Origin of the sequence: Burkholderia sp. Tr-20355, assembly GCF_017104685.1 — a bacterium.
In the GTDB taxonomy this organism is placed as follows: Bacteria; Pseudomonadota; Gammaproteobacteria; order Burkholderiales; family Burkholderiaceae; genus Burkholderia; species Burkholderia seminalis.
This window is the reverse complement of the sequence record NZ_JAAGPK010000065.1, coordinates 1-43123: the sequence shown is the minus strand read 5'-3', so window position 1 is coordinate 43123 and position 43123 is coordinate 1. Positions and strand designations below refer to the sequence as shown.

43 protein-coding genes and 1 tRNA gene are annotated in these 43123 nt (G+C 66.9%); 29 read left to right on the top strand and 15 right to left on the bottom strand.

All coding sequences use genetic code 11. From position 1 onward, the window contains the following. Together ssb and G3N62_RS18430 are read right to left on the bottom strand one after the other, a co-directional pair. Positions 1-392: single-stranded DNA-binding protein (gene ssb / locus G3N62_RS18435; RefSeq protein WP_206141274.1), on the bottom strand; the 392-nt coding region annotated here is incomplete at its 3' end. A gap of 100 nt (positions 393-492) precedes the next feature. After that, positions 493-1680 (bottom strand): MFS transporter, encoded by a 1188-nt coding sequence (locus G3N62_RS18430; protein WP_034189286.1) that lies wholly within the window; start codon positions 1678-1680, stop codon positions 493-495. 266 nt (positions 1681-1946) lie between these two features. Here G3N62_RS18430 and uvrA point away from each other — a divergent pair, with 266 nt between their 5' ends. Both uvrA and G3N62_RS18420 read left to right on the top strand, forming a co-directional pair. Continuing rightward, a complete protein-coding gene (gene uvrA, locus G3N62_RS18425; RefSeq protein ID WP_034189285.1) occupies positions 1947-4832 on the top strand; it encodes an excinuclease ABC subunit UvrA in 2886 nt (961 codons plus the stop codon). Between the two features lie 246 nt (positions 4833-5078). Then, a complete protein-coding gene (locus G3N62_RS18420) occupies positions 5079-6164 on the top strand; it encodes a hypothetical protein (protein WP_185733088.1) in 1086 nt (361 codons plus the stop codon). 89 nt (positions 6165-6253) lie between these two features. On the opposite strand, the gene purU is transcribed toward G3N62_RS18420, so the two are convergent. From purU to G3N62_RS18395, 5 genes are all read right to left on the bottom strand, one after another. After that, a complete protein-coding gene (gene purU, locus G3N62_RS18415; RefSeq protein WP_034189283.1) occupies positions 6254-7138 on the bottom strand; it encodes a formyltetrahydrofolate deformylase in 885 nt (294 codons plus the stop codon). 74 nt (positions 7139-7212) lie between these two features. Beyond that, positions 7213-8079: an NUDIX hydrolase family protein gene (locus G3N62_RS18410; RefSeq protein WP_034189282.1), complete on the bottom strand. Its 867-nt coding sequence runs from the start codon at positions 8077-8079 to the stop codon at positions 7213-7215. Positions 8080-8084: 5 nt separating this feature from the next. Then, positions 8085-8699, bottom strand: a complete 615-nt coding sequence (locus tag G3N62_RS18405; protein WP_034189281.1) for a LysE family translocator — start codon at positions 8697-8699, stop codon at positions 8085-8087. 31 nt (positions 8700-8730) lie between these two features. Continuing rightward, positions 8731-9297: an adenine phosphoribosyltransferase gene (locus tag G3N62_RS18400; protein ID WP_034189280.1), complete on the bottom strand. Its 567-nt coding sequence runs from the start codon at positions 9295-9297 to the stop codon at positions 8731-8733. A gap of 77 nt (positions 9298-9374) precedes the next feature. Further along, positions 9375-11381: a monovalent cation:proton antiporter family protein gene (locus tag G3N62_RS18395; RefSeq protein ID WP_034189279.1), complete on the bottom strand. Its 2007-nt coding sequence runs from the start codon at positions 11379-11381 to the stop codon at positions 9375-9377. Positions 11382-11506: 125 nt separating this feature from the next. On the opposite strand from G3N62_RS18395, the gene kdsD reads away from it, so the two are divergent. The 11 genes from kdsD to G3N62_RS18340 all read left to right on the top strand — a co-directional run bounded on the left by kdsD (position 11507) and on the right by G3N62_RS18340 (position 20749). Beyond that, positions 11507-12490, top strand: coding sequence for an arabinose 5-phosphate isomerase KdsD (gene kdsD, locus G3N62_RS18390; protein ID WP_034189278.1), 984 nt, complete (start codon positions 11507-11509; stop codon positions 12488-12490). After that, positions 12490-13026 carry an HAD family hydrolase gene (locus G3N62_RS18385; RefSeq protein WP_034189277.1) on the top strand — a complete coding sequence of 179 codons (537 nt, stop codon included), beginning with the start codon at positions 12490-12492 and terminating at the stop codon, positions 13024-13026. The genes kdsD and G3N62_RS18385 overlap by 1 nt, the downstream gene beginning before the upstream one ends. A 3-nt stretch (positions 13027-13029) precedes the next feature. Continuing rightward, positions 13030-13644, top strand: coding sequence for an LPS export ABC transporter periplasmic protein LptC (gene lptC / locus G3N62_RS18380; RefSeq protein ID WP_034189276.1), 615 nt, complete (start codon positions 13030-13032; stop codon positions 13642-13644). Between the two features lie 20 nt (positions 13645-13664). Continuing rightward, positions 13665-14330: a lipopolysaccharide transport periplasmic protein LptA gene (gene lptA, locus G3N62_RS18375; RefSeq protein ID WP_006483139.1), complete on the top strand. Its 666-nt coding sequence runs from the start codon at positions 13665-13667 to the stop codon at positions 14328-14330. Next, on the top strand, positions 14327-15103 hold the full coding sequence (lptB, locus tag G3N62_RS18370; RefSeq protein ID WP_034189275.1) for an LPS export ABC transporter ATP-binding protein: 777 nt from the start codon (positions 14327-14329) through the stop codon (positions 15101-15103). The genes lptA and lptB overlap by 4 nt, the downstream gene beginning before the upstream one ends. 171 nt (positions 15104-15274) lie before the next feature. Next, positions 15275-16780 carry an RNA polymerase factor sigma-54 gene (locus tag G3N62_RS18365; RefSeq protein WP_034189274.1) on the top strand — a complete coding sequence of 502 codons (1506 nt, stop codon included), beginning with the start codon at positions 15275-15277 and terminating at the stop codon, positions 16778-16780. Positions 16781-16938: 158 nt separating this feature from the next. Beyond that, a complete protein-coding gene (gene raiA, locus G3N62_RS18360) occupies positions 16939-17298 on the top strand; it encodes a ribosome-associated translation inhibitor RaiA (RefSeq protein ID WP_006477786.1) in 360 nt (119 codons plus the stop codon). A gap of 193 nt (positions 17299-17491) precedes the next feature. After that, positions 17492-18004, top strand: coding sequence for a PTS sugar transporter subunit IIA (locus tag G3N62_RS18355; RefSeq protein ID WP_049034209.1), 513 nt, complete (start codon positions 17492-17494; stop codon positions 18002-18004). 129 nt (positions 18005-18133) lie between these two features. Then, positions 18134-19102: an HPr(Ser) kinase/phosphatase gene (hprK, locus tag G3N62_RS18350; protein WP_011353227.1), complete on the top strand. Its 969-nt coding sequence runs from the start codon at positions 18134-18136 to the stop codon at positions 19100-19102. A 75-nt stretch (positions 19103-19177) separates the two neighbouring features. Next, positions 19178-20086, top strand: a complete 909-nt coding sequence (rapZ, locus tag G3N62_RS18345) for an RNase adapter RapZ (RefSeq protein ID WP_034189273.1) — start codon at positions 19178-19180, stop codon at positions 20084-20086. A gap of 27 nt (positions 20087-20113) precedes the next feature. Next, on the top strand, positions 20114-20749 hold the full coding sequence (locus G3N62_RS18340; RefSeq protein ID WP_034189272.1) for an LON peptidase substrate-binding domain-containing protein: 636 nt from the start codon (positions 20114-20116) through the stop codon (positions 20747-20749). A gap of 50 nt (positions 20750-20799) precedes the next feature. Here the strand turns inward: G3N62_RS18340 and mutY are convergent, their stop codons facing one another. Together mutY and mutM are read right to left on the bottom strand one after the other, a co-directional pair. Beyond that, positions 20800-21906, bottom strand: a complete 1107-nt coding sequence (gene mutY, locus G3N62_RS18335) for an A/G-specific adenine glycosylase (protein ID WP_124670203.1) — start codon at positions 21904-21906, stop codon at positions 20800-20802. A 24-nt stretch (positions 21907-21930) separates the two neighbouring features. Further along, positions 21931-22758, bottom strand: a complete 828-nt coding sequence (mutM, locus tag G3N62_RS18330) for a bifunctional DNA-formamidopyrimidine glycosylase/DNA-(apurinic or apyrimidinic site) lyase (protein ID WP_034189270.1) — start codon at positions 22756-22758, stop codon at positions 21931-21933. 86 nt (positions 22759-22844) lie between these two features. On the opposite strand from mutM, the gene G3N62_RS18325 reads away from it, so the two are divergent. The 8 genes from G3N62_RS18325 (at position 22845) to hisC (ending at position 30011) form a co-directional block, all read left to right on the top strand. Then, complete coding sequence (locus tag G3N62_RS18325) at positions 22845-24668, top strand: tetratricopeptide repeat protein (protein ID WP_059558731.1); 1824 nt, start codon at positions 22845-22847, stop codon at positions 24666-24668. Continuing rightward, positions 24668-25291: a lipoprotein insertase outer membrane protein LolB gene (gene lolB / locus G3N62_RS18320; RefSeq protein ID WP_034189268.1), complete on the top strand. Its 624-nt coding sequence runs from the start codon at positions 24668-24670 to the stop codon at positions 25289-25291. The genes G3N62_RS18325 and lolB overlap by 1 nt, the downstream gene beginning before the upstream one ends. Before the next feature lie 25 nt (positions 25292-25316). Continuing rightward, positions 25317-26198: a 4-(cytidine 5'-diphospho)-2-C-methyl-D-erythritol kinase gene (gene ispE / locus G3N62_RS18315; RefSeq protein ID WP_206141273.1), complete on the top strand. Its 882-nt coding sequence runs from the start codon at positions 25317-25319 to the stop codon at positions 26196-26198. A gap of 55 nt (positions 26199-26253) precedes the next feature. Beyond that, positions 26254-26330 (top strand) — tRNA-Gln (locus tag G3N62_RS18310). Between the two features lie 45 nt (positions 26331-26375). Continuing rightward, complete coding sequence (locus G3N62_RS18305; RefSeq protein ID WP_034189266.1) at positions 26376-27338, top strand: ribose-phosphate pyrophosphokinase; 963 nt, start codon at positions 26376-26378, stop codon at positions 27336-27338. Positions 27339-27499: 161 nt separating this feature from the next. After that, positions 27500-28105, top strand: coding sequence for a 50S ribosomal protein L25/general stress protein Ctc (locus G3N62_RS18300; RefSeq protein ID WP_034189265.1), 606 nt, complete (start codon positions 27500-27502; stop codon positions 28103-28105). A gap of 120 nt (positions 28106-28225) precedes the next feature. Further along, on the top strand, positions 28226-28825 hold the full coding sequence (gene pth / locus G3N62_RS18295; RefSeq protein ID WP_034189264.1) for an aminoacyl-tRNA hydrolase: 600 nt from the start codon (positions 28226-28228) through the stop codon (positions 28823-28825). Positions 28826-28943: 118 nt separating this feature from the next. After that, positions 28944-30011: a histidinol-phosphate transaminase gene (gene hisC, locus G3N62_RS18290; RefSeq protein ID WP_034189263.1), complete on the top strand. Its 1068-nt coding sequence runs from the start codon at positions 28944-28946 to the stop codon at positions 30009-30011. A gap of 82 nt (positions 30012-30093) precedes the next feature. On the opposite strand, the gene G3N62_RS18285 is transcribed toward hisC, so the two are convergent. The 3 genes from G3N62_RS18285 to rsmD form a co-directional block, all read right to left on the bottom strand. After that, positions 30094-30360 (bottom strand): YfhL family 4Fe-4S dicluster ferredoxin, encoded by a 267-nt coding sequence (locus G3N62_RS18285; protein ID WP_124670204.1) that lies wholly within the window; start codon positions 30358-30360, stop codon positions 30094-30096. A gap of 59 nt (positions 30361-30419) precedes the next feature. After that, positions 30420-30917 carry a pantetheine-phosphate adenylyltransferase gene (gene coaD, locus G3N62_RS18280; RefSeq protein WP_021163047.1) on the bottom strand — a complete coding sequence of 166 codons (498 nt, stop codon included), beginning with the start codon at positions 30915-30917 and terminating at the stop codon, positions 30420-30422. Positions 30918-31028: 111 nt separating this feature from the next. Beyond that, positions 31029-31643: a 16S rRNA (guanine(966)-N(2))-methyltransferase RsmD gene (gene rsmD / locus G3N62_RS18275; protein WP_049034320.1), complete on the bottom strand. Its 615-nt coding sequence runs from the start codon at positions 31641-31643 to the stop codon at positions 31029-31031. Between the two features lie 217 nt (positions 31644-31860). Here rsmD and ftsY point away from each other — a divergent pair, with 217 nt between their 5' ends. Continuing rightward, positions 31861-33009 carry a signal recognition particle-docking protein FtsY gene (gene ftsY, locus G3N62_RS18270; RefSeq protein WP_124670205.1) on the top strand — a complete coding sequence of 383 codons (1149 nt, stop codon included), beginning with the start codon at positions 31861-31863 and terminating at the stop codon, positions 33007-33009. An 82-nt stretch (positions 33010-33091) separates the two neighbouring features. On the opposite strand, the gene maiA is transcribed toward ftsY, so the two are convergent. Then, positions 33092-33736, bottom strand: coding sequence for a maleylacetoacetate isomerase (gene maiA, locus G3N62_RS18265; protein WP_034189260.1), 645 nt, complete (start codon positions 33734-33736; stop codon positions 33092-33094). 178 nt (positions 33737-33914) lie between these two features. On the opposite strand from maiA, the gene ybiB reads away from it, so the two are divergent. Together ybiB and leuA are read left to right on the top strand one after the other, a co-directional pair. Further along, positions 33915-34889 (top strand): DNA-binding protein YbiB, encoded by a 975-nt coding sequence (gene ybiB / locus G3N62_RS18260; RefSeq protein WP_034189259.1) that lies wholly within the window; start codon positions 33915-33917, stop codon positions 34887-34889. A 379-nt stretch (positions 34890-35268) separates the two neighbouring features. Then, positions 35269-36921, top strand: coding sequence for a 2-isopropylmalate synthase (gene leuA / locus G3N62_RS18255; protein ID WP_124670206.1), 1653 nt, complete (start codon positions 35269-35271; stop codon positions 36919-36921). Positions 36922-37063: 142 nt separating this feature from the next. Here leuA and G3N62_RS18250 read toward each other — a convergent pair whose 3' ends face one another. Beyond that, the gene (locus G3N62_RS18250; RefSeq protein WP_124670207.1) at positions 37064-37447 is read right to left on the bottom strand and encodes a nuclear transport factor 2 family protein; all 384 of its coding nucleotides are present in this window, start codon (positions 37445-37447) and stop codon (positions 37064-37066) included. Between the two features lie 45 nt (positions 37448-37492). Then, a complete protein-coding gene (locus G3N62_RS18245) occupies positions 37493-38062 on the bottom strand; it encodes an acyloxyacyl hydrolase (protein WP_034189257.1) in 570 nt (189 codons plus the stop codon). A gap of 358 nt (positions 38063-38420) precedes the next feature. Here G3N62_RS18245 and rpoH point away from each other — a divergent pair, with 358 nt between their 5' ends. The 5 genes from rpoH to cydX all read left to right on the top strand — a co-directional run bounded on the left by rpoH (position 38421) and on the right by cydX (position 42956). Then, a complete protein-coding gene (rpoH, locus tag G3N62_RS18240) occupies positions 38421-39356 on the top strand; it encodes an RNA polymerase sigma factor RpoH (RefSeq protein WP_034189256.1) in 936 nt (311 codons plus the stop codon). A gap of 404 nt (positions 39357-39760) precedes the next feature. Beyond that, positions 39761-40039 carry a cytochrome oxidase putative small subunit CydP gene (gene cydP / locus G3N62_RS18235; RefSeq protein WP_034189255.1) on the top strand — a complete coding sequence of 93 codons (279 nt, stop codon included), beginning with the start codon at positions 39761-39763 and terminating at the stop codon, positions 40037-40039. After that, positions 40029-41609, top strand: a complete 1581-nt coding sequence (locus tag G3N62_RS18230; protein WP_034189254.1) for a cytochrome ubiquinol oxidase subunit I — start codon at positions 40029-40031, stop codon at positions 41607-41609. The genes cydP and G3N62_RS18230 overlap by 11 nt, the downstream gene beginning before the upstream one ends. A 31-nt stretch (positions 41610-41640) precedes the next feature. Next, positions 41641-42777: a cytochrome d ubiquinol oxidase subunit II gene (gene cydB, locus G3N62_RS18225; RefSeq protein WP_034189253.1), complete on the top strand. Its 1137-nt coding sequence runs from the start codon at positions 41641-41643 to the stop codon at positions 42775-42777. Positions 42778-42833: 56 nt separating this feature from the next. Beyond that, the gene (cydX, locus tag G3N62_RS18220) at positions 42834-42956 is read left to right on the top strand and encodes a cytochrome bd-I oxidase subunit CydX (RefSeq protein WP_059233151.1); all 123 of its coding nucleotides are present in this window, start codon (positions 42834-42836) and stop codon (positions 42954-42956) included. Positions 42957-43123: the final 167 nt, after the last annotated feature.

Below are 43123 nucleotides of genomic sequence, written 5' to 3'. Positions count from 1 at the left end.
CCACCGTAGCCGCCGCCGTAACCGCCTTCGTCACCGCCACCGCCGCCGCCCGAACCGCCGCGGCCGCCGAGCATCTGCATCTGGTCGGCCACGATTTCGGTCGAGTAGCGGTCCTGGCCGTCCTGGCCCTGCCACTTGCGCGTGCGGATGCGGCCTTCGATATAGACCGACGAACCCTTCTTCAGGTATTCGCTCACGATTTCCGCCAGACGGCCGAAGAACGCGACGCGATGCCACTCGGTCATTTCCTTGAAATCGCCGCTCGCCTTGTCCTTGTAACGGTCGGTCGTCGCGAGACGGATGTTCGCAACCGCGTCGCCGCTCGGCAGGTAACGGACTTCAGGATCGGCGCCGAGATTGCCGACGAGGATGACCTTGTTGACGGATGCCATGTGTTTCTCCAGTAAATTCGATGCCGGGCCGCCCGCGCCTGTCGCCGGAACGGCCCGCCGGGCAAGCCGGCACGCGGCCGGTGCCTGCCAGAAATAAGGTTCAGGCCTTGCGCGGCGGCGCTTTCATGCTGGCCGCGATTATAAGCCACGCAGCCACGAGCCCCGAGCACGTATAGAACACCGTGTTCGCGCCGCCGTGCTTCAACAGCCAGCCGCCCACGATGCCGCCGAGCGCGAGCCCGATCGACTGCGTGGTGTTGTAAACACCCGTGGCCGCGCCCTTGCGCGAACCCGGCGCGAGCTTCGACACAAGCGACGGCTGCGACGCTTCCAGGATGTTGAACCCGAGGAAGTAGACGAACAGGATCGCCGCCACAATCAGGATGGTATGCGGCGCGCTGCCCAGCAGCAATTGACCGATCAGGATAGCCAGAATGCCGCCGAGCAGCACCGGCTTCATCTTGCCCCGTTTTTCCGCGACGATGATCGCCGGGACCATCATCACGAACGCGAGCCCCATCACCGGCAGGTAGACCTTCCAGTGCGCGGCGACCGGCAGCCCGCCGTCGACCAGCAGGCGCGGCACGACGAGGAACAGCGCCGTCTGCGTCGCGTGCAGCACCAGCACGCCGAAGTTCAGGCGCAGCAGCTCGACGTTGTGCAGCACCTCGGCGAACGGCGCGGGCACGTGCACGGGTTTCGCGGCGTCGGGCACGATCCACAGCACGACGCCGATCGCGACGATAGACAGCACGCCGACGATCGCGAACAAGCCGCTCATCCCGACCCAGTGGAACACGATCGGCGCGCCGACGATCGCGACCGCGAACGACACGCCGATCGACCCGCCGACCATCGCCATCGCCTTCGTGCGGTTCTGCTCGGAGGTCAGGTCGGCAATGAACGCGAGCACCGCGGACGACACGGCGCCCATCCCCTGGATCACGCGGCCGACGATGATCCACGTGATGTCGTGCGCGAACGCGGCGACGAAGCTGCCGATCGCGAAGATCACGAGGCCCGTGGCGATCACCGGCTTGCGGCCGAACTTGTCGGACGCCCAGCCGTAGAAGATGTAGAACAGCGACTGCGTGACGCCGTAGGCCCCGAGCGCGATACCGACGAGCAGCACGTTGTCGCCGCCCGGGATGGTTTTCGCGTAGACCGAGAACACCGGCATGATCATGAACAGGCCGAGCATGCGCAGCGCGAAGATCGCCGCGAGCGACGTGGTCGCGCGCAGTTCGGGCGCGGTCATGCGGGAAGACGTGGCGGACGGATTGGACATCGGGAATGAATTTCGAATGATCGGGGTGTCCGCCCGGCGGCGGGCGGCGGAAGATCAGGACCGGCGGCCCGGGAGGCCTGGCGGACGACGCGTCGGGGCGCGATGCCGGCAGCCCGCGGGCCGCCCGGAACCGTGCGGCGCGACCGCTTTCCCCGGTGCGGGTGTCGCCTTGCTGCCACCTGCTGTAAAGGCTGGGGGGCCGTAAACGACGGTCTCGAAAAGCCGTTATAGTAGCAGGTTTGGTTCCCTCCATTTTCGCCAGGTTCATGGAACAGATCCGTATCCGTGGGGCACGCACCCACAACCTGAAAAACGTCAATCTCGACCTGCCGCGCCACAAGCTGATCGTGATTACCGGGTTGTCCGGGTCGGGCAAGTCGTCGCTCGCGTTCGACACCCTTTATGCCGAGGGCCAGCGCCGCTACGTCGAAAGCCTGTCCGCGTATGCCCGCCAGTTCCTGCAGTTGATGGAGAAACCCGACGTCGACCTGATCGAGGGCCTGTCGCCCGCGATCTCGATCGAGCAGAAGGCGACGTCCCACAACCCGCGTTCGACCGTCGGCACGGTCACCGAGATCCACGACTACCTGCGACTTTTGTACGCACGTGTCGGCACGCCGTACTGCCCCGACCACGACATCCCGCTCGAGGCGCAGAGCGTGTCGCAGATGGTCGACGCGGCGCTCGCGCTGCCCGAGGAAACCAAGCTGATGATCCTCGCGCCCGTCGTCGCCGACCGCAAGGGCGAGCACGCCGAGCTGTTCGAGGACATGCAGGCGCAGGGCTTCGTGCGCTTTCGCGTGCGCTCGGGCGGCGGCACCGCGAACGAAGGCGTCGCGAAGATCTACGAGGTCGAGTCGCTGCCGAAGCTGAAGAAGAACGACAAGCACACGATCGACGTCGTCGTCGATCGCCTCAAGGTGCGTCCGGACATGAAGCAGCGGCTCGCCGAATCGTTCGAGACGGCGCTGCGCCTCGCCGACGGCCGCGCGATCGCGCTCGAGATGGATACCGACCGCGAGCACCTGTTCAGCTCGAAGTTCGCGTGCCCGATCTGCTCGTACTCGCTGCAGGAGCTCGAGCCGCGCCTGTTCTCGTTCAACAACCCGATGGGCGCGTGCCCGGAATGCGACGGCCTCGGCCAGATCACGTTCTTCGACCCGAAGCGGGTCGTCGCGCACCCGTCGCTGTCGCTCGCCGCCGGCGCCGTGAAGGGCTGGGACCGCCGCAACCAGTTCTACTTCCAGATGCTGCAGAGTCTCGCGGCATTCTACGAATTCGACATCGACGCCGCGTTCGAGGATCTGCCGGAAAAGATCCGGAAGGTGCTGCTGTTCGGCTCGGGCAAGCAGACGATCCCGTTCTCGTACATCAACGAGCGCGGTCGCACGACGATCCGCGAGCACGTGTTCGAGGGGATCATCCCGAATCTCGAGCGCCGCTACCGCGAGACCGATTCGGTCGCGGTGCGCGAAGAGCTGTCGAAGTACCAGAACAACCAGCCGTGCCCGTCGTGCGACGGCACGCGGCTGCGCCGCGAGGCGCGCCACGTGCGGATCGGCACCGGCGACTACGCGCGCGGCATCTATGAAATCAGCGGCTGGCCGCTGCGCGACGCGCTCGGCTATTTCGACGGCCTGACGCTCGAAGGCGCGAAGCGCGAGATCGCCGACAAGGTGATCAAGGAAATCGTCGCGCGCCTGACGTTCCTGAACAACGTCGGCCTCGACTACCTGTCGCTCGAGCGCAGCGCCGAGACCCTGTCGGGCGGCGAGGCGCAGCGCATCCGGCTCGCGTCGCAGATCGGCTCGGGCCTGACGGGCGTGATGTACGTGCTCGACGAGCCGTCGATCGGCCTGCACCAGCGCGACAACGACCGCCTGATCGCGACGCTCAAGCACCTGCGCGATCTCGGCAACTCGGTGATCGTCGTCGAGCACGACGAGGACATGATCCGCACGGCCGACTACGTCGTCGACATGGGCCCCGGCGCGGGCGAGCACGGCGGCGTGATAGTTGCCGAAGGCACGCCGAAGCAGGTGCAGTCGAACCCGCAGTCGCTGACGGGCCAGTACCTGGTCGGCAAGCGCACGATCGAGTACCCGGACGAGCGGCTCGCGCCCGATCCCGAACGGATGCTGCGCATCGTCGACGCGCACGGCAACAACCTGAAGCACGTCGATCTCGACCTGCCGGTCGGCCTGCTGACCTGCATCACCGGCGTGTCGGGCTCCGGCAAGTCGACGCTGATCAACGACACGCTGTATCACGCGGTCGCCCGCCACCTGTACGGCTCGTCGGCCGAGCCGGCGCCGCACGAGGCGATCGAGGGGCTCGAGCACTTCGACAAGGTGATCAACGTCGACCAGTCGCCGATCGGACGCACGCCGCGCTCGAACCCGGCCACGTACACGGGCCTGTTCACGCCGATCCGCGAGCTGTTCTCGGGCGTGCCGACCTCGAAGGAGCGCGGCTACGATCCGGGCCGCTTCTCGTTCAACGTGAAGGGCGGCCGCTGCGAGTCGTGCCAGGGCGACGGCGTGCTGAAGGTCGAGATGCACTTCCTGCCGGACGTCTACGTGCCGTGCGACGTGTGTCACGGCAAGCGCTACAACCGCGAAACGCTCGAAGTGCAGTACAAGGGCAAGAACATCAGCGAAGTGCTCGACATGACGGTCGAGCACGCGTACGAGTTCTTCAGCGCGGTGCCGGTCATCGCGCGCAAGCTGAAGACGCTGCTCGACGTCGGCCTCGGCTACATCCGCCTTGGCCAGTCGGCCACGACGCTGTCGGGCGGCGAGGCGCAGCGCGTGAAGCTGTCGCTCGAGCTGTCGAAGCGCGACACGGGCCGCACGCTGTACATCCTCGACGAGCCGACCACCGGCCTGCACTTCCACGACATCGCGCTGCTGCTGGAAGTGATCCACCGGCTGCGCGACCAGGGCAACACGGTCGTGATCATCGAGCACAACCTCGACGTGATCAAGACGGCCGACTGGGTGATCGACCTCGGCCCCGAAGGCGGTGCCGGCGGCGGCCAGATCATCGCGCAGGGCACGCCCGAGCAGGTCGCGAAAACCAAGGCGAGCTTCACCGGCAAGTACCTCGCGCCGCTGCTCAAGCGCCCGACCCGCAAGGTCGCGGCCGGCTGACGCCGGCCCCCTTCCCGCGCGCGGCCGCCCGGCCGCGCGCGCGTCCCGGCGCCCCGCGCAACCCGCTTCCCCTCGTTTTCCCTTCTGCGTTTACACCACGCGCCAAACCGTCCCGTTGCGGACCATAATGGCAGCTATACTTTACGGTCGTAAGGTTCGCCACCCGCACCAATCCGGTGCAGAACCGGGCGAACACGGCTCTGCCTCGCATTCCGCGGCATGACACACGAACGACAGGAATCCACAATGGAGAAGCAACCCGACTCGTCTCGCGATACGCACAATCGCGAACCGCACCTGCGCAGCGTGCGGCTGACGAGTGACTTCAGCCTGCCGAAGCTGTCGGCACTCGAGATCGGCAGCTATGCGTTCGCGATCCTTTCCATGTGGCTCGTGATCGAGCTCAAGCTGCTCGGCGGGCTGCTGGCCGGCCTGCTCGTCTACCAGCTGATCCACACGATCGCGCCCGCGATCGAACGCCACACCACGAGCATGCGCGCGCGCTGGGTCGCCGTCGTGCTGCTGTCGATCGCGATCGTCGGCGCGTTGACGGGCCTGACGATCGGCATCATCGAACACTTCGAGCGCACGGTGCCGAACCTGCAAAGCCTGCTCGATCAACTGATGCAGATCGTCGAGCAGACCCGCGCGCGCACGCCGGCCTGGATCGCGAACCTGCTGCCCGTCGACGTCGAGCAGATGAAGACCAAGGCCGCCGTGCTGATGCACTCGCACATGGACCAGCTCCAGCAGAGCGGCAAGAGCGTCGCGCGCGGCTTCGGCCACGTGCTGTTCGGGATGATCATCGGCGCGATGATCGCGATCGGCGTCGAGCACGGCAAGGTGCGCCGGCCGCTGTCGACCGCGATCGTCACGCGCGTGTCGCGCTTCGCCGATGCATTCCGCCGGATCGTGTTCGCGCAGATCAAGATCTCGGCGATCAACGCGGCGTTCACGGGCATCTACCTGCTCGTCGCGCTGCCGATCTTCCACCAGCGGCTGCCGTTGTCGAAGACACTCGTGCTCGTCACGTTCATCGTCGGCCTGCTGCCCGTGATCGGCAACCTGATCTCGAACACGCTGATCGTCGCCGTGTCGCTGTCGGTCAGCATGGGCACGGCGATCGCATCGCTCGCGTTCCTGGTGGTCATCCACAAGCTCGAATACTTCCTGAACGCGAAGATCATCGGCGGCCAGATCGAGTCGCGCGCGTGGGAGCTGCTGCTCGCGATGCTGATCATGGAAGCCGCGTTCGGGCTGCCCGGCGTGATCGCCGCGCCGATCTTCTACGCGTATCTGAAGCGCGAGCTGTACCTGCTGCGGCTGATCTGACGCAGCGCTGCCCGCTCGGGCAACAAAAAACGCCGCACCCCGGAAAGGGTGCGGCGTTTTCGTTTCGAGGCCGTCCGGTGCCCGGCCGATCAGCGGAACACGACCGTCTTCGTCCCGTTCAGCACGATCCGGTGCTCGACGTGCCACTTCACCGCACGCGCGAGCGTCACGCACTCGACGTCGCGGCCGATCGCGGTCAGCTGGTCGGGCGTCATGCTGTGGTCGACGCGCTCGACTTCCTGCTCGATGATCGGGCCTTCGTCGAGATCGGTCGTCACGTAGTGCGCGGTCGCGCCGATCAGCTTCACGCCGCGGTCGAACGCCTGGTAGTAAGGCTTCGCGCCCTTGAAGCTCGGCAGGAACGAATGGTGGATGTTGATCGCGCGCCCGGCGAGCTGCTCGCACATGTTCGGCGACAGGATCTGCATGTAGCGCGCGAGCACGACGAGATCGGCCTGGTGCTCGTCGATCACTTCCAGCACGCGCGCTTCCTGCGCGGCCTTCGCGGCATCGGACGAACCGCCGATCAGCGGGAAGTGATGGAACGGGATGTTGTAGCTCGCGGCGAGCTGGTAGAACTCCTTGTGGTTCGACACAATCGCCGGGATCTCGATCGGCAGCTGGCCGGTGCGATAGCGGAACAGCAGGTCGTTCAGGCAATGGCCGATCTTCGACACCATGATCACGACGCGCGGCTTCACGGCCGCGTCGTGCAGCTCCCAGCGCATCGAGAACTGCTCGGCGAGCGGCGCGAATTCCTTGCGCAGCGTGTCGAGCGCCGTCGCGGCATCCGTGCCGTCGCCGTCCTGCTCGAAGTGCACGCGCATGAAGAACTCGCTGGTGCGGCTGTCGCCGAACTGCGCCGAATCGAGGATGTTGTTGCTGCGCTCGAACAGGAAGCCCGAGACCGCGTGGACGATGCCGTGCCGGTCGGGGCACGACAGTTTCAAGATAAAGCTGTGATCGGTCGGCATGACCGCTACTCCCTTTGTTTCCGTATTCGTCAAATTGCCCGTTCGCCCCGCCTGACCGCGCGCCGCGGCGTGCGTCATGCGGCCGGTACGAACAGCGCGTCGATGCCGGCCGCGTCGGCCGCCGGGATCCAGCGGTGGCGCAGCAGCGTGTCGAGCGTCGCGAGGCTCGCATCCATCGTCGCGCGGCCTTCGCGCAGCCAGCCGATCACCTCGGGCACGCCGGCCAGCAGGTGTTCGGCCACTTCGCCGTCCTGGTTGCGCGGCGCGAAGTCGGGCGGCAGCGGCAGGTCGTACACGAAGATCAGTTCGGACTGGGTGCCTTCCGGCAGCGAGTTCAGCACCTGCACCGCGCGGCCCGCGATCGCGCGCGCGGCCAGTTCGGGCGGAATGCCGGCTTCTTCCCAGCACTCCTTCGCGAGCGTCTCGTGAACGCCCAGCCCCCAGCCGATGCCGCCCGCGACGACGTTGTCGAGCATGCCGGGGTCGGTGGCCTTGGTCGCGCTGCGGCGGCCGAGCCACATCTGCGGCACGGCCGCGGCGCGCGGCGCGCCCGGCGCAACCGCATATTCTACGATGCCGTTCAGATGCACCGCATAGGTCTGCGTGCCGAAGAAGCGCGACGCGGCGCGCTCGATGTACGCGAGCGGCGGGTCGTCGAAGCGGTTGCGGATCGCGTAGATCTCGTCGCGCCAGCCGGGAATCGCGCCGTCGGCCGCCAGTGCGCCGATCGCGCTTGCGAGCGCCATGCTGCGCGCGTCGACCGAGTCGTAGCGCGCCGACAGCACGACGCGCTCGCCGGTCAGCTCGAACACGTCGGGCCAGCGCGCGAGCTTCGCGACGTCCTGACGGCGCACCCAGCCGACCGCCTGGCCGGCGATCTCGAAACGCAGGTGCGCGGCCGGATCGAAACGGCGCGCGGCCGCGATGCACGGAAACGTCATCGCGATCAGTCCTTCAGCGCGACGCGGATGCCGATCGCGATGAACGTCGCGCCGGCAATGCGGTCGAGCCACACGCCGGCCTTCGGGCGGCGCTTCAGCCACGTGCCGATCATGCCCGCGCCGACGCCGAACAGCGAGAAGACCACGGCCGTCTGCAGCATGAACAGCGCGCCGAGCTCGAACATCTGCAGCGTCACGCCCTGCGCGCCGTGCGGATCGACGAACTGCGGCAGGAACACGACGAAGAACAGCGTGACCTTCGGGTTCATCAGGTTGCCGATCACGCTCTGCCGGAAGATCGTGCCGAGCGGCTGCGGCGGACGCGCATGCGCATTCGCGAGCCCCTGGCTGCGCAGCGCCTTGATGCCGATCCACACGAGGTACGCGGCGCCCGCGAGCTTCAGGATCTGGAACGCGACGGGCGACGAACGCAGCACGGCCGCGACGCCGAGCGCCGCGAGCGTCGTGTGGAACAGGATCCCGGCGGTGAAGCCGAGCGCGGCGACGAAGCCGGCCGCGCGGCCCTGGGAGATGCCGCGCGCGAGCACCTGCAGGTTGTCGGGACCGGGCGCGAACGTGATCGCGATCGACGTGGCGAGAAACAGCATGAAGTTGGGCATCGTGACCTCGCGGGATGACGGACGCTGACGCTCAGTGGCCGCCGAATTCGGTGACGGTATAGACGGGCAACCCGGCGTTGCGCAGCAGCGTCGAGCCACCGAGATCGGGCAGGTCGATGATCGCCGCGCCTTCGACGACCACCGCGCCGAGCCGCTGCAGCAGGTTGCGCCCCGCCATCATCGTGCCGCCGGTCGCGATCAGGTCGTCCATGATGATCACGCGATCGCCCGGGCGGCACGCGTCTTCGTGGATCTCGACCGTCGCGCTGCCGTATTCGAGATCGTACGATTCCGAGCGCGTCTTGTACGGCAGCTTGCCGACCTTGCGGATCGGCACGAAGCCGACGCTCAGCTCGTACGCGACGATCGGCGCGATGATGAAGCCGCGCGCGTCGAGGCCCGCGACATAGTCGAGCTTCGCGTCGACATAACGTTCGACGAACAGGTCGACGAGGATGCGCAGCGCCTTCGGGCTCTGCAGCAGCGTCGTGATGTCGCGGAACTGCACGCCCGGCTGCGGCCAGTCGGGCACCGTACGGATCTGGCTGTGGATGAAGGCGACCGGATCGAGCGGTGCGCCCGGCGACGAGTGCGGCATGAAACTCTCCGAAAAAAACGGTGCGCGAAGATCGGGCACCGTTTCGAATAAATACGGGTCAGGTTGTGAATCGCGACTCAGGCGGCGGCGGCCGGCGGATCGCGCCGATGGCGCGACAGCCGCTCCTCCGCGAGCGCGAGCGCCTCGGGCAGCCCGCGCAGCACGACGATGTCGCTCGCGCGCAGCTTGGTCTGCGGGTCGGGTTCGACGCCGCGGATACCATGGCGGCGGATCGCCGTGACTTCCAGCCCCAGCGCATACAGCCCGAGTTCTTCCAGCGAACGCCCGACCGCGTCCGCGCGCGCGTCGACCGGCACCGATTGTAGCCGCACCTGCTCGTGGTCGTCGTCGTCCGCATCGTCCGCCCCGCGGAAATAGCCGCGCAGCAGGCTGTAACGCTCGTCGCGCATTTCCTCGACGCGCCGCACGACCTTGCGCATCGGCACGCCGACCAGCACCAGCGTGTGCGACGCGAGCATCAGGCTGCCCTCGACGATCTCGGGAATCACCTCGGTCGCGCCGGCCGCGAGCAGCTTCTCGAGATCGGCATCGTCGACGGTACGCACGATCGCCGGCAGCGTCGGCTCGAGCTCGTGCACGTGGTGCAGCACGCGCAGCGCCGACGGCGTGTTCGCATAGGTGATCGCGACGGCCGCCGCGCGGTGGATACCGGCCGCGAGCAGCGACTCGCGGCGCGCCGCGTCGCCGAATACCACCGACTCGCCGGCCGCCGCGGCCGCGCTCACGCGATCGGGGTCGAGGTCGAGCGCGACGTATGAAATGCCTTCCTGTTCGAGCATCCGCGCCAGGTTCTGCCCGGCACGGCCGTAGCCGCAGATGATCACGTGGCCGCGCTGCTTCAGGCTTTGCGTCGCGATCCGCGTCATCTGCAGCGACTGCTGCATCCATTCGGTCGACGACAGCCGCATCACGATCCGGTCGGCGTTCTGGATCAGAAACGGCGCGGCGAGCATCGACAGCAGCATCGACGCGAGGATCGCCTGCAGCAGCGTCGAATCGACGAGATGCCGGTCGAGGATCAGGTTCAGCAGCACGAAGCCGAACTCGCCGGCCTGCGCGAGGCCGATGCCGGTGCGCATCGCGACGCCCGGCGTCGCGCCGAACAGCCGCGCGAGCCCCGCGATCATCGTCGCCTTGAACAGGATCTGGCCGACGAAGAAGCCGAGCACGAGGAGCGGGTGCTCCCAGATCACGCGCGGATCGAGCAGCATCCCCGTCGTCACGAAGAACAGGCCGAGCAGCACGTCGCGGAACGGCTTGATGTCCTCTTCCACCTGGTGACGGAACGGCGTCTCGGAGATGAGCATCCCCGCGATGAACGCGCCGAGCGCGAGCGACAGGCCGAAACGGTCGGTGACGAACGCGGCGCCGAGCGTGACGAGCAGCAGGTTCAGCACGAACAGTTCCTGCGAGCGCCGCCGCGCGACGACGTTCAGCCAGCGCGTCATGAAACGCTGGCCGATGACCAGCAGCAGCGTCAGCGCGATCACGATCTTGACCGCCGCGAAACCGAGCGTGATCGCGAGGTCCTTCGACGATTCGGCGCCGAACGCCGCGATCACGATCAGCAGCGGCACGACCGCGAGATCCTGGAACAGCAGCACGCCGAAGATGTTGCGGCCGTGCTCGGTCTCAATCTCGAGGCGCTCGGCGAGCATCTTCGACACGATCGCCGTCGACGACATCGCGAGCGCGCCGCCGAGCGCGATGCTGCCCTGCCACGTGATGTGCACCCAGCGCTCGAACAGCGCGCCGAGCACGAGCGCGAGCACGAGCGTCGCGACGACCTGCAGCAACCCGAGCCCGAACACGAGCCGCTGCATCGCCCTCAGCTTCGCGAGCGAGAATTCGAGGCCGATCGAGAACATCAGGAACACCACGCCGAATTCCGCGAGGTGCTCGGCCCGTTCGAGATCCGCGGCAACGCCGAACGAATGCGGGCCGACCAGGATGCCGACGGTCAGATAGCCGAGCATCGGCGGCAGGTTCAGCGAACGGAATACGACGACGCCCACCACCGAGGCCAGCAGCAGCAGCAGGGTCATTTCGAGCGGGGAAATCACAGGCGAAGCGTCCTCGTTCGTCGGGGCCACGGCAATGCGGGCGCGGGTGGTGGCGGTGGACAGGCGACCTCGGACGAGTCCGAGGGCCCGGCGCGGCGAACAAACGCCTTTGCTATACTCCGCGCATGATAGCGAAAATCAATGATGATCGGGCGCTCGCGCTCGCCCGCGACGTACTCGACATCGAGGCGGACGCCGTGCGCGCGCTGCGCGACCAGCTCGACGGCGGCTTCGTCCAGGCCGTCGCGCTGCTGCTCGGCTGCCGCGGCCGCGTGGTGGTGTCCGGTATCGGCAAATCGGGGCATATCGCCCGCAAGATCGCGGCCACGCTGGCCAGCACCGGTACGCCGGCCTTCTTCGTCCACCCCGCCGAAGCCAGCCACGGCGACCTCGGGATGGTCACCTCCGACGACGTCTTCATCGGCATCTCCTATTCCGGCGAGTCGGAAGAACTCGTCGCGATCCTGCCGCTCGTGAAGCGGATCGGCGCGAAGCTGATCGCGATCACGGGCCGCGCGGAGTCGAGCCTCGGCACACTCGCCGACGTGAACCTGAACGCCGCCGTCTCGAAGGAAGCGTGCCCGCTGAACCTCGCGCCCACCGCGAGCACGACCGCCGCGCTCGCGCTCGGCGATGCGCTCGCCGTCGCCGTGCTCGACGCGCGCGGCTTCGGCTCGGAGGATTTCGCGCGCTCGCACCCGGGCGGCGCGCTCGGCCGGCGCCTGCTCACCTACGTGCGCGACGTGATGCGCTCGGGCGACGACGTCCCGTCCGTCGGGCTCGACGCGACGCTGTCGGACGCGCTGTTCCAGATCACCGCGAAACGCCTCGGCATGACGGCCGTGGTCGACGCCGCCGGCAAGGTCGTCGGCATCTTCACGGACGGCGACCTGCGCCGCGTGCTCGCACGCGACGGCGATTTCCGCACGCTGCCGATCACCGACGTGATGACGCGCGACCCGCGCACGATCGCGCCGGATCATCTGGCGGTCGAGGCCGTGGAACTGATGGAGCGCCACCGGATCAACCAGATGCTGGTGGTCGATGCCGACGGCGCGCTGATCGGCGCGCTGAACATGCACGACCTGTTTTCGAAGAAGGTGATCTGATGAGCGCAGCGCTGACTGCGGCCGAACGCGCCAGCCGCGTGAAGCTGATGATTTTCGACGTCGACGGCGTGCTGACCGACGGCGGCCTGCTGTTTACCGCGGCCGGCGACACGATGAAGTCGTTCAATTCGCTCGACGGCCACGGCGTGAAGCTGCTCGGCGAAGCCGGTATCGCGACCGCGATCATCACGGGCCGCCGCTCGGAGATCGTCGCGGCGCGCGCGAAGGAAATGAAGATCGCGCACCTGTTCCAGGGCGTCGAGAACAAGCTCGCCGTGTTCGCCGACCTGATCGCCTCGCTCGGCCTCGCCGCCGACGCATGCGGCTACATGGGCGACGACTGGCCCGACCTGCCGGTGATGCTGCGCTGCGGCTTCGCGACGGCCCCCGCGAATGCGCACCCCGAGGTGATCGCCCGCGCGCACTGGGTGGCCGAGGCCCGTGGCGGCCAGGGCGCCGTGCGCGAAGTCTGCGACGCGATCCTGCGCGCGCAGCGCCGCTACGACGCGCTGCTCGCGGCGGCCTGCGGAGCCTGACGGATGAATACGCATTTCCGCTGGACCCAGCTGCTGCCGCTCGGCGCGGTCGCCGCGCTCGCGGGCGTCACGTGGTGGCTGCTGCAGGCCACGCTGCCGCCGCCCGGCGAGGGCACCGTGCAGCCGAAGCGCCACACGCCCGACTATTTCGCGGACAACTTCTCGGTCACCGAGCTCGACCAGTCCGGCTCGACCCAGTACCGGCTGACGGCCGCGAAGCTGATCCACTACGAAGACACCGAAAGCAGCGACCTGACCGATCCGGCCATGCGCGCGTTCCAGCCCGGCAAGCCGGTCGTCACGACCACCGCGAAGCGCGGCACCGTCAACGGCGACGTGTCGATCGTCGATTTGTACGACGATGCCCGCATCCTGCGCGCGGCCGGCGGCGGCGATCCGCAGATGCAGGCCGATTCCCAGCATTTCCGGATCTTCGTCAATGACGATGTGATCCAGACCGAAAAGCCGGTTAAACTTCAGCGCGGCCTGTCGCTCGTCAACGCGACCGACGGCATGAAGTACAACAACGTCACCCGGGTCATCGAGCTCTACGGCAACGTGCGCGGCACGATTGCCGCCGCGGACACGTCCGGCGGCTCGAAAGGTCAACCCAAGTGACGCATCCCTCACGTGACTGCATGAACGAACCGTTCCCTCGACAGATTTCCGGCGGCGCTGCGCGCGCCGTCCGCGCCGCGCTTGCCGCGACGCTCGTGGCGCTCCCGCTGGTCGGGCTGGCGCCGCTCGCCCATGCCGAGAAGGCCGACCAGAACAAGCCGATCAACGTCGAGGCCGACAACCTGACCTATGACGACCTGAAGCAGGTCACGGTCGCGACCGGCAACGTCGTGATCACGAAGGGCACGATCATCATCAAGGGCGATCGCGTCGAAGTGCGCCAGGACCCGGAAGGCTATCAGTACGCCACCTCGTTCGGCAGCGGCAAGAAGCACGCGACGTTCCGCCAGAAGCGCGAAGGCCTCGACGAATACATCGACGGCGACGCCGAGCGCATCGACTACGACGGCAAGCAGGACCTGACCACGCTCACGACGGCCGCGACCGTGCGCCGCCTGCAGGGCACGTCGACCGTCGCCGATACCGTGCACGGCAGCGTGATCACGTACGACGGCCAGCGCGACTTCTACACCGCGAAGGGCGGCAAGGACGTGGCCGCGCCGGGCAACCCGAACGGCCGCGTGCGCGCGATGCTGTCGCCGAAGAACGGCGGCCCCGCGCCGCTGAACGGCGCGCCGGCGAAGCTGTCGCCGTCGACCACGATCCAGGGAGCGCCGGGCCAATGAACGCGCTACCGAACCGCCAGCCTGCCGGCACCACGAGCTCGCTCGTCGTCCGCAACCTGAAGAAGCGCTACGGCTCGCGCACGGTCGTCAAGGACGTGTCGCTCGACGTGAAGAGCGGCGAGGTCGTCGGCCTGCTCGGCCCGAACGGCGCCGGCAAGACCACGTCGTTCTACATGATCGTCGGCCTCGTGCCGCTCGACGCGGGCGAGATCTCGCTGAACGGCAGCTCGATCAGCCTGCTGCCGATCCACAAGCGCGCGTCGCTCGGCCTGTCGTACCTGCCGCAGGAAGCGTCCGTGTTCCGCAAGCTGACCGTCGAGGAAAACATCCGCGCGGTGCTCGAACTGCAGCACGGCGAAGACGGCAAGCGGCTGTCGAAGGACGCGATCTCGTCGCGCACCGAGGCGCTGCTCGACGAGCTGCAGATCGGCCACCTGCGCGAGAACCCCGCGCTGTCGCTGTCGGGCGGCGAACGGCGCCGCGTCGAGATCGCCCGCGCGCTCGCGACCAACCCGAACTTCATCCTGCTCGACGAACCGTTCGCCGGCGTCGACCCGATCGCGGTGCTCGAGATCCAGAAGATCGTCAAGTTCCTGAAGCAACGCAACATCGGCGTGCTGATCACCGATCACAACGTCCGCGAAACGCTCGGCATCTGCGATCACGCGTACATCATCAGCGACGGCTCGGTGCTCGCCGCCGGCGCGCCGAGCGAAATCATCGAAAACGAAAGCGTGCGCCGCGTGTACCTCGGCGAACACTTCCGCATGTAACTCCCCTCGTGGCTGGCTGCACCCCGCCCGGCATCGCCGCGCGGGGCCGCGCCCTGCTTTGCATCCACGCCCCGCGGGCATGCCCGCGGCCGGGCGGCGCGCCGCGCGTAATCGCGGATGGCTCAATGCGCCTGGGTCGTGGCAAACTGCCGGTATGACTCCCTCCTTGCCATGAAAGCCAGCCTTCAACTCCGCCTGTCGCAACACCTGGCGCTGACGCCGCAGCTGCAGCAGTCGATCCGGCTCCTGCAGTTGTCCACGCTCGAATTGCAGCAGGAAGTCGCGATGGCCGTCGCGCAGAACCCGCTGCTCGAGAACGACGACGAATGGATCGCGAGCCCGCTGCGTGTCGCGGCGGACGGATCGCTGATCGCGCAGACGCCGCCCGCGCAGAACACCGAGCCGGCCTCGGCAAACGGCAGCAGCACGTCCAGCGATCGCGCGGAGCGCGACGAGCCGGCCGGCGCCGACGACTACGACGGTTACGGTTCCGGCGACGGCAACGACGGCCCGCAATGGAATCTCGACGAATTCGGCCGCGCGAGCGGCGCGTCCGACGACGACGACCTCCCGCCGCTGCAGGTGCAGGAAGCCGCGACGTCGCTGCGCGACCACCTGTCCGCGCAGTTGCGCGTCACGCAGGCCGGCCCGCGCGATCGCGCGCTCGTGATGTTCCTGATCGAGTCGCTCGACGACGACGGCTACCTGACCGCGACGCTCGACGAGGTGCTCGCCGACCTGCCGCCCGAGCTGGAGATCGACTGCGACGAACTGAACGCGGCGCTCGCGCTGCTGCACAGCTTCGACCCGCCCGGGGTCGGCGCACGCTCGGCGTCCGAATGCCTGAAGCTGCAGCTGCTGCGCCTCGATCCGTCCCCGACGCGCACGCTCGCGCTCGAGATCGTGTCGCAGCACCTCGAACTGCTCGCGGCCCGCGATTTCACACGGTTGCGCAAGCACCTGAAGGCGAGCGACGACGCGCTGCGCGATGCGCATGCGCTGATCCGCTCGCTGGAGCCGTTCCCCGGCGCCGCGTACGGCAAGGCCGAGGCCGACTACGTCGTGCCCGACATCATCGTGAAGAAGGCCGGCCAGGGGTGGCTCGCGGAACTCAATCCGGAGGTCGTGCCGCGCCTGCGGATCAACAACCTGTACGCGAACATCCTGCGCAACAGCCGCGGCGATCCGTCGGCCGGTTCGCTGAAGCAGCAGCTCCAGGAAGCGCGCTGGCTGATCAAAAATATCCAGCAGCGTTTCGACACGATCCTGCGAGTCGCGCAGGCTATTGTCGAGCGTCAGAAGAATTTCTTTGCGCACGGTGAAATTGCCATGCGCCCCTTGGTTTTGCGGGAAATAGCTGATACGCTGGGCCTACACGAGTCGACTGTCAGCCGTGTGACAACCGGGAAGTACATGCTGACCCCGTTCGGGACGCTGGAATTTAAGTACTTCTTCGGATCTCACGTTTCGACCGACACCGGTGGCGCCGCCTCGTCGACCGCCATCCGAGCCCTCATCAAGCAACTGATAGGAGCTGAAGACCCAAAATCGCCACTTTCGGACAGCCGCATTGCCGAGCTGCTGGCAGAACAGGGTTTCGTGGTCGCGCGCCGCACGGTTGCGAAATATCGCGAAGCCCTCAAGATCCCGGCAGTGAATCTGCGCAAGTCTCTTTAAGCCTGCTGCCTGCCCGGCGGCAGGCGTGTTCCGGCCACCGCGCACACGGGGAACAGGCCGGGCGACTTGTCCGCGATATGCCGCCTCGTGCGGCAGGGGCAAGTCGACCGGAGCGCCGCCTCGATGCGGCCGGGTGGTCACTCGCTTGGAGAAGCACTATGAACCTGAAGATCAGTGGACATCATCTCGAAGTCACGCCTGCCATTCGCGAATACGTGATCACCAAGCTGGACCGGGTGCTACGGCATAGCGATCAGGTGATCGATGGCACTGTGATCCTCTCGGTCGACAACCACAAGGAAAAGGACAAGCAGCAGCGCGCGGAAATCAACCTGCACCTGAAGGGCAAGGACATCTTCGTCGAAAGCGCGAACGGCAACCTGTACGCTGCGATCGATTTGCTGATCGACAAGCTGGATCGCCAGGTCGTCAAGCACATGGAGCGCCTGCAAACGCACGCGCACGACCCGATCAAGCTTCAACCGTCGATCGACCAGATCGAACTGCCGCCGCAATAACCTTACCGCAACACGCACGCCGCCCGGTTCGCCGGGCGTTTTTTTGCGACTCCGCGCAGGGGTGCAACCGGTCGGTCCGGGCTGCGCCACGCACGCGGCTGTGCTCTATAATGTTCCGGTTATCGCCGGGGGGCGCTGGGTGCGGTAGCTGCGTTGCAGGTTGCCGATGCCACATGCCTTGATATCGCCGAACATGGAAAATCAGTCTGCCGCAGCAAGGAGACCCCAGGCCGCCCAATCGCCTGCCAACATGAATCGCCTAGCCAAAATCCTGCCCATAGAGAACGTCGTCATCGACCTCTCAGTCACCAGCAAGAAACGCGTCTTCGAACAAGCCGGGCTGATGTTCGAGAATCAGAACGGCATCGCCCGCAGCATCGTCACGGACAACCTGTTCGCGCGCGAGCGCCTCGGTTCGACCGGGCTCGGCGAAGGGGTCGCGATTCCGCACGGCCGCATCAAGGGTCTCAAGCACCCGCTCGCCGCGTTCGTCCGCCTCGCCGATGCGATCCCGTTCGAAGCGCCCGACGGCCAGCCGGTCGGCCTCCTGATCTTCCTGCTCGTCCCCGAGCAAGCCACCCAGCAGCACCTCGAGATCCTGTCGGAAATCGCGCAACTGCTATCCGATCGCGACGCGCGCGAGCGTCTGCACAACGAAACGGATATCGCCGAGTTGCATCGCCTGCTCACTCAGTGGCAACCTTGAGTTGATCCGGGCGGAATATTTTCCGGTACGCGGCGGCACACGCCGCCGTCCAGGGCCGCCCGGCGCCGGCTCGGCATGGCGACGCCCGTCGCCGCGCGCATGCACCGGCTCATTGGAGTGATGAGAGTCATGGATACGTCCAGCATCAACGCCCAGAGCATCTTCGACGACAACGCGGCCACGCTGAAACTGAGCTGGCTGACGGGGCATGAAGGCTGGGAGCGCGGCTTTTCCGCCGACACGGTCGGCAATGCGACCTCGAGCGCCGACCTCGTCGGCCACCTGAACCTGATCCACCCGAACCGGATCCAGGTGCTCGGCGAGGCCGAAATCGACTACTACCAGCGGCAGACCGACGAAGACCGCTCGCGCCACATGGCCGAGCTGATCGCACTCGAGCCGCCGTTCCTCGTCGTCGCCGGCGGCGCCGCGGCCCCGCCCGAACTCGTGCTGCGCTGCACGCGATCGTCCACCCCGCTGTTCACGACGCCGATGTCGGCCGCCGCCGTGATCGACAGCCTGCGGCTCTACATGTCGCGCATCCTCGCGCCGCGCGCGACGCTGCACGGCGTGTTCATCGACATCCTCGGGATGGGCGTGCTCCTGACCGGCGATTCGGGCCTCGGCAAGAGCGAACTCGGCCTCGAGCTGATCAGCCGCGGCCACGGCCTCGTCGCCGACGACGCGGTCGATTTCGTCAGACTTGGCCCCGATTTCGTCGAAGGGCGCTGCCCGCCGCTGCTGCAGAACCTGCTCGAAGTGCGCGGCCTCGGCCTGCTCGACATCAAGACGATCTTCGGCGAAACCGCCGTGCGGCGGAAAATGAAGCTGAAGCTGATCGTCCAGCTCGTACGGCGCCCCGACGGCGAATTCCAGCGCCTGCCGCTCGAAAGCCAGACCGTCGACGTGCTCGGCCTGCCGATCAGCAAGGTCACGATCCAGGTCGCGGCCGGCCGCAACCTCGCGGTGCTGGTCGAGGCGGCCGTCCGGAACACGATCCTGCAGTTGCGCGGAATCGACACCTTGCGCGATTTCATGGATCGGCAACGACTCGCGATGCAGGATCCCGACAGTCAGTTCCCCGGCAAACTGGTGTAACCCGCACGCGCCGGCCGCGCAACGCCGACGCGTCGAGCCGGTGCTATGATGAAACGTCAGGATTCACTGCTTCCCATGCGCATCGTCCTTATCACCGGCATCTCCGGCTCAGGCAAGTCCGTCGCGCTGAACGCGCTCGAAGACGCAGGCTATTATTGCGTCGACAACCTGCCGCCGCACGTGCTGCCCGAACTCGCCCGCTACCTCGGCCAGAACGGCCAGCGCCGGCTCGCGGTCGCGATCGACGCGCGCTCGAGCGCGTCGCTCGACGAAATGCCCGGCCTGATCCGCGAACTGTCGGGCGAGCACGACGTGCGCGTGCTGTTCCTCAACGCCAGCACCCAGGCGCTGATCCAGCGCTTCTCCGAAACGCGCCGCCGCCATCCGCTGTCCGGCTCGCTGTCGCACGATGCGGACGTCGGCCTGCTGTCGTCGCTCGAGGAAGCGATCGAGCGCGAGCGCGACCTCGTCGCGCCGCTCGCCGAATTCGGCCACCAGATCGATACGAGCACGCTGCGCGCGAACGTGCTGCGCACGTGGGTCAAGCGCTTCATCGAGCAGAAAGACAACGACCTGATGGTGATGTTCGAGTCGTTCGGCTTCAAGCGCGGCGTGCCGCTCGACGCCGACCTGATGTTCGACGTGCGCGCGCTGCCGAACCCGTACTACGACCACGAGTTGCGCCCGCTCACCGGGCTCGACCGGCCGGTCATCGCCTTTCTCGACGCACTGCCGATCGTCCACCAGATGATCGACGACATCCATGCGTTCCTGATGAAATGGCTGCCGCACTTCCGTGATGACAACCGCAGCTACCTGACCGTCGCCATCGGCTGCACGGGCGGCCAGCATCGCTCGGTGTTCATCGCGGAAACGCTCGCCGCGCGCCTCGCGCACGAGGCGAACGTGATCGTGCGGCATCGTGACGCGCCAGTGGATGTCGACGCGTCGTCGCGGCTCGTCTCCGAGGTCGCCCGACCCTAGCGACACCCGCTCCCTTGTCAGCGCGCCATGTCCTCCCTATCGACCACCCTGATCGACCTGCCGCTGTTTCCACTGCACACGGTACTGTTTCCGGGAGGCCTGCTCCCGCTCAAGGTGTTCGAGGCGCGCTATCTCGACATGTCCCGCGCGTGCCTGCGCGATAACTCACCGTTCGGCGTGTGCCTGCTGAAGAGCGGGCCCGAAGTCGCGCAGGACGGCGCCGTGTCGGTGCCCGAGACCATCGGCTGCATGGCGCGCATCACCGAGTGCGATACCGGTGAATTCGGGATGCTGTATCTGCAGGCGGTCGGCACGCAGCGTTTCGAACTGCTGTCGTATCGCGTCGAAGGCAACGGGCTGCTGGTCGGCATCGCGGAGCCGCTGCCCGACGACATCCCGCTCGAAGGCGAGCAGACGCTCGCGCAGTTCGGCTCGTGCGCCGAGGTGCTCGAGCGCATCATCAACGCGCTGAAGAAGTCCGATCCGGAGAAGATGCCGTTCGGCGAACCGTTCCGCCTCGACGATCCGAGCTGGGTGTCGAACCGCCTCGCGGAACTGCTGCCGCTCGACCTGCGGGCGCGGCAGAAGCTGATGGAGTTTCCGGACGTCGGCGCACGCATCGACGCCGTGCACCACGTGCTCGACCGGCACGGCTGGCTTTAGGCGGCGCCGGCCCGACGCGTTCCCGGGCGCGCGGCGCCCTTTCCCTTTCGTTACAGCAGCGGCCCGCTCAGTGCGTCGAGCAGCTTGCGCACGGGCGCCGGGACGCCGTACGCATCGAGCCGGCTCAACGGCACCCAGGCGGTATCCGCGTCGCGCGCGGACGAAGGCAATCCACCGCCGTCCGCGATATCGCTCAGCCGCGGTTCGATCTCGAGCCGGAAATGCGTGAAGGTGTGCGTGAGCGGGGCGAGCGGCACCGTGCCGCCGCCGCCGAAACCGCGCGCGAGTTCCGCGAGCGCGGCGTCGCCGTCCGCTTGCGGCAGGCTCCACAGTCCGCCCCAGATCCCGGTCGGCGGGCGGCGCTCCAGCAGCACGGCATCGCCATCGCGCAGCACGAGCATCCAGGTCCTGCGCGTCGGCACGGCCTTCTTCGGCCGCGCGGCCGGCAGTTCGCGCTGGCGGCCCGTCGATTGCGCGACGCAGTCGCCCGCGAACGGGCAGCGCGCGCAATCGGGCTTGCCGCGCACGCACAGCGTCGCGCCGAGATCCATCAGCCCCTGCGTGTAGGCACTCACGTCGGCCGCGTTCGCGGCATCGGGCAATAGCGATTCGGCGAGCGCCCACATGTCGTTCTCGACCCGCTTCTCGCCCGGAAACCCCTCGACGCCGAACACGCGCGCGAGCACGCGCTTCACGTTGCCGTCGAGAATCGTCGCACGCGCGCCGTAAGCGAACGACGCGATCGCGGCGGCCGTCGAGCGGCCGATGCCCGGCAGTTCGGCCAGCGCGTCGGGCGTCGCCGGAAACGCACCGCCGTGTTCGGCGACGACGGCCTGCGCGCAGCGATGCAGGTTGCGCGCACGCGAGTAGTAGCCGAGCCCCGCCCACAGCGCCATCACGTCGTCGGCCGGGGCGGCCGCGAGCGCCGCGACGTCGGGGTAGCGTTCGAGAAAGCGCGTGTAGTACGGAATCACGGTCGACACCTGCGTCTGCTGCAGCATGATTTCCGACAGCCAGATCCGGTACGGATCGCGGGTGTTCTGCCACGGCAGGTCGTGGCGGCCGTGCTCGCGCTGCCACGCGACCAGGCGCGTGGCGAACGTGCGGTGCAGCGGCGTGACGGGGAACGGAGCGGGGGCGATGCGGGGCGGCTTCAAGTTATCTAATCGTGAAAAAAGGTTTCAACGCTGGCAGGTCGGACAGAAATAGGTCGACCGCTGGCCCTGCACGATCTGGCGGATCGGCGTGCCGCATACGCGGCACGGCTGGCCCGCTCGGTCGTAGACGAAGCAGTCGAGCTGGAAGTAGCCGCTTTCGCCGTTGCTGCCGACAAAATCGCGCAACGTGCTGCCGCCGCGCTCGATCGCGTCGGCGAGCGTCGCGCGCACCGCGTCGGCCAGCCGCTCGTAGCGCGGCAGCGAGACCTTGCCGGCGGCCGTCGTCGGCCGGATGCCGGCGCGAAACAGGCTCTCCGACGCATAGATGTTGCCAACGCCGACGACCATGTCGCCCGCGAGCAGCGCCTGCTTGACCGACACCGTGCGGCCGCGCGTGCGCGCGTGCAGCAGCGCGCCGGTGAACGCCGGCGAGAACGGCTCGACGCCGAGGCTCGCGAGAAGCGGATGCGCGTGCACGTCGCCTGCTTCGCGCGGGTGCCACAACACGGCGCCGAAGCGGCGCGGGTCGCGGAACCGCAGCACGAATTCGTCGAAGATCCAGTCGATATGGTCGTGCTTCGCGGCGACCGGCACGCCGGCCGCGGGCAGCACGCGCAGCGTGCCCGTCATGCCGAGATGGACGATGAACCAGCCGGCGTCGACCTCGAACAGCAGATACTTGCCGCGACGCTCGACGGCGAGCACCTCGCGCGCGCGCAACTGCTCGGCGAGCCCCGCCGGCACGGGCCAGCGCAGCATCTCGGTACGGACGTCGACACGCTCGACGCGGCGGCCCGCGACAAAGGGCTCGATGCCCCGGCGCGTGACTTCGACTTCTGGCAACTCTGGCATGTTTTACGGGTCTGAGGCTGGATTCACGATCGTGCGTGTATTGTAGCGAGCGCGTTACAATCGGTTGAAACATCGAACGGATTTCCATGACTCTGCCCTCGAAGCTGCTTCAGAAGCGCCCCGCCGCCGTGCGCGGCGTGCGCGCCTTCCCGGTCCGCCGTGCACTCGGCGCCGCGCTGTTTGCCGCCTGGACCCTCACCGCCTTCCCGGCCCACGCGCAGGATCCGGCATCGGACGACGCGGAGCCGCAGGGTGCGTTCGAGCATGTGATGCCGGACGAGCAGAAGAATCTCCCCGGCGTGCCGCTGACGAGCCAGATCGTCTACCAGGTGCTCGCCGCCGAGGTCGCGCTCCAGCGCAACCAGCCGGCGCCCGCCTACCAGACCTACCTCGCACTTGCCCGCGACACGCGCGATCCGCGCATGGCGCAGCGCGCGACCGAGATCGCGCTCGGCGCGCAGAGCCCGGCCGACGCGCTGTCCGCCGCGAATCTGTGGCGCCAGTACGCGCCGGATTCGAACCGGGCGTCGCAGGTCGATGCCGCGCTGCTGGTGCTCGCCGGCAAGCCGGCCGACGCGCAGCCGATGCTCGCGCGCGAGCTGGCCCGCGCGACCGGCGAGACGCGCGGCCCGGCGATCCTCGCGCTGCAGGCGCTGCTCGTGCGCGGCCCCGACCGCGTCGGCGGCCTCGCGGTGCTGAAGGACATGCTGAAGAACGACATGAACCGCCCCGAGGCCCAGCTCGCGATCGCACGGCAGCAGCTCGCGGTCGACGACAAGGACGGCGCCGCGCAGTCGCTGAAGCAGGCGCTGGCGCTGCGCCCCGACTACCTGCCGGCGGCGCTGATGCTGTCGCAGATGGGCCCGGCGGAACGCGCGGCCGGCATCGCCTCGTTCGAGAAGTATGTTCAGCAGAATCCGAAGTCGCGCGATGCGCGGCTCGCGCTGTCGCAGCTGTATCTCGCCGACGACCGCCTCGACGACGCGCAGAAGCAGTTCGAGACGATGCGCAAGCTCGACGCGAAGGATCCGACGCCGCTGATGGCGCTCGCGCTGATCAAGATCCAGCAGAAGAAGCTCGACGAAGCGACCGCCTACCTGAAGCAGTACGTGCAACTCGGCAACAAGCAGCCGAACCTCGACGTCGGCCAGGGCTACATCTACCTCGCGCAGATCGCGATCGACCAGAACAACGACGCGCAGGCGTCGCAATGGCTCGACAAGGTCGACCAGACGAGCCAGCACTACCTGCCCGCGCAAATCACGCGCGCGCAGCTGCTGCAGAAACAGGGCAAGACCGACGAGGCGCGCAAGGTGCTCGACGACCTGCCGATCACCGATCCGCGCGACGCGGCCGTGGTCGCGCGCACCGACGCGTCGATCCTGTTCACAGCGAAACGCTATCCGGAAGCCGAGGCGCGGCTCGGCCAGGCGGTCCAGGACTTCCCCGACGATCCCGACCTGCGCTACGACTACGCGATGGCGGCCGAAAAGACCGGCCACTACACGACGATGGAAAAGCAGTTGCGCGAGCTGATCCGCACGCAGCCCGACAACCCGCAGGCGTACAACGCGCTCGGCTATTCGCTGGCCGACCGCAACCAGCGCCTGCCCGAAGCCAGCAAGCTGATCGACAAGGCGATGGCGCTCGCGCCGAACGACGCGTACATCATGGACAGCCTCGGCTGGGTGAAGTACCGGATGGGCGACACGGCCGGCGCGACGAAGGTCCTGCGGCGCGCGTACGAACTGCAGCCGAACGCCGAAATCGGCGCGCACCTCGGCGAAGTGCTGTGGAAGAGCGGCGCGCAGGACGACGCGCGTTCCGCATGGCGCGACGCGCAGAAGCTCGAACCCGACAACGAGACGCTCGTGCAGACGCTGAAGCGCCTCCAGATCAACGGCCTCTGATGCGGATGTTCCCGACGCTTTCCCTGTTCTCCCGCGCGCAGCGCACGCTGGCCGCGGCCGGCGCGGCGCTCGCGCTCGCCGGCTGCGCGAGCACGCCGCCGTCGGCCAGCGCGCCGGCGACCGGCGCGGTGCTGCAAACGGCCGCGTCGCATGCTTACCACGGCCGCTTCGCGGTGCAGTACGACGACCGTCTCGGCAAGCAGCAGCACGTGTACGGCAACTTCGACTGGCAGGAACACGGCGACGACGTGTCGCTCGAGCTGCGCAGCCCGCTCGGCCAGACGCTCGCGATCGTGAAATCGACGCCGCAGGCAGCCTCGCTCGAACTGCCGAACCGTCCGACGCAATACGCGCCGGACGTCGGCGACCTGATGCAGAAGACGCTCGGCTTCGAACTGCCGCTCGCCGGCCTGCGCTACTGGCTGCTGCCGACGGCCGCGCCCGCGACACAGGCGGAAACCGTGCGCGACCCGGCCGACGGCACGCGCGTCAAGCAGATCCGCCAGGACGGCTGGACGATCGACTACCTTGCCTACGCGGATGCCCCGGCCACGGGCGTCAAACGCGTCAACCTCGTGCGCGCGACACCGCCGCTCGACATCAAGCTCGTGCTCGACCAGTGAGCACCGGCCCAGCCCAGACATACGCATGACCGATTCGACCCGCTCGCTGCGCAACTGCCTTGCGCCCGCGAAACTCAACCTGTTCCTGCACATCACCGGCCGTCGCCCGAACGGCTATCACGACCTGCAGAGCGTGTTCCAGCTGCTGAACTGGGGCGATACGCTGCACTTCACGCTGCGCGACGACGGTCGCGTCGCACGCGTCACCGACGTGCCCGGCGTGCCCGAGGAAAGCGATCTCGTCGTGCGCGCGGCCAACCTGCTGAAAACGCATACGGGCACCGCGCACGGCGTCGACATCGAGATCGACAAGTGCCTGCCGATGGGCGCGGGTCTCGGCGGCGGCAGCTCCGACGCGGCGACGACGCTGCTCGCGCTGAACCGCCTGTGGCAGCTCGACCTGCCGCGTGCCGAGCTGCAGTCGCTCGCGGTCAAACTCGGCGCCGACGTCCCGTTTTTTATTTTTGGAAAAAATGCGTTCGCAGAGGGTATCGGAGAAGAATTAGCTGAGGTAGAATTGCCGACTCGCTGGTTCTTGGTTGTGACGCCAAGCGTTCATGTCCCGACCGCTGAAATATTTTCAGATGAGTTGTTGACAAGAGATACGAAGCCCGTCACAATTGCTGACTTTCTTGCACAGCAAACCAGCGATGCGGGATGGCCAGATAGCTTCGGCCGGAACGACATGCAGGAAGTTGTAACAAGTAAGTACGCGGAAGTTGCGCAGGCGGTCAAATGGTTGTATGATGTGACCCCCGCGAGGATGACCGGCTCCGGAGCAAGCGTGTTTGCAGCGTTTCACAGCAAGCACGAGGCAGAAGCGGCGAAAGCCAAGCTGCCCGCCAGCTGGAAGGGTGCAGTTGCCGAGAGTCTGAACGAGCATCCGCTCTTCGCTTTCGCGTCATGAAGTTTTACTTTGCCGAACGGCCTACACGAGTTCGGTGAAGCAGTCAGTTAAGTGTAGGGGAGTCGCCAAGTTGGTCAAGGCACCGGATTTTGATTCCGGCATGCGAGGGTTCGAGTCCTTCCTCCCCTGCCAAAAATTTTCCCGCATTTCCCGCCCCAAGCCTGAAGCAGGTGCACGATGAGCAGCCACAGCCATGATGGCCTGATGGTCTTTACTGGCAACGCGAATCCCGCGCTTGCCCAGGAAGTCGTCAATATCCTTGGTATCCCCCTCGGCAAAGCAATGGTCAGCCGTTTCTCCGACGGCGAGATCCAGGTCGAGATCCAGGAAAACGTGCGTGGCAAGGACGTCTTCGTCCTGCAATCCACGTGCGCACCGGCGAACGACAACCTGATGGAACTGATGATCATGGTCGATGCGCTCAAGCGCGCATCCGCCGGCCGGATCACCGCAGCCATCCCCTACTTCGGCTACGCTCGTCAGGATCGCCGCCCGCGTTCGGCGCGGGTCGCGATCTCGGCGAAGATCGTCGCGAACATGCTGGAAATCGCCGGCGTCGAGCGGATCATCACGATGGATCTGCACGCCGACCAGATTCAGGGCTTCTTCGACATCCCGGTCGACAACATCTACGCAACGCCGATCCTGCTGGGCGACCTGCGCAAGCAGAACTACTCGGATCTGCTCGTCGTGTCGCCGGACGTCGGCGGCGTGGTGCGTGCCCGGGCACTCGCGAAGCAGCTCAACTGCGATCTCGCGATCATCGACAAGCGTCGCCCGAAGGCGAACGTCGCCGAAGTGATGAACATCATCGGTGAAGTCGAAGGCCGCACCTGCGTGATCATGGACGACATGGTCGATACGGCCGGCACGCTCTGCAAGGCCGCACAAGTGCTGAAGGACCGCGGTGCGAAGCAGGTGTTCGCGTACGCGACGCACCCCGTGCTGTCGGGCGGCGCCGCGGATCGCATCGCCGCCTCGGCACTCGACGAGCTGGTCGTCACCGACACGATCCCGCTGTCGGCCGAATCGCTGGCCTGCTCGAAGATCCGCTCGCTGACGAGCGCGAGCCTGCTGGCCGAGACGTTCTCGCGGATCCGCCGCGGCGATTCGGTGATGTCGCTGTTCGCGGAATCCTGATCGCGAATCGACGGAACAAAGCATGCGCGGAAAGCGAAGCGGCAACGCTTCGCTTTTTGCACAATCGGACGGGATAGACGAAACCCCGGCCGCTTCATCAGGGGCCGCCGTTTGACGGCCCCGTTTTACTGCCTGGTCGCGGGCAGCTATTGGAGAATCATATGAAAGTCGTCGCTTTCGAGCGCCAACAGCAAGGTACGGGTGCGAGCCGCCGCCTGCGCAACGCTGGCAAGACCACGGGTATCGTTTACGGTGGCGAAGCCGCCCCGCAAAAGATCGAACTGGATCACAACGCCCTGTGGCACGCCCTGAAGAAGGAAGCTTTCCACTCGTCGATCCTCGACCTCGAAGTGGCTGGCCAGTCGCAACAGGTTCTGCTGCGCGACGTGCAATACCACCCGTTCAAGCAACTGGTGCTGCACGTGGACTTCCAGCGCGTTGACGCGAAGAAGAAGCTGCACACGAAGGCACCGCTGCACTTCCTGAACGCGGAAGTCAGCCCGGCCGTGAAGCTGTCGAGCGCGATCGTTTCGCACGTCGCGACGGAAATCGAAATCGAGTGCCTGCCGGCCGACCTGCCGGAGTTCCTCGAAGTCGACCTGTCGAAGATCGAAGCCGGTCAATCGCTGCACGCGAAGGACATCACGCTGCCGAAGGGCGTCGCGCTGGTCGCGCACATCGACGCGGAAAACCCGGTCATCGCTTCGGCGACGGTCCCGGCTGGTGCCGTGTCGGACGCAGCCGAAGGCGAAACGCCGGCTGCCTAAGCGGCTGCCTACGCGCCCCATCGATCCGTTTCACGAAACGGTCGACGCAACCCGCCGCGGCTTGCCCGGCGGGTTTTTCTTTTTCTGCGCCCAGGCGGCCGCTGCCGCCTTCGAAACGTCATGATCAAACTGATCGTCGGCCTCGGCAATCCCGGGGCGGAATACACCGCGACGCGCCACAACGCCGGCTTCTGGCTGATCGACCAGCTCGCCCGCGAAGCCGGCACGACGCTGCGCGACGAACGCCGCTTCCACGGCTTCTACGCGAAAGCGCGCCTGCACGGCGAGGAAGTCCATCTGCTCGAGCCGCAGACCTACATGAACCGCTCCGGCCAGTCGGTCGTCGCGCTCGCGCAATTCTTCAAGATCCTGCCCGACGAGATCCTCGTCGCGCACGACGAGCTCGACCTGCCACCCGGCACCGTGAAGCTGAAGCTCGGCGGCGGCAGCGGCGGCCACAACGGCCTGAAGGACATCTCCGCGCACCTGTCGTCGCAGCAGTACTGGCGGCTGCGGATCGGCATCGGCCATCCGCGCGACCTGATTCCGGAAAGCGCACGCGCCGGCGCGAAGCCCGACGTCGCGAACTTCGTGCTGAAGCCGCCGCGCCGCGAGGAGCAGGACGTGATCGACGCGTCGATCGAACGCGCGCTCGCCGTGATGCCGATGGTCGTCAAGGGCGAACTCGACCGCGCGACGATGCAACTGCATCGCAACTGATCGCCGCTCGCACCGGCCCGGTGCATCGGGCCGTCCGGCGTCGCCGGGCGGCTGCGCCCGCCCCACTACGACGCGCACATGCGGTAATCTCGACGTTTTGCCCGACAGGAGCCAAGCGGTGAGCCGTTACTGGAGCGACGTCGTTCAGCAACTCGTGCCTTACGTGCCGGGCGAGCAGCCCGCGCTCGCGCACCCCGTCAAGCTGAACACCAACGAGAATCCCTATCCGCCGTCGCCGCGCGTCGTCGCGGCGATCGCACGCGAACTCGGCACGACCGGCGACACGCTGCGTCGTTATCCCGACCCGGTCGCGCGCGCGCTGCGCGAGACGGTCGCGGCCCATCACCGCATCAAGCCCGAGCAGGTGTTCGTCGGCAACGGCTCCGACGAGGTGCTCGCGCACACGTTCCAGGCGCTGCTGAAGCACGACCGGCCGCTGCGCTTTCCGGACATCACGTACAGCTTCTATCCGACCTACGCGCGACTGTACGGTGTCGAGACCGCGATCGTGCCGCTCGCGGACGACTTCTCGATCCGTGTCGACGACTACCTCGACGATGCCGGCGGCGTGCTGTTTCCGAACCCGAATGCGCCGACCGGGCGCGCGCTGCCGCTCGCGGATGTCGAGCGGATCGCGGCCGCGAACCCGTCATCGGTCGTCGTGATCGACGAGGCGTATGTCGATTTCGGCGCGCAGTCGGCGATTACGCTGATCGACCGTCATCCGAACCTGCTCGTCGTGCACACGACGTCGAAGGCGCGCTCGCTCGCCGGCATGCGCGTCGGCTTCGCGTTCGGCGATGCGGCGCTGATCGACGCACTGAACCGCGTGAAGGACAGCTTCAACTCCTATCCGCTCGACCGGCTCGCGCAGGTCGCCGCGCAGGCCGCGTATGAAGACACCGACTATTTCGACGCGACCTGCCGGCGCGTGGTCGACAGCCGGACGCGGCTCACGCACGCGCTCGACGCGCTCGGCTTCGACATCGTGCCGTCGGCGGCGAATTTCGTGTTCGCGCGCCATCCCGCGCACGATGCGGGCACGATCGCGGCGAAACTGAAGGAACGGGAAATTTTCGTGCGGCACTTCCGGCTGCCGAGGATCGACCAGCACCTGCGCATCACGGTCGGCACCGACGCCGAATGCGACGCGCTCGTCGCGGCGTTGCGCGAGTGGCTGGCCTGATACGGAAGAACCGGCGCCGGGTGGCGCCGCTCTGAACGCAGGACGCGCGCTCGCCCATCAACGGGCGCGCGTCACTGCCGGATCACGATACGTCGTCGCCCTTCACGGCGATCAGCGCGTGATACTTCTCCATCAATTGCGCATGCGATTCGTCATGCTGCGGATCGCGCGGAATGCATTCGACCGGACACACCTGCTGGCACTGCGGTTCGTCGAAATGGCCGACGCACTCGGTGCACTTGTTCGGGTCGATCACGTAGATGTCCGGGCCCATCGAAATCGCGCCGTTCGGGCACTCGGGCTCGCACACGTCGCAATTGATGCACTCGTCGGTAATCATCAAAGCCATACTGATCTCACTTCCTCAGGCCGGCGGCCGGCTTCGCGACGAAACCGGCCGGCGCCGCATCACGCGGCAGGGCCTCCCATCGCCGTCACTTTCTCGGTCAGCCACTTCTCGACGGACGGGAACACGAACTTGCTGACATCGCCGCCCAACTGCGCGATTTCGCGCACGATCGTCCCCGAGATGAACTGGTACTGATCGGACGGCGTCATGAACATCGTCTCGACGTCGGGCAACAGGTAGCGGTTCATCCCCGCCATCTGGAACTCATATTCGAAATCGGACACGGCACGCAGGCCGCGCACGATCACGCGTGCGTTGTTGGTCCGGACGAAATCCTTCAGGAGGCCGGTGAAACTCATCACCTTCACGTTCGGGTAATGGCCGAGCACCTCGTTCGCAATCGTCAGACGTTCTTCGAGCGAGAAAAACGGCTTTTTCGCGCGGCTGTCGGCGACGCCCACGACCAGCGTATCAAAAATGCTCGACGCACGCCGCACGAGGTCTTCGTGCCCGCGCGTCAGCGGATCGAACGTACCGGGATACACGGCGACTACCATGTCGCTCCTCCTGTCATCACGCAAACGGGATGGCAGCCGCGCGATGCGCACGCCACTGCCGAGATGGGCATGCGTCGCCTTTGCGGCGCGCCGCCTCGTATGGAACGCGCATTATTCATCATTTTCGCGCCGCAGCAAATGATAGTGAACCGCGCCGGCCTTGCCGTGCTTCACCACCTCCCAGCCCGCGAGCGCCTCGTGCGCGGCCGGGTCGAGTTCCGCCCCCGTTTCGACGTACAGCGCGCCGCCCGCCGCGACGAGCGGCGCCGCCAGCGCGATCGCGCGATCGAGCACGGCCGGTTCGCCGAACGGCGGATCGAGAAACACGACGTCGAACGCGCCCGGCGTGAGCCCGGCTGCGAGCCGCAGCGCATCGGCCTCGGCAACCTCGACCGAACGGGCGCCGAGCTTGTCCTTGATCGCCCGCAGCTGCTGCGCGGCGCGCGGGTGACGCTCGACCATCACGACGCCCGCCGCGCCGCGCGACGCGGCCTCGAAGCCGAGCGCGCCGGTGCCCGCGAACAGGTCGAGGCAGCGGCGGCCTTCGAGATCCTGGCCAAGCCAGTTGAACAGCGTCTCGCGCACGCGGTCGGGCGTCGGCCGCAGGCCGTCGAGATCGAGCACCGCGAGCGGCGTGCGCTTCCAGTCGCCGCCGATGATGCGGATCGTGTGCGGCTTGCCGCGGGCAGGAGGGGCCGCCGGGCGGCCGGAAGAGGAACGGGACATACGGGATATCGACGACGGAGGGACCGGGCGCGCGCAGGGGCGCACCGCCAAACAGGCGCACGTTACCACAGCGGCGGCGCGCGCTGACGCGAGCGCCACGCCGCACTGATAAAATGCACGGTTTCGGTCGCCGTGCGCCGCGCCCGCGCGAACGCAGAACGGCCCGCCCAGCGCCCCGCCTCTCTCGGCGGGCCTGCCCTCTTCCCGACGTCAGACCATGTTCAGTTTCTTCAAACGATTCAAGAAATCGCAGGAGCCCGATCCGGCGGAATCGCAATCGGCCGACGCGCAGCAAGCGGACGAGCCGTCCGATGCGCCCGTGGCCCCGCCCGCGGCCGACGTGCCGCAGGCACCCGCGCAACCGGCCGCGCCGGCCGTCGTGATGACGGTCACGCCGACCAACGACGGCCGCGACGAGGTCGTCGAGACGGTCGAGATCGTCCCGCCGCCGCTGCAGGACGCGTCCGCGAAGAAGTCGTGGCTCGCGCGCCTGAAAACGGGGCTCGCGAAGACGGGCTCGAGCATCACCGGCGTCTTCGTCAACACGAAGATCGACGAGGATCTGTACGAGGAGCTCGAAACCGCGCTGCTGATGTCCGACGCGGGCGTCGATGCGACCGAGTACCTGCTCGGCGCGCTGCGCGAAAAGGTGCGCACGGGCCGGCTGACCGACCCGCAGCAGGTAAAGGGCGCGCTGCACGACCTGCTCGTCGAACTGCTGACGCCGCTCGAGAAATCGCTGATGCTCGGCCGCGCGCAGCCGCTCGTGATGATGATCGCCGGCGTGAACGGCGCGGGCAAGACGACCAGCATCGGCAAGCTCGCGAAGCATCTGCAGAGCTTCGACCAGTCGGTACTGCTGGCCGCGGGCGATACGTTCCGCGCGGCCGCGCGCGAGCAGCTCGCGGTCTGGGGCGAGCGCAACAACGTGACGGTCGTGCAGCAGGAAAGCGGCGATCCGGCCGCGGTGATCTTCGACGCGGTCAGCGCCGCGCGCGCGCGCAAGATCGACGTGATGATGGCCGATACGGCCGGCCGCCTGCCGACGCAGCTCCACCTGATGGAAGAGCTGAAGAAGGTAAAGCGCGTGATTGCGAAGGCGCACGACGGCGCGCCGCACGAAGTGCTGCTGGTGATCGACGCGAACACCGGCCAGAACGCGCTCACGCAGGTGAAGGCATTCGACGACGCGCTCGGCCTCACGGGCCTGATCGTCACGAAGCTCGACGGCACCGCGAAGGGCGGGATTCTCGCCGCGATCGCGCGGCAACGCCCGGTGCCCGTCTACTTCATCGGCGTCGGCGAAAAGGTCGAGGACCTGCAGCCGTTCAGCGCGGTGGAATTCGCGGACGCGCTGCTCGGCTGACCCTCGCCGGCACGCACCGCACGGGGCGCCTTCGGGCGCCCTTTTTCATGCGCGCCCGCTCGTCACCGGCGGCGCGGCGCGCTCATTCCGCGTCGGGCTGCGCGCCCGGCTCGGCGGCCTTGAACGCGTCGAGCGCCGCGGCGTGGTCGGCGATCCGCTGGATCGTCGGGAAGCGCGTGGTATCGATCGAGAAGCGGTTCGCGTTGAACACCTGCGGCACGAGGCACACGTCGGCGAGCGTCGGCGTGTCGCCGAAGCACAGCTTGCCGGTGCGCGGATCGCTCGCGAGACGCGTCTCGAGCGTCTCGAAGCCGGCCTCGATCCAGTGCCGGTACCACGCGCTCTTCGCCTCCTCGGGCACCTTCATCGTGTGCTTCAGGTACTTCAGCACGCGCAGGTTGTTCAGCGGATGGATTTCGCACGCGATCTGCAGCGCGATCGCGCGCACGTATGCGCGATCGACCGGCTGCTTCGGCAGCAGCGCGGGCTCGGGATGGATTTCCTCGAGATACTCGATGATCGCGAGCGACTGCTGCAGCGTCGCGTCGCCGTCGACCAGCGTCGGCACGACCGCGTCCGGATTCACTGCGCGGTACGCGTCCTTCAGTTGCTCGCCGCCGTCGCGCAGCATGTGCACGGGAACATAGTCGAACGGCAGCCGCTTCAGGTTCAGGGCAATCCGCACGCGGTACGACGCGGAACTGCGGAAATAGCTGTAGAGCTTCATGGGATGTCTCTGTTGGTCGTATTCGGCCGGCAACGGCACGGGCGCGGCGCAACCGGCGCGCGCACCGCCGGGACCCAGAGTGTAGCGCGGCACGATGCGCGGCCGCGCCCGTGCGATACTCGGGCATTCCTCACCGCTCACCGCGCGGCCCGATGCCGGCCGCCCGCCCCACGCCCCGATGACCGCTTCCCCCGACACCGCCGCCGCTCCGTTCCCTTGCGCCCGCTTCATCAAGGAAATCGGCCGCGGCCCGAACGGCGCGCGCGCGCTGTCCGCCGAGGACACGTTCGCGCTCTACCGCGCGATGCTCGACGCACGCGTGTCGGACGTCGAACTCGGCGCGATCCTGATCGCCTATCGGCTGAAGGGCGAAACCGCCGACGAACTGGCCGCGATGCTCGCCGCCGCGCAGGCGTCGTTCGAGCCCGTGCACGTGCAGGACGCCGCGTTCCGCCCGGTCGCGATCCCGAGCTACAACGGTGCGCGCAAGCAGCCGAACCTCGTGCCGCTGCTCGCGCTGCTGCTCGCGCGCGAAGGCGTACCGGCGCTCGTGCACGGCGTGGAGCGCGATCCCGGTCGCGTGACGAGCGCGGAGATCTTCTCCGCGCTGTCGCTCGCGCCGTCGGCGTCGCACGATGCGATCGAGGACATGCTGGCCGAGCGCCGCGTCGCGTTCGCACCGATCGGCGTCCTGGCGCCGCGCATCGCCCGCCTGCTGTCGATGCGCAGCGTGCTCGGCGTACGCAACTCGACGCACACGCTCGTGAAGATCCTGCAGCCGTTCGCGCCGGCCGGGCTGCGGCTCGTCAACTACACGCATCCGCCGTACCGCGACAGCCTCGCGCAGCTGTTTCGCGATCATCCGGACGCCGCGCTGGGCGGCGCGCTGCTCGCGCGCGGCACCGAGGGCGAAGCCGTCGCCGATACGCGGCGCCAGGTGCAGGTCGACTGGCTGCACGACGGCGTGTGCGACACGCTGATCGAGGCCGAGCGTTCGTCGACCGATGCGCCGCCCGTCGCGCTGCCGGAAGCGCGCGATGCGGCGACCACGGCCGCGTGGACGGACGCCGTGCTGCGCGGCGAGGTGCCGGTGCCGGACACGGTGGCGCGGCAGGTCGCGACGATCGTGGAGATCGCGCGCATCGCACGCTGACGACGCGGCCGCGACCGGCCCCTTTGTCCCGACCATTTGACACGCGCCCGCATCCTGGCATAGAGTGACTGCCATGCGTTCCTTTCCGAACACCCTCCGAATTACCTCCGGCCGCCTAGCGCGGCCGCTATCGCTACGACTAGCCTAAGGCTGTCGTAGCGCCGTGTGCTGTCCGCACGGTCCCTCCCAGCAGTTCCTCGCAGTACCCCTCTCGCAGTTTTTACAACCGAAGTCGTCAGCATTCGTCCGTCTATCCGTCGGCCGATTCGCGAAGATCATCCGCATCCGCGGCGCAATGGCGCGCGGCGATGCGAGGCAGCGCCAACCGTCGCTCATGCCGCCCGTCTTCGCTCGCGACTTGAGACCCGAGGTCCAGAAGATGCAGCGCAATCCGCAAGACAAGTACCGTCCGTTCGAACCCGTCCGCCTCAATGGCCGCCGCTGGCCGTCCCGCGCCATCGAGCGCGCGCCCGTGTGGATGAGCACCGACCTGCGCGACGGCAACCAGTCGCTGATCGAGCCGATGAGCATCGAGCAGAAGCTCGAATTCTTCGAGATGCTGGTGGCGATCGGGTTCAAGGAGATCGAAGTCGGTTTTCCGTCGGCGTCGCAAACCGACTTCGATTTCGTCCGCAAGCTGATCGACGACCAGCGGATTCCCGACGACGTGACGATCGAGGTGCTCGTGCAGTCGCGCGAGGACCTGATCGCCCGCACGTTCGACGCGCTCGAAGGCGTGCCGCGCGCGATCGTGCACCTGTACAACGCGGTGTGCCCGTCGTTCCGCCGCATCGTGTTCGGGATGTCGAAAAACGACGTGAAGGCGCTCGCGATCGACGGCACGCGCATCATCAAGGCGCACGCCGACGCGCGCCCCGACACGCAGTGGACCTTCCAGTACTCGCCGGAAACCTTCAGCATGACCGAGCTGACGTTTGCACGCGAGATCTGCGACGCGGTCGCGCAGACGTGGCGCCCGACCCGCGACCACAAGATGATCGTCAACCTGCCGGCCACCGTCGAAGCCGCGAGCCCGAACGTGTTCGCCGACCAGATCGAATGGATGGACCGCAACCTCGCGTATCGCGACAGCATCGTGCTGTCGGTGCATCCGCACAACGACCGCGGCACCGCGGTGGCGGCGGCCGAACTCGCGCTGCTCGCGGGCGCCGACCGCATCGAGGGCTGCCTGTTCGGCAACGGCGAACGCACCGGCAACGTCGATCTCGTCACGCTCGCGCTGAACCTCTACACGCAGGGCATCGACCCGGGCCTCGACTTCTCCGACATCGACGCGGTGCGCCGCGTCGTCGAACGCTGCAACCAGATTCCCGTGCACCCGCGCCACCCGTACGCGGGCGACCTCGTGTTCACCGCGTTCTCGGGCTCGCACCAGGACGCGATCCGCAAGGGTTTCGCGCAGCAACGCCCCGACGCGGTCTGGGAAGTGCCGTACCTGCCGATCGACCCGGCCGACCTCGGCCGCAGCTATGACGCGGTGATCCGCGTGAACAGCCAGTCCGGCAAGGGCGGCGCGACGTTCCTGCTCGAACGCGGGATGGGCTTCACGCCGACGCGGCGCGTGCAGATCGAATTCAGCCACGCGGTGCAGACGCTCGCGGACGCATCCGGCGAGGAAGTGACGGGCGACGCGATCTGCGCGCTGTTCACGCGCGAATTCTTCGAGACCGACGGCCCGGCCGCGCGCCACGGCGGCAGCGCGCGCTGGCAGAACCGCGAGATCGCGGCGGCGCCCGCGGCCGCGACCGAGTCGGCGCCGGAGGACGCCGTGCGACGATTCGCCGCGGCCTTCGCGGCGGCGGCCGGCGCCGCGATCGACGTCGCGTCGTGCGAATCGGTGCGCGCGACGGACGGACGGTTCGCGGTATCGGTCGGCTGCCGGGTCGGCGACGCACCGCTGCGGCACGGCGTCGGCCTGCATGCCGATGCGGCGAGCGCCGCGCTCGACGCGGTCGTCAGTGCGATCAACCGATCGGCGTGGCACTGCACGGACCACCGCGCGGCGGCCTGACGGCCGCGCATCGACCGAGCGTTCAAACGTCAGCGAGCGGAACGACCGCCCGTGCGCCGCGCGATCCGCGCCGCACGGGCCAGCAAAAAGCGGCCCAGAAGGCCGCTCGATTCGGGGGCATGAAAAGGAGCGCGACGCGCGCTCATGTCTCGGTCGCGCATCGCGTCGCCTGCCACGCGAGCAGGCACCAGCGCCCCTGTTCCTCGGTGTGGACGGACGTATAGGCGATCGGGAAGACCAGGCCGCCGTTGTTCGTTTCCATCTCGATCAACGCGCGCCCGGTGACGACGCAGGTTTCGCCGCCGACCGGCAGCACGTCCTGCGACTGGATTTCGATCTGGCGATAGCGGCGGCGGCCGGTGACGATGGCATCGATGAACTGCTGCTTGGTTTCGCGTTTGCCGTTGGTGTGCACGAAGAACACCTTGTCCGACAGCAGCGCGCCGAGCGCCTCGCCGTCCCCGTCCACCATCGCCCGGAACCGATCGCGCTCGAGCGCGCGGATCGCATCGATCACCTTCGCCATCGCCTGACTCCTCGGCAACGCGCCCGCCGTGCGCGGGCGTGCGGATCAGAAGTTGTACTGCACGTAGAACTGGTGAAAATTTATACCAGGATTCGGCTCTTTGATACCCGCGTTAGACACATGTTCAAAACGGTAGCCGACCTGATACTGTTGCCGTTGGCCGAACTGCACGCCGACGCCCCCGGTCGGCGCGAACTGGAACGCGGTCGACAGCGAGAAGTTGTTCGAGATCGTCGGATGGGTCAGGAGCCGGACCCCGCCGCCCGCCTCGATGAACGGGCGAATCTCGCCCGTGCTCTTGATGAAGCGGAACAACGGCGTCACGCCGAATTCGCCGATGCTGCCGTGGACGTTGCCGCCCGTGTGCCAGTATCCGGCGTGCCCTTCGACGACGAACGCGAAGTGCCAGCCGCCGACCTGCCACCAGTTCCAGCCCGGATCCCACACGACGCCCAAGTCGCCCTTGTCGATCCCGCGCCGATCCGAAAACCCGCCGCCCGCCTGGATCCCCCATCGATCCGCGAACGCCGCACCCGATCCGCCCAGCAGGGACGCCGCCAGCAACGCATGCAGCGCAAGCCGGCTGCGGGGCCGGCGATTCTTCTTATTGTTCATCTGACACTCCAACTTTTTGGGTTGAATGGAGCCTGCCGCGACGGCCTGGCCCGAGCGAACTGAATGGTATGGTAAAGGACTTTTCGGATCGGCATCACGAAGCGAAATGGCTTGCTTCCAAAACGGCAAAAATCGAAATCGTCTACTGATTACCATCAGAAACAATGGTTTACGGAACTTCGCGTCGCGCCCCGGGTCGCAGATTAGACTATCGATTCGACTTCTTCGATAGAAAAACGGGAACTCGGATGCCCACGTCCGCTCTAAGGATTAGCACTCGTCTTCCGGGAGTGCTAAGATGGCCCACGGAATCTCATTCGAGACCGGGGGTTTGTCCCTGATTCCAAAGGAGTTTTTAGTGAGCAACGCCCTGACCCTCCCGAACACCCTGAGCCCGACGCCGGCCAAGGCCGAATCGGCAGGCTCGCTGGCGCTCGCAGCCCAATCGATGTTGCCCGGCCAGCTCGGCAACATCGACGCGTACATCCAGGCCGTCAACCGCATTCCGCTGCTGACCGCCGAAGAGGAACGCCGGTACGCAACCGAATTCCGCGAGGACAACAACCTCGACTCGGCGCGCCGCCTCGTGCTGTCGCACCTGCGTCTGGTCGTGTCGGTCGCACGCAACTATCTCGGCTACGGCCTGCCGCACGGCGACCTGATCCAGGAAGGCAACATCGGCCTGATGAAGGCGGTGAAGCGTTTCGACCCGGCGCAAAACGTGCGCCTGGTGTCGTACGCGATCCACTGGATCAAGGCCGAGATCCACGAGTACATCCTGCGCAACTGGCGCATGGTGAAGGTCGCGACGACGAAGGCGCAGCGCAAGCTGTTCTTCAACCTGCGCAGCCACAAGAAGTCCATGCAGGCGATGACGCCCGAGGAAATCGACGGTCTCGCGCAGGAACTCAACGTCAAGCGCGAAGACGTGACCGAGATGGAAACGCGCCTGTCGGGCGGCGATATCGCGCTCGAAGGGCAGGTGGAAGACGGCGAGGAATCGTACGCGCCGATCGCCTACCTGGCCGACTCGCACAACGAGCCGACCGCCGTGCTCGCCGCGCGTCAGCGCGACATGCTGCAGACGGATGGCATCGCGCAGGCGCTCGAGGCACTCGACGCGCGCAGCCGCCGCATCATCGAGGCGCGCTGGCTGCACGTCGACGACGACGGCTCGGGCGGCTCGACGCTGCACGATCTCGCCGCCGAATTCGGCGTGTCCGCGGAACGCATCCGCCAGATCGAAGCGAGCGCAATGAAAAAGATGCGCACGGCCCTCGCCGAATACGCGTAAATCCCCGGCGCTCGAGCGCGCCTCGTCGAAAACCGCTGCCCGACCGGCAGCGGTTTTTTTTCGCCCGTCTTTTTCGCGGATTTTCACGCGCTTCCGCATGCGCTTCTCTTCCCGCTTCTCTTCCCGTTTCTCCGCTCGTTTCTCTTCCCGTTTCTCCGCCGATTAATTGAGCTGATTCATCAGGTATTCGGCCATTTGCGGGCCCCTTCCGCATAACCTTGATCTGCCTCAACTTTTGCCCCCCGTTTCGCGACGGTCTGCCGCAGCGCAGCACTCGGCATCGGAAAGCAGTCCTTTTAAAATTGGCATGTCAGGCGCAAAAGGATTAAAACAGCTTCACGGCCGTCATAAATCCGACGTAAAGTCGCCCCAAATCCGACGTAAATCGATTCAGGATAATCACCTTGATCTCGATCAATAAAGAGCCTGCGCCGCCTTCCCCGCGGCCGCCCGGCACGATCGGCTGGCGCGCGCGCATCGCCGCGTGGGCACGCGGACCGACCCTCGCCCGCGACATCACCCTGGTGCTGATCGTCAAGCTGATCCTCCTGATGTCGCTCAAATACGCATTCTTCAATCATCCGCAGGCCGAGCACATGTCGCTTCCGCCTGCCGCCGTCGCCGAGAAGCTGCTCTCGGTACCGGCGCCTGCATCTACCGAGGGAGACCACCATGATAAGTAGCGATGTCGTCGATCTGTCACGTCTGCAGTTCGGCATCACGGCGCTCTACCACTTCCTGTTCGTGCCGCTGACGCTCGGCCTGTCCTGGCTGCTCGTCATCATGGAAGCGGTCTACGTGATGACCGGCAAGCAGGTCTACAAGGACATGACGCAGTTCTGGGGCAAGCTGTTCGGAATCAACTTCGCGATGGGCGTGACGACCGGCATCACGCTCGAATTCCAGTTCGGCACGAACTGGTCGTACTACTCGCACTACGTCGGCGACATCTTCGGCGTGCCGCTCGCGGTCGAGGGGCTGATGGCGTTCTTCCTCGAATCGACCTTCGTCGGCCTGTTCTTCTTCGGCTGGAACCGCCTGTCGAAGGTCAAGCACCTGATCGTCACGTTCCTCGTCGCGCTGGGCTCGAACCTGTCCGCGCTGTGGATCCTCGTCGCGAACGGCTGGATGAACAACCCGGTCGGCGCCGAGTTCAACTACCAGACGATGCGCATGGAGCTGACCAGCCTGTTCGACGTGCTGTTCAACCCGGTCGCGCAGGTGAAGTTCGTGCATACGGTGTCGGCCGGCTACGTGACGGCCGCGATGTTCGTGCTCGGCGTGTCGTCGTGGTACCTGCTGAAGAAGCGCGACGTCGACTTCGCGCTGCGCTCGTTCGCGGTCGCGGCCGGCTTCGGCCTCGCGGCGACGCTGTGCGTGATCGTGCTCGGTGACGAATCGGGCTACACGACCGGCGAAGTGCAGAAGATGAAGCTCGCCGCGATCGAATCCGAATGGGAAACGCAGCCGGCGCCCGCGTCGTTCACGCTGATCGGCATTCCGAACCAGGAAGAACAGCGCACCGACTACGCGATCAAGATCCCGTACGCGCTCGGCCTGATCGCGACGCGCTCGATCGACGAGCCCGTGATCGGCCTGCGCGATCTCGCGAAGCACAGCGAGGAGCACATCCAGAGCGGGATGATCGCGTACGGCGCGCTGCAGAAGCTGAAGGAAGGCGACACGAGCGCGGCCACGCGCGCGTTGTTCGACCAGCACAAGCAGTATCTCGGCTACGGGCTGATGCTCAAGCAGTTCACGCCGAACGTCGTCGATGCGACGCCGGAGCAGATCAAGGCCGCCGCGAAGAAGACGATTCCGCCGGTCGCGCCCGTGTTCTTCTCGTTCCGGATCATGGTGTTCCTCGGCTTCCTGTTCCTCGCGACCTTCGTCGCCGCGTTCTGGTTCTGCGCGCGCCGCGAACTGCTGCAGGACAACCGCCGCTGGTTCCTCCGCTATGCGGTGTGGGCGATCCCGCTGCCGTGGCTGGCCGCGGAATTCGGCTGGGTGGTCGCCGAGCTCGGCCGCCAGCCGTGGACGATCGCGGGCATCCTGCCGACGCACCTGTCCGCGTCGAGCCTGCAGCCGAGCGACCTGTACCTGAGTCTCGCGGGTTTCATCCTGTTCTACACCGTCCTGTTCGTCATCGAGATCACGCTGATGTTCAAGTACGCGCGCCTCGGCCCGTCGTCGCTGCATACCGGCCGTTATCACCACGAACTCGCGGCCGCCAGCGAGCGCGCCCCGGCGTGAGCACGCACCCGAAACGGAACAAGGAATCGCTATGGACTATGCAACTCTCAAGCTGATCTGGTGGCTGCTCGTCGGCGTGCTGCTGATCGGCTTCGCCGTCACCGACGGCTTCGACATGGGCGCGACCGCGCTGCTGCCGTTCCTCGGCAAGACCGACGACGAGCGCCGCATCATCGTCAACACCGTCGGCGCGACTTGGGAAGGCAACCAGGTGTGGCTGATCACGGCGGGCGGCGCGATGTTCGCCGCCTGGCCGCTCGTCTACGCGGCGTCGTTCTCCGGCTTCTACTTCGCGATGCTGCTCGTGCTGTTCGCGCTGTTCTTCCGGCCGGTGGGCTTCGACTACCGCAGCAAGCGGCCCGACCCGCGCTGGCGTGCCGGCTGGGACTGGGGCCTGTTCGTCGGCGGCTTCGTGCCGGCGCTCGTGTTCGGCGTCGCGTTCGGCAACCTGCTGCAGGGCGTGCCGTTCAAGTTCGACAGCGACCTGCGCGTGACCTACTACGGCGGCTTCTGGGCGCTGCTGAACCCGTTCGCGCTGTTGTGCGGGCTCGTCAGCCTCACGATGCTCGTCGCGCACGGCGCCGCGTTCATCAAGATGAAGACCGACGGCGTGATCGCGCGCCGCGCCTCGATCGCGCTGCGCGTGGCGTCGTTGCTCGCGGTCGTGCTGTTCGTGCTGGCCGGCGTGCTGGTCGCGTCGACCATCGGCGGCTTCCACATCACGCATGCCGCGCCGACCGACACCGTCGCGAACCCGCTGCTCAAGGATGTCGCCGCCGGCTCGGGCCTGTGGCTCGCGAACTACGGCGAATTCCCGTGGATGATCGCCGCCCCCGTGGTCGGCATCGCGGGCGGCCTGCTCGCGCTGCTGCTCGCCGGCTCGAAGCAGGAGAAGACGGCCTTCTTCTGCACGGGGCTGATGATCACCGGCGTGATCCTGACCGCGGGCTTCTCGATGTTCCCGTTCATCATGCCGTCGTCGCTCGACCCGCGCAGCAGCCTGACCGTGTGGGATTCGACGTCGAGCCACCTGACGCTGCAGGTGATGCTGTTCGCGGTGATCGTGTTCCTGCCGATCATCCTGCTCTACACGAGCTGGGTGTATCGCGTGATGCGCGGCAAGGTCACGCGCCAGACGCTCGAAGAGAACAAGCACTCGATGTATTGAAGAACCGGGCCGGGGCACGCCGCGCCCTCGCCCATCGTTTCGCAAGGAGTCGGATCATGTGGTATTTCAGCTGGATTCTCGGTATCGGCGTCGCGCTGTCGTTCGGCATCGTCAACGCGATGTGGCTCGAAGCACGGCAGAAGGCGCAGGAAGCACCCGTGCGCGCCCGCCGCGACTGATGCCCGCCTGACCCGCGTGCGGCCGATCGCGCCGCCGCCGTCCGGAACGAACCTCGCATCACGCGAGGTTTTTTTCGTCCCGCCCCCGCCGGACGGGCGCCGTGCATCGATGCCAATTTAGCGCCAGATTGATACCACTTGAATACCAATAAAAGGTTTCATAAGAA

Bases quoted from the DNA above. Each gene is read 5' to 3' on its own strand.
- leuA (WP_124670206.1), top strand. From the start codon at position 35,269: ATGCAGCGCAATCCGCAAGACAAGTACCGTCCGTTCGAACCCGTCCGC.
- maiA (WP_034189260.1), bottom strand. From the start codon at position 33,736: ATGAAGCTCTACAGCTATTTCCGCAGTTCCGCGTCGTACCGCGTGCGG.
- G3N62_RS18230 (WP_034189254.1), top strand. From the start codon at position 40,029: ATGATAAGTAGCGATGTCGTCGATCTGTCACGTCTGCAGTTCGGCATC.
- hprK (WP_011353227.1), top strand. From the start codon at position 18,134: ATGGATACGTCCAGCATCAACGCCCAGAGCATCTTCGACGACAACGCG.
- rsmD (WP_049034320.1), bottom strand. From the start codon at position 31,643: ATGTCCCGTTCCTCTTCCGGCCGCCCGGCGGCCCCTCCTGCCCGCGGC.
- G3N62_RS18405 (WP_034189281.1), bottom strand. From the start codon at position 8,699: ATGCCCAACTTCATGCTGTTTCTCGCCACGTCGATCGCGATCACGTTC.
- G3N62_RS18285 (WP_124670204.1), bottom strand. From the start codon at position 30,360: ATGGCTTTGATGATTACCGACGAGTGCATCAATTGCGACGTGTGCGAG.
- cydB (WP_034189253.1), top strand. From the start codon at position 41,641: ATGGACTATGCAACTCTCAAGCTGATCTGGTGGCTGCTCGTCGGCGTG.
- lptB (WP_034189275.1), top strand. From the start codon at position 14,327: ATGAACGCGCTACCGAACCGCCAGCCTGCCGGCACCACGAGCTCGCTC.
- G3N62_RS18250 (WP_124670207.1), bottom strand. From the start codon at position 37,447: ATGGCGAAGGTGATCGATGCGATCCGCGCGCTCGAGCGCGATCGGTTC.
- ispE (WP_206141273.1), top strand. From the start codon at position 25,317: ATGACCGATTCGACCCGCTCGCTGCGCAACTGCCTTGCGCCCGCGAAA.
- G3N62_RS18385 (WP_034189277.1), top strand. From the start codon at position 12,490: ATGAGCGCAGCGCTGACTGCGGCCGAACGCGCCAGCCGCGTGAAGCTG.
- pth (WP_034189264.1), top strand. From the start codon at position 28,226: ATGATCAAACTGATCGTCGGCCTCGGCAATCCCGGGGCGGAATACACC.
- G3N62_RS18355 (WP_049034209.1), top strand. From the start codon at position 17,492: ATGGAAAATCAGTCTGCCGCAGCAAGGAGACCCCAGGCCGCCCAATCG.
- G3N62_RS18430 (WP_034189286.1), bottom strand. From the start codon at position 1,680: ATGTCCAATCCGTCCGCCACGTCTTCCCGCATGACCGCGCCCGAACTG.
- raiA (WP_006477786.1), top strand. From the start codon at position 16,939: ATGAACCTGAAGATCAGTGGACATCATCTCGAAGTCACGCCTGCCATT.
- G3N62_RS18325 (WP_059558731.1), top strand. From the start codon at position 22,845: ATGACTCTGCCCTCGAAGCTGCTTCAGAAGCGCCCCGCCGCCGTGCGC.
- G3N62_RS18340 (WP_034189272.1), top strand. From the start codon at position 20,114: ATGTCCTCCCTATCGACCACCCTGATCGACCTGCCGCTGTTTCCACTG.
- cydX (WP_059233151.1), top strand. From the start codon at position 42,834: ATGTGGTATTTCAGCTGGATTCTCGGTATCGGCGTCGCGCTGTCGTTC.
- uvrA (WP_034189285.1), top strand. From the start codon at position 1,947: ATGGAACAGATCCGTATCCGTGGGGCACGCACCCACAACCTGAAAAAC.
- ybiB (WP_034189259.1), top strand. From the start codon at position 33,915: ATGACCGCTTCCCCCGACACCGCCGCCGCTCCGTTCCCTTGCGCCCGC.
- G3N62_RS18420 (WP_185733088.1), top strand. From the start codon at position 5,079: ATGGAGAAGCAACCCGACTCGTCTCGCGATACGCACAATCGCGAACCG.
- kdsD (WP_034189278.1), top strand. From the start codon at position 11,507: ATGATAGCGAAAATCAATGATGATCGGGCGCTCGCGCTCGCCCGCGAC.
- lptA (WP_006483139.1), top strand. From the start codon at position 13,665: ATGAACGAACCGTTCCCTCGACAGATTTCCGGCGGCGCTGCGCGCGCC.
- mutM (WP_034189270.1), bottom strand. From the start codon at position 22,758: ATGCCAGAGTTGCCAGAAGTCGAAGTCACGCGCCGGGGCATCGAGCCC.
- G3N62_RS18410 (WP_034189282.1), bottom strand. From the start codon at position 8,079: ATGACGTTTCCGTGCATCGCGGCCGCGCGCCGTTTCGATCCGGCCGCG.
- purU (WP_034189283.1), bottom strand. From the start codon at position 7,138: ATGCCGACCGATCACAGCTTTATCTTGAAACTGTCGTGCCCCGACCGG.
- coaD (WP_021163047.1), bottom strand. From the start codon at position 30,917: ATGGTAGTCGCCGTGTATCCCGGTACGTTCGATCCGCTGACGCGCGGG.
- lptC (WP_034189276.1), top strand. From the start codon at position 13,030: ATGAATACGCATTTCCGCTGGACCCAGCTGCTGCCGCTCGGCGCGGTC.
- G3N62_RS18305 (WP_034189266.1), top strand. From the start codon at position 26,376: ATGAGCAGCCACAGCCATGATGGCCTGATGGTCTTTACTGGCAACGCG.
- ftsY (WP_124670205.1), top strand. From the start codon at position 31,861: ATGTTCAGTTTCTTCAAACGATTCAAGAAATCGCAGGAGCCCGATCCG.
- lolB (WP_034189268.1), top strand. From the start codon at position 24,668: ATGCGGATGTTCCCGACGCTTTCCCTGTTCTCCCGCGCGCAGCGCACG.
- G3N62_RS18400 (WP_034189280.1), bottom strand. From the start codon at position 9,297: ATGCCGCACTCGTCGCCGGGCGCACCGCTCGATCCGGTCGCCTTCATC.
- G3N62_RS18245 (WP_034189257.1), bottom strand. From the start codon at position 38,062: ATGAACAATAAGAAGAATCGCCGGCCCCGCAGCCGGCTTGCGCTGCAT.
- G3N62_RS18365 (WP_034189274.1), top strand. From the start codon at position 15,275: ATGAAAGCCAGCCTTCAACTCCGCCTGTCGCAACACCTGGCGCTGACG.
- rapZ (WP_034189273.1), top strand. From the start codon at position 19,178: ATGCGCATCGTCCTTATCACCGGCATCTCCGGCTCAGGCAAGTCCGTC.
- G3N62_RS18300 (WP_034189265.1), top strand. From the start codon at position 27,500: ATGAAAGTCGTCGCTTTCGAGCGCCAACAGCAAGGTACGGGTGCGAGC.